The organism is Methylotenera sp. L2L1 (genome assembly GCF_000744605.1).
In the GTDB taxonomy this organism is placed as follows: Bacteria; Pseudomonadota; Gammaproteobacteria; order Burkholderiales; family Methylophilaceae; genus Methylotenera.
In genome coordinates this window covers 576,214-633,884 of the sequence record NZ_JQMG01000001.1, presented here as the reverse complement: position 1 = coordinate 633,884, position 57,671 = coordinate 576,214, and the positions used below count along the sequence as shown (strand labels likewise).

At 44.0% G+C, this 57,671-nt stretch carries 60 protein-coding genes and 1 pseudogene (2 of these 61 only partly in view); 46 read left to right on the top strand and 15 right to left on the bottom strand.

Annotated elements, in window-relative coordinates; translation table 11 throughout:
• The 7 genes from FG24_RS03040 to FG24_RS03015 all read left to right on the top strand — a co-directional run.
• Positions 1-152: the final stretch of a shikimate kinase gene (locus tag FG24_RS03040; protein ID WP_051901406.1), read on the top strand. It extends 328 nt beyond the left edge of the window; 152 of the gene's 480 nt are visible here — the last part of the coding sequence; its start codon lies beyond the left edge, outside the window; the stop codon is at positions 150-152.
• Between the two features lie 21 nt (positions 153-173).
• Positions 174-1,256 carry a 3-dehydroquinate synthase gene (gene aroB / locus FG24_RS03035; RefSeq protein ID WP_036300855.1) on the top strand — a complete coding sequence of 361 codons (1,083 nt, stop codon included), beginning with the start codon at positions 174-176 and terminating at the stop codon, positions 1,254-1,256.
• 145 nt (positions 1,257-1,401) lie between these two features.
• Positions 1,402-2,526 carry a deoxyguanosinetriphosphate triphosphohydrolase gene (locus FG24_RS03030; protein WP_036300852.1) on the top strand — a complete coding sequence of 375 codons (1,125 nt, stop codon included), beginning with the start codon at positions 1,402-1,404 and terminating at the stop codon, positions 2,524-2,526.
• Positions 2,527-2,960: 434 nt separating this feature from the next.
• The gene (locus FG24_RS03025) at positions 2,961-4,163 is read left to right on the top strand and encodes a porin (RefSeq protein WP_036300849.1); all 1,203 of its coding nucleotides are present in this window, start codon (positions 2,961-2,963) and stop codon (positions 4,161-4,163) included.
• A gap of 131 nt (positions 4,164-4,294) precedes the next feature.
• The gene (locus tag FG24_RS12775) at positions 4,295-4,402 is read left to right on the top strand and encodes a ribbon-helix-helix domain-containing protein (protein WP_235189713.1); all 108 of its coding nucleotides are present in this window, start codon (positions 4,295-4,297) and stop codon (positions 4,400-4,402) included.
• Between the two features lie 153 nt (positions 4,403-4,555).
• Complete coding sequence (locus tag FG24_RS12665) at positions 4,556-4,834, top strand: type II toxin-antitoxin system RelE/ParE family toxin (protein ID WP_152553389.1); 279 nt, start codon at positions 4,556-4,558, stop codon at positions 4,832-4,834.
• Between the two features lie 29 nt (positions 4,835-4,863).
• Positions 4,864-5,538, top strand: a complete 675-nt coding sequence (locus FG24_RS03015; RefSeq protein WP_036300847.1) for a DUF6445 family protein — start codon at positions 4,864-4,866, stop codon at positions 5,536-5,538.
• Positions 5,539-5,775: 237 nt separating this feature from the next.
• Here FG24_RS03015 and ntrC read toward each other — a convergent pair whose 3' ends face one another.
• The 4 genes from ntrC to glnA form a co-directional block, all read right to left on the bottom strand.
• On the bottom strand, positions 5,776-7,173 hold the full coding sequence (ntrC, locus tag FG24_RS03010) for a nitrogen regulation protein NR(I) (RefSeq protein ID WP_036300844.1): 1,398 nt from the start codon (positions 7,171-7,173) through the stop codon (positions 5,776-5,778).
• A 105-nt stretch (positions 7,174-7,278) separates the two neighbouring features.
• Entirely contained in the window at positions 7,279-8,391 is a 1,113-nt protein-coding gene (glnL, locus tag FG24_RS03005) for a nitrogen regulation protein NR(II) (RefSeq protein WP_036300842.1), read from the bottom strand.
• Between the two features lie 303 nt (positions 8,392-8,694).
• Complete coding sequence (locus FG24_RS03000) at positions 8,695-9,195, bottom strand: DUF4124 domain-containing protein (RefSeq protein ID WP_036300839.1); 501 nt, start codon at positions 9,193-9,195, stop codon at positions 8,695-8,697.
• 210 nt (positions 9,196-9,405) lie between these two features.
• Positions 9,406-10,815 (bottom strand): type I glutamate--ammonia ligase, encoded by a 1,410-nt coding sequence (gene glnA / locus FG24_RS02995; RefSeq protein WP_036300837.1) that lies wholly within the window; start codon positions 10,813-10,815, stop codon positions 9,406-9,408.
• A 328-nt stretch (positions 10,816-11,143) separates the two neighbouring features.
• On the opposite strand from glnA, the gene FG24_RS02990 reads away from it, so the two are divergent.
• From FG24_RS02990 to FG24_RS02975, 4 genes are all read left to right on the top strand, one after another.
• A complete protein-coding gene (locus FG24_RS02990; RefSeq protein WP_036300834.1) occupies positions 11,144-11,608 on the top strand; it encodes a rhodanese-like domain-containing protein in 465 nt (154 codons plus the stop codon).
• Between the two features lie 3 nt (positions 11,609-11,611).
• The gene (gene aroE, locus FG24_RS02985; protein WP_036300833.1) at positions 11,612-12,445 is read left to right on the top strand and encodes a shikimate dehydrogenase; all 834 of its coding nucleotides are present in this window, start codon (positions 11,612-11,614) and stop codon (positions 12,443-12,445) included.
• Positions 12,442-13,176 carry a monofunctional biosynthetic peptidoglycan transglycosylase gene (gene mtgA, locus FG24_RS02980; protein WP_051901405.1) on the top strand — a complete coding sequence of 245 codons (735 nt, stop codon included), beginning with the start codon at positions 12,442-12,444 and terminating at the stop codon, positions 13,174-13,176. The genes aroE and mtgA overlap by 4 nt, the downstream gene beginning before the upstream one ends.
• 61 nt (positions 13,177-13,237) lie before the next feature.
• Positions 13,238-14,065 (top strand): HDOD domain-containing protein, encoded by an 828-nt coding sequence (locus FG24_RS02975; protein ID WP_036300831.1) that lies wholly within the window; start codon positions 13,238-13,240, stop codon positions 14,063-14,065.
• Positions 14,066-14,204: 139 nt separating this feature from the next.
• On the opposite strand, the gene uvrA is transcribed toward FG24_RS02975, so the two are convergent.
• Positions 14,205-17,018: an excinuclease ABC subunit UvrA gene (uvrA, locus tag FG24_RS02970; protein ID WP_036300829.1), complete on the bottom strand. Its 2,814-nt coding sequence runs from the start codon at positions 17,016-17,018 to the stop codon at positions 14,205-14,207.
• A 246-nt stretch (positions 17,019-17,264) separates the two neighbouring features.
• Between uvrA and FG24_RS02965 the strand changes: the two genes are divergently transcribed.
• The 16 genes from FG24_RS02965 (at position 17,265) to yegQ (ending at position 31,720) form a co-directional block, all read left to right on the top strand.
• Positions 17,265-18,668 carry an MFS transporter gene (locus tag FG24_RS02965; protein ID WP_036300826.1) on the top strand — a complete coding sequence of 468 codons (1,404 nt, stop codon included), beginning with the start codon at positions 17,265-17,267 and terminating at the stop codon, positions 18,666-18,668.
• A 2-nt stretch (positions 18,669-18,670) separates the two neighbouring features.
• Positions 18,671-19,168: a single-stranded DNA-binding protein gene (locus FG24_RS02960; protein ID WP_036300824.1), complete on the top strand. Its 498-nt coding sequence runs from the start codon at positions 18,671-18,673 to the stop codon at positions 19,166-19,168.
• Between the two features lie 247 nt (positions 19,169-19,415).
• Complete coding sequence (locus tag FG24_RS02955) at positions 19,416-19,883, top strand: DUF2269 family protein (RefSeq protein ID WP_036300821.1); 468 nt, start codon at positions 19,416-19,418, stop codon at positions 19,881-19,883.
• On the top strand, positions 19,880-20,887 hold the full coding sequence (locus FG24_RS12375; protein WP_051901404.1) for a DUF4166 domain-containing protein: 1,008 nt from the start codon (positions 19,880-19,882) through the stop codon (positions 20,885-20,887). Before FG24_RS02955 ends, FG24_RS12375 begins: the two co-directional genes overlap by 4 nt.
• Entirely contained in the window at positions 20,884-21,990 is a 1,107-nt protein-coding gene (locus tag FG24_RS02940; protein WP_036300819.1) for a saccharopine dehydrogenase family protein, read from the top strand. The genes FG24_RS12375 and FG24_RS02940 overlap by 4 nt, the downstream gene beginning before the upstream one ends.
• A 545-nt stretch (positions 21,991-22,535) precedes the next feature.
• Positions 22,536-23,630, top strand: coding sequence for a 3-deoxy-7-phosphoheptulonate synthase (locus tag FG24_RS02935; RefSeq protein WP_036300817.1), 1,095 nt, complete (start codon positions 22,536-22,538; stop codon positions 23,628-23,630).
• A 111-nt stretch (positions 23,631-23,741) separates the two neighbouring features.
• Positions 23,742-24,026, top strand: a complete 285-nt coding sequence (locus FG24_RS02930) for an FmdB family zinc ribbon protein (RefSeq protein WP_036300814.1) — start codon at positions 23,742-23,744, stop codon at positions 24,024-24,026.
• 24 nt (positions 24,027-24,050) lie between these two features.
• Positions 24,051-24,677 carry a DUF502 domain-containing protein gene (locus FG24_RS02925; protein WP_036300812.1) on the top strand — a complete coding sequence of 209 codons (627 nt, stop codon included), beginning with the start codon at positions 24,051-24,053 and terminating at the stop codon, positions 24,675-24,677.
• A gap of 3 nt (positions 24,678-24,680) precedes the next feature.
• Positions 24,681-26,468 (top strand): aspartate--tRNA ligase, encoded by a 1,788-nt coding sequence (gene aspS / locus FG24_RS02920; RefSeq protein ID WP_036300811.1) that lies wholly within the window; start codon positions 24,681-24,683, stop codon positions 26,466-26,468.
• A gap of 104 nt (positions 26,469-26,572) precedes the next feature.
• Positions 26,573-27,139 (top strand): GIY-YIG nuclease family protein, encoded by a 567-nt coding sequence (locus FG24_RS02915; RefSeq protein WP_036300808.1) that lies wholly within the window; start codon positions 26,573-26,575, stop codon positions 27,137-27,139.
• A gap of 3 nt (positions 27,140-27,142) precedes the next feature.
• Positions 27,143-27,670 carry an adenine phosphoribosyltransferase gene (locus tag FG24_RS02910; protein WP_036300806.1) on the top strand — a complete coding sequence of 176 codons (528 nt, stop codon included), beginning with the start codon at positions 27,143-27,145 and terminating at the stop codon, positions 27,668-27,670.
• Between the two features lie 116 nt (positions 27,671-27,786).
• Positions 27,787-28,182, top strand: a complete 396-nt coding sequence (locus FG24_RS02905; RefSeq protein ID WP_036300803.1) for a VOC family protein — start codon at positions 27,787-27,789, stop codon at positions 28,180-28,182.
• A 113-nt stretch (positions 28,183-28,295) separates the two neighbouring features.
• A complete protein-coding gene (locus tag FG24_RS02900; RefSeq protein ID WP_051901403.1) occupies positions 28,296-29,105 on the top strand; it encodes a quinoprotein dehydrogenase-associated SoxYZ-like carrier in 810 nt (269 codons plus the stop codon).
• A 140-nt stretch (positions 29,106-29,245) separates the two neighbouring features.
• The gene (locus FG24_RS02895) at positions 29,246-29,665 is read left to right on the top strand and encodes a secondary thiamine-phosphate synthase enzyme YjbQ (protein WP_015833053.1); all 420 of its coding nucleotides are present in this window, start codon (positions 29,246-29,248) and stop codon (positions 29,663-29,665) included.
• 209 nt (positions 29,666-29,874) lie between these two features.
• Complete coding sequence (locus tag FG24_RS02890) at positions 29,875-30,156, top strand: GIY-YIG nuclease family protein (protein WP_036300801.1); 282 nt, start codon at positions 29,875-29,877, stop codon at positions 30,154-30,156.
• A 214-nt stretch (positions 30,157-30,370) separates the two neighbouring features.
• Positions 30,371-31,720: a tRNA 5-hydroxyuridine modification protein YegQ gene (gene yegQ, locus FG24_RS02885; RefSeq protein WP_036300799.1), complete on the top strand. Its 1,350-nt coding sequence runs from the start codon at positions 30,371-30,373 to the stop codon at positions 31,718-31,720.
• Between the two features lie 89 nt (positions 31,721-31,809).
• Here the strand turns inward: yegQ and pqqA are convergent, their stop codons facing one another.
• Entirely contained in the window at positions 31,810-31,881 is a 72-nt protein-coding gene (gene pqqA, locus FG24_RS12480; RefSeq protein WP_135278826.1) for a pyrroloquinoline quinone precursor peptide PqqA, read from the bottom strand.
• A gap of 338 nt (positions 31,882-32,219) precedes the next feature.
• On the opposite strand from pqqA, the gene FG24_RS02880 reads away from it, so the two are divergent.
• The 9 genes from FG24_RS02880 (at position 32,220) to FG24_RS02840 (ending at position 36,558) form a co-directional block, all read left to right on the top strand.
• Positions 32,220-32,429 carry a hypothetical protein gene (locus FG24_RS02880; protein WP_019897017.1) on the top strand — a complete coding sequence of 70 codons (210 nt, stop codon included), beginning with the start codon at positions 32,220-32,222 and terminating at the stop codon, positions 32,427-32,429.
• A 29-nt stretch (positions 32,430-32,458) separates the two neighbouring features.
• Entirely contained in the window at positions 32,459-32,758 is a 300-nt protein-coding gene (locus tag FG24_RS02875; RefSeq protein WP_036300795.1) for a hypothetical protein, read from the top strand.
• Positions 32,759-32,791: 33 nt separating this feature from the next.
• Complete coding sequence (rpsD, locus tag FG24_RS02870) at positions 32,792-33,409, top strand: 30S ribosomal protein S4 (protein WP_036300791.1); 618 nt, start codon at positions 32,792-32,794, stop codon at positions 33,407-33,409.
• Positions 33,410-33,576: 167 nt separating this feature from the next.
• Complete coding sequence (locus tag FG24_RS02865) at positions 33,577-33,798, top strand: hemin uptake protein HemP (RefSeq protein WP_019897020.1); 222 nt, start codon at positions 33,577-33,579, stop codon at positions 33,796-33,798.
• 7 nt (positions 33,799-33,805) lie between these two features.
• Positions 33,806-34,078 carry a DUF6686 family protein gene (locus FG24_RS02860; RefSeq protein WP_200876862.1) on the top strand — a complete coding sequence of 91 codons (273 nt, stop codon included), beginning with the start codon at positions 33,806-33,808 and terminating at the stop codon, positions 34,076-34,078.
• A gap of 146 nt (positions 34,079-34,224) precedes the next feature.
• Entirely contained in the window at positions 34,225-34,395 is a 171-nt protein-coding gene (gene hemP, locus FG24_RS02855) for a hemin uptake protein HemP (RefSeq protein WP_036300789.1), read from the top strand.
• 49 nt (positions 34,396-34,444) lie between these two features.
• Positions 34,445-35,278, top strand: coding sequence for an energy transducer TonB (locus FG24_RS02850; RefSeq protein WP_036300787.1), 834 nt, complete (start codon positions 34,445-34,447; stop codon positions 35,276-35,278).
• A gap of 114 nt (positions 35,279-35,392) precedes the next feature.
• Positions 35,393-36,142, top strand: a complete 750-nt coding sequence (locus FG24_RS02845; RefSeq protein WP_235189712.1) for a MotA/TolQ/ExbB proton channel family protein — start codon at positions 35,393-35,395, stop codon at positions 36,140-36,142.
• Positions 36,139-36,558: an ExbD/TolR family protein gene (locus FG24_RS02840; protein ID WP_036300784.1), complete on the top strand. Its 420-nt coding sequence runs from the start codon at positions 36,139-36,141 to the stop codon at positions 36,556-36,558. The genes FG24_RS02845 and FG24_RS02840 overlap by 4 nt, the downstream gene beginning before the upstream one ends.
• A gap of 208 nt (positions 36,559-36,766) precedes the next feature.
• Here FG24_RS02840 and FG24_RS12990 read toward each other — a convergent pair.
• The 5 genes and pseudogenes from FG24_RS12990 to FG24_RS02815 all read right to left on the bottom strand — a co-directional run bounded on the left by FG24_RS12990 (position 36,767) and on the right by FG24_RS02815 (position 42,317).
• A pseudogene (locus FG24_RS12990) lies at positions 36,767-37,387 on the bottom strand (cation transporter).
• 249 nt (positions 37,388-37,636) lie between these two features.
• Positions 37,637-38,860: an ABC transporter permease gene (locus FG24_RS02830; protein WP_036300782.1), complete on the bottom strand. Its 1,224-nt coding sequence runs from the start codon at positions 38,858-38,860 to the stop codon at positions 37,637-37,639.
• A complete protein-coding gene (locus FG24_RS02825) occupies positions 38,860-39,609 on the bottom strand; it encodes an ABC transporter ATP-binding protein (protein ID WP_036303879.1) in 750 nt (249 codons plus the stop codon). The genes FG24_RS02830 and FG24_RS02825 overlap by 1 nt, the downstream gene beginning before the upstream one ends.
• 15 nt (positions 39,610-39,624) lie before the next feature.
• Complete coding sequence (locus FG24_RS02820; RefSeq protein ID WP_036300778.1) at positions 39,625-40,842, bottom strand: efflux RND transporter periplasmic adaptor subunit; 1,218 nt, start codon at positions 40,840-40,842, stop codon at positions 39,625-39,627.
• An 11-nt stretch (positions 40,843-40,853) separates the two neighbouring features.
• On the bottom strand, positions 40,854-42,317 hold the full coding sequence (locus FG24_RS02815; protein WP_036300775.1) for a TolC family protein: 1,464 nt from the start codon (positions 42,315-42,317) through the stop codon (positions 40,854-40,856).
• A 298-nt stretch (positions 42,318-42,615) separates the two neighbouring features.
• On the opposite strand from FG24_RS02815, the gene FG24_RS02810 reads away from it, so the two are divergent.
• The 5 genes from FG24_RS02810 to FG24_RS02790 all read left to right on the top strand — a co-directional run bounded on the left by FG24_RS02810 (position 42,616) and on the right by FG24_RS02790 (position 48,485).
• Positions 42,616-43,302 carry a hypothetical protein gene (locus tag FG24_RS02810; protein WP_152553388.1) on the top strand — a complete coding sequence of 229 codons (687 nt, stop codon included), beginning with the start codon at positions 42,616-42,618 and terminating at the stop codon, positions 43,300-43,302.
• Positions 43,303-43,403: 101 nt separating this feature from the next.
• Complete coding sequence (locus FG24_RS02805; RefSeq protein ID WP_036300769.1) at positions 43,404-45,746, top strand: catecholate siderophore receptor Fiu; 2,343 nt, start codon at positions 43,404-43,406, stop codon at positions 45,744-45,746.
• A gap of 68 nt (positions 45,747-45,814) precedes the next feature.
• On the top strand, positions 45,815-46,492 hold the full coding sequence (locus tag FG24_RS02800; RefSeq protein ID WP_036300768.1) for a Fe2+-dependent dioxygenase: 678 nt from the start codon (positions 45,815-45,817) through the stop codon (positions 46,490-46,492).
• A complete protein-coding gene (locus FG24_RS02795) occupies positions 46,492-47,601 on the top strand; it encodes an alpha-hydroxy acid oxidase (RefSeq protein ID WP_051901402.1) in 1,110 nt (369 codons plus the stop codon). The genes FG24_RS02800 and FG24_RS02795 overlap by 1 nt, the downstream gene beginning before the upstream one ends.
• Positions 47,602-47,702: 101 nt before the next feature.
• Complete coding sequence (locus tag FG24_RS02790; protein ID WP_036300761.1) at positions 47,703-48,485, top strand: PepSY-associated TM helix domain-containing protein; 783 nt, start codon at positions 47,703-47,705, stop codon at positions 48,483-48,485.
• A 35-nt stretch (positions 48,486-48,520) separates the two neighbouring features.
• Here the strand turns inward: FG24_RS02790 and FG24_RS02785 are convergent, their stop codons facing one another.
• Both FG24_RS02785 and FG24_RS02780 read right to left on the bottom strand, forming a co-directional pair.
• Positions 48,521-48,952 carry a CBS domain-containing protein gene (locus FG24_RS02785; protein WP_036300759.1) on the bottom strand — a complete coding sequence of 144 codons (432 nt, stop codon included), beginning with the start codon at positions 48,950-48,952 and terminating at the stop codon, positions 48,521-48,523.
• Positions 48,953-49,427: 475 nt separating this feature from the next.
• Positions 49,428-50,426 (bottom strand): sulfate ABC transporter substrate-binding protein, encoded by a 999-nt coding sequence (locus FG24_RS02780; RefSeq protein WP_036300758.1) that lies wholly within the window; start codon positions 50,424-50,426, stop codon positions 49,428-49,430.
• Positions 50,427-50,718: 292 nt separating this feature from the next.
• On the opposite strand from FG24_RS02780, the gene epsC reads away from it, so the two are divergent.
• Genes epsC through FG24_RS02765 form a run of 3 tightly spaced genes read left to right on the top strand, consistent with a single transcriptional unit; the run spans position 50,719 to position 54,469 of the window.
• Positions 50,719-51,654 carry a serine O-acetyltransferase EpsC gene (epsC, locus tag FG24_RS02775; RefSeq protein ID WP_036300755.1) on the top strand — a complete coding sequence of 312 codons (936 nt, stop codon included), beginning with the start codon at positions 50,719-50,721 and terminating at the stop codon, positions 51,652-51,654.
• 33 nt (positions 51,655-51,687) lie between these two features.
• Positions 51,688-52,605, top strand: coding sequence for a family 2A encapsulin nanocompartment shell protein (locus FG24_RS02770; RefSeq protein WP_036300754.1), 918 nt, complete (start codon positions 51,688-51,690; stop codon positions 52,603-52,605).
• A complete protein-coding gene (locus tag FG24_RS02765; RefSeq protein ID WP_036300753.1) occupies positions 52,592-54,469 on the top strand; it encodes a family 2A encapsulin nanocompartment cargo protein cysteine desulfurase in 1,878 nt (625 codons plus the stop codon). Before FG24_RS02770 ends, FG24_RS02765 begins: the two co-directional genes overlap by 14 nt.
• Positions 54,470-54,623: 154 nt before the next feature.
• Here the strand turns inward: FG24_RS02765 and FG24_RS02760 are convergent, their stop codons facing one another.
• Positions 54,624-54,965: a DUF2325 domain-containing protein gene (locus FG24_RS02760; RefSeq protein WP_036300750.1), complete on the bottom strand. Its 342-nt coding sequence runs from the start codon at positions 54,963-54,965 to the stop codon at positions 54,624-54,626.
• A 91-nt stretch (positions 54,966-55,056) separates the two neighbouring features.
• The gene (locus tag FG24_RS02755) at positions 55,057-55,251 is read right to left on the bottom strand and encodes a YezD family protein (RefSeq protein WP_036300746.1); all 195 of its coding nucleotides are present in this window, start codon (positions 55,249-55,251) and stop codon (positions 55,057-55,059) included.
• A gap of 444 nt (positions 55,252-55,695) precedes the next feature.
• On the opposite strand from FG24_RS02755, the gene chrA reads away from it, so the two are divergent.
• Positions 55,696-57,054: a chromate efflux transporter gene (gene chrA, locus FG24_RS02750; protein WP_036300744.1), complete on the top strand. Its 1,359-nt coding sequence runs from the start codon at positions 55,696-55,698 to the stop codon at positions 57,052-57,054.
• Positions 57,055-57,072: 18 nt separating this feature from the next.
• Positions 57,073-57,671: the 5' portion of a superoxide dismutase gene (locus FG24_RS02745; RefSeq protein WP_036300741.1), read on the top strand. 127 nt of this gene lie beyond the right edge of the window; the window shows 599 of its 726 coding nt (coding positions 1-599); its start codon is at positions 57,073-57,075; the stop codon falls past the right edge of the window.

Here is a 57,671-nt window from a genome sequence, read left to right as displayed (position 1 = left end):
TACTACAAGGTGGCAACATGAAGCAGAAGTTAGAACGTCTATATATAGAGCGAGATCCTATCTATACCAGCTTGGCCGATTATATTGTAGATACTGGTGCACAATCTGCGCTGGAGATTACTAGTTACATTGAAGAGCTATTAAATAAGTAAATTGTGAAAAAGTAAATTGAGATGCAAACATTAAAAGTAGAATTAGCAAATAGAAGTTATCCCATTCACATTGGCCGTGGTCTCATCTCAAATGTAGAGTTGATATTGCTGTATTTAAAACGCAAGCATGTGGCGATTGTCACCAACACAACAGTCGCGCCACTGTATCTTGAGCAATTAAGTGGCGCATTAAAGGCGGCAGGCGTTACGGTGATTTCTATTGTATTGCCCGATGGTGAAGCCTATAAAAATAGTGAAACGCTTAACCTTATCTATGATGCTTTACTTCAAAATCGCTGTGAGCGCAGTACCACATTAATAGCGCTAGGCGGAGGTGTCATCGGTGATTTAACAGGCTATGCTGCCGCTACTTATTTGCGTGGTGTGCCATTTATACAAATTCCTACTACGTTACTGTCTCAGGTGGACTCTTCCGTAGGCGGTAAAACTGGTATAAATCATCCGCTTGGTAAAAATATGATTGGTGCTTTCTATCAGCCACAATTGGTGTTGGCTGATATTGATACATTACAAACTTTGCCACCACGCGAGTTCTCTGCTGGGATGGCAGAAGTCATTAAATACGGATTGATAAGAGATCCTGATTTTTTTGATTGGATAGAAGCAAATATTGAACAGTTGATGGCGCTTGATGAGTCTTCAATTAGTGAGGCTATTTACCGTTCATGCCAGAATAAGGCCGATGTAGTCGCGCGTGATGAGCATGAGACAGGTGAGCGAGCATTGTTGAACTTGGGCCACACTTTCGGGCATGCCATTGAAAATGCAATGGGGTATGGCGTTTGGCTACATGGTGAGGCTGTTGCTGCTGGCACGATGATGGCGGCAGACTTGTCTCAACGCATGGGCTGGCTAAGTCATGAAGATGTTAAGCGCGTTTATCAGTTATTAACTGCGGCCAAGCTACCTTTAGATGCGCCAAAGCTAGGTGTAGAAAAGTATTTGGATTTGATGCAGCTGGATAAAAAAGTAGCCGATGGGAAAATTAGGTTGGTGCTACAGCAGGCAATCGGTAAGTCTGTGATTACCAGTGACTATGATGAAGCAAAGTTAAAAGAAACCTTATCTCTTTCTGCTATTTAGGCATTGATTAGGCGTTTGTGCTGCAGGTTTGGCTGTGGATGCCACCAAGCTGTACTAATAGTTAAAAACTTATGGTTTAGACGATAATCTGCTGGAGTAATTAAGTTGCTTGCTAGAAACTGTTTACCTAAATTAAAGTGAAAATATGAATACACTTGCTCCCTACGCAGCTAATCCAGAACAATCAATAGGGCGACACTTTGATGAGCCTGGCTCCTCTACACGTAATGCATTCCAGCGCGACCGTGACCGAATTATTCATTCCACAGCTTTTCGTCGGCTGGAATATAAAACACAGGTGTTTGTTAATCATGAGGGTGATTTATTCCGCACCAGACTTACGCATAGCATAGAAGTTGCACAAATGGCGCGAGGCATTGCGCGTACATTACACCTGCATGAAGACCTGACAGAGGCGATTGCTTTAGCTCATGACCTAGGTCACACGCCATTTGGGCATGCTGGGCAAGATGCGCTTAATGAATGTATGCGTGAATTTGGTGGATTTGAACATAATCTGCAATCGTTACGAGTTGTCGACCAACTGGAGCAGCGCTACGCGGATTTTGATGGATTAAACCTTACATTTGAAGTACGTGAGGGCATACTCAAGCACTGTTCGATTAAGAATGCCAGACAGCTTGGGGATGTGGGAAAGCGTTTTATTGATAAAACCAGTCCAAGCCTAGAAGCGCAATTAACTAATTATGCGGATGAGATTGCTTACAACAATCACGATATTGACGACGGATTGCGGTCAGGTTTAATCAGCGTAGAGCAGCTATCGAAAGTCGAACTGTTCGCACAAAACTTAGCAGAGGTAAAAGCACGATATCCAAAGTTAGAGCAAAAACGGTTGATACATGAAACGATACGCCGAATGATTAATACGCTGGTTGTCGATTTATGCACACAGAGCGCGCAAAATATAGCGCAACATCAACCTACCAGCATTGACGATATTCGGAACTTACCTCAGTTGGTAGGATTCAGTCGCGATGTTGCTGAGCAGAACTTAAAGCTAAAACAGTTTTTACGTAAAAATCTATATCAGCATTATAAAGTTAATCGCATGAGCGCAAAGGCGGTAAGAATTGTACGCGAGCTGTTCGTATGCTTTTTCGAGAATATTGGATTGCTACCAAATGAGTTTCAGGCGTATGCGGAAATAGATAAAGCACGTGCGGTAGCCGATTATATTGCAGGAATGACCGATCGATTTGCCATAAGAGAGCATAGGAAGTTATTTACAGTAGAAGAGTATTTGTAATGGTGATCAATCATACATTTAAGTCTGAGAGCGTGGTGTAGGAGCGACACGCAGTCGCGATAAAAGCCTCACGGCTCGGTGTAATATTAATTTAATCAACCGCCCACAAAAATTTAATCGGGGATTTTCGCAATCAAGAATCGCTCCTACAAAATGTGGATGTTGCAAATTTACAACAAATGTAAGTAATTGTGACAAAAAAGCCAACTTTTAGTTGTAAGGCCAAATTTCTTTGTGCATACTACGCTCTACCTTCTTGGTGAATGCTACTTAAAGTAGTAAACGTTGAGAGAGTTTGCAAACTTTTACATTCGCCTTAGTGCTTTAGCACTTAGTAAGAATGGGAAAGCCAAATGCTGGCTTCCTTTCTATCTAGTTAAGGTGAGTTTAGTTAATCGAGTAATAAAAATAGTAATATTTTTTAGGAGATTTATATGAAAACAACAATTAAATTAGCAGTTGCTTCAGCTTTAGTAGCTGCAGCTTCAAGCGCACAAGCTGGTATCACAATCCCAGCTGGTGATTGGACATTGGACATCGGTGGTGTTGTAAACGCTTACTACACAACTTCAAAATTCAGTGGTGATACTGGTGCTGGTGCAAGTGCATTGGGTTTAGGTACAGACCAAAGCTCACGTAACAACATCACTACAGGTTTGTTACCAAACTACCTATCAGTATCTGGTAAAACACGTCAAAACGATTTAGATGTTGGTTTCACAATCAGCATCAACCCAGGTGCTTCAACATCAAACTCTGGTGTTCAATCAGCACAACAAGAAAACCGTCAAGCATTCTTGACATTCGGTGACAAATCATGGGGTTCTATCAAATTAGGTAAAGATTTAGGTATCTATGCTTCTGATGCTATCTTAAACGACATGACATTGTTAGGTGTTGGTGGTGGTGCTGGTTCATTATCTGGTAACACAACAACACTAGGCCGTATCGGTTCAGGTTTTATGTATGCTGACTGGAAATCACAAGTTGCTTACTCATCACCAAACTGGAATGGTTTTAGCTTCACAGTTGGTTTGACACAAGGTTGGAATGCAGTTGCAGCTGAGAGCTTAAACAGTGCTTCTGGTACTGAGCGTAGCGGTGCTCAATCAGCATACGAAGGTAAAGCTTCATATGAATGGGCTGGCGATGTAGCTGGTAAAGTTTGGGCTTCTGGTATTTCACAACGAGTGTCATTAACTGGCGCAGCTGGTGCTGACCGTGCTACTGCATTTGATATCGGTACTACTGTGAATGTAGCTGGTTTTGGTTTAACTGGCTACTACGGTCAAGGTGATGGTATTGGTCAAACATTCCAATTACGTAACGGTTTTGATGCAACTGGTAAATCACGTGATTCAGACCAATGGTACTTGCAAGGTACATACACACTTCCAGGTGTAGGTACTAAATTGGGTGTTTCATACGGTGAATCTACACTTGATGGTAACTCAACTGACACATTCAGCGAAGTTCAAGACTCAATGATCACTGTTGGTGCTTACCACCCATTGACAAAGCACTTGAACTTAGTTGCTGAGTACTCAGAGTCAGAGCGCGAATTAGACCGTCGTGCAAATACGACTTTAGATGCAAAAGAAAAAACTATCTCTTTAGGCGCTATCTTATTCTTCTAGGATAAGGCAGACGTAAGTCTGTGCAATTAGAGTAATAGCTAAAAACGGCAACTTCGGTTGCCGTTTTTTTTGTTTGATTTAGACTTATGGATATGGCAAATTTTGCCAAAAATAAAAGTGTGGAGTCAGACATGAGTACAATGAACATTTCACTGCCAGAACCGCTTAAAAAATTTATTGATGAACGTGTGGCAAATGCAGGTTATGGCACACATCTAGCGAGTATTTGCGAGCGCTAATACGAAAAGACCAAGATAAGAGTGTATATGCGTAGCTTGCTTTTAGATGGTGCAAGTGCGCCAGTCACTGGTGAAGCAGATGCACAATATTTCACTGGCTTGCGAAATAAAGTAAATAACTATTTAAAACAACAGTCAGCCGAATGAAAAGAATTGTTAGGCGCGACAATAGCCGATGCTAATATTTTAGTGCCGCTTGATGATTATATTGCCAATGCGCCAGAATATATGCACGCTTTTATTGACGATATTGAACAGACAATACTGCATATTCAACAATATCCTGCATCAGGCCTAACACGTTATGCGCTTGACTTGCGCGTTTGGTGTTGCAACAAGTATCCGTATCTCATCTTCTATATTGAAAATGTAACTCAAATGGAAATATGCCGGATATTGCTCTGTAAGCGCAATATTCCTACTATACTATAAGAAGAAAATTGATTGCTAAAGCGATAACTATGAATCTATATCCAGTAACCGTTATTTCTGACTTTTATGAAAACCCCGACGAAATACGTAAATATGCGTTAGCACAGAAATATACTTATCGTCATGAAATGAAAGAGGATGTTGGGTATGTATTTCCTGGTGGACGTACTAAAGAATTGCGTGAGTTAAGTCAGTCTCTGTATGAGAAAGTATGCAAGAAGCTGATTAGTGTTTTTCATATTGCAGATCATGATGTAATGCAGTGGAAAATCAATACTAGCTTTCAAATTGTAGGGGCTGAATATGGCTCTGGTTTAATTCACCAAGATCAAAACACAGTATTTGCAGGAGTTCTATATTTAACCCCTGATGCACCCTTAGATGCAGGAACATCTTTGTTTAAGAAAAATTCTTCATATAATGAGGAGCGATACTGGAAGACAATTAAAGAAAATGACGAGCACTTTCAGAATAAGGCGCCCATAGATTTTAGCTATCATAGTATGTTTGATGAGGTGGTGAGGGTTAATAATGTATATAACACTTTAATTCTGTTTGAAGGTGATATCCACCATTGTGCTAATCAGTTCTTTGGTGATACCAATAAAAATGCACGATTAGCGCAGGTATTTTTTATCACAAAGATTGACGCAAATAAGCAAAGCTCATTTCCAATGTTGCGGGTTAAAAATCAGGCGCTTTAATAGTTTAAAAGTACAACAGGCACTCCGTTTGCTAAGTGCTGAAGTGCTTGCAAAGTCGTATGTAGGAGCGATCTGTGATTGATAAATAACTGTTGGATATTAACGGAAGCTTCAAAAAAAACAAATGTCGCATCGGTTTGATGAGCTTTATCGCGACAGCGTCTCGTTCCTACATTTTAATTGATTGTTATGTTTGGTTTCGCGCAAAATTACATATCAATACGAGAATAGCGCTGCTTATTCTTCTATCCCTAGCTCCTGGATCTTTCTAGTTAGCGTGTTACGTCCCATTCCTAATTGGTTGGCAGCTTCAATTCTTCGTCCATGTGTATGTTCTAGTGCTTTTTCAATTAATATCCGTTCAAAAATCTGAGTGCGGGTTTCTAATACGTTTTGCTCGCCACGGTTGAGTGCATCCATTACTTCTACAGCGAGAGCTTCTTGCCAAGAGTCGTTAGTGCTTGATTTGTTGCCGTCTTGTTTTAGTTCTGGAGGTAAGTCTGCAATGTCAATATTCTGTCCAGGCGCCATTACAGTTAGCCAGTGGCATACGTTTTCTAGCTGACGAACGTTTCCGCTCCAATTCACCGCGCTTAGGTATTTAAGTGCGGCAACTGAGGGTTGTTTTGCTTCAACACCAAGCTCAGTAGCGCTGTGTTGTAGGAAGTGCTTGATGAGTAGTGGGATGTCTTCGCGACGTTCACGTAGTGCTGGTAAGCGTAGACGAATCACATTGAGGCGGTGAAATAAGTCCTCACGGAATAAACCATTTTTAACGCGTTCTTCTAAGTCTTGGTGGGTGGCGGCAATAATCCTCACATTGACTTTAATCGGTTGGTGGCCACCTACACGATAAAATTGCCCATCACTGAGCACACGCAATAAGCGAGTTTGTAAGTCAGCTGGCATATCACCAATTTCGTCTAGAAACAATGTGCCGGTGTCTGCTTGCTCAAAACGACCGCGTCGTCCAGCAGCTGCGCCAGTAAACGCACCGCGCTCATGTCCAAATAATTCTGATTCTAATAAGTCTTTTGGAATGGCGGCTGTGTTAATGGCAATGAACGGTTTATCTGCACGTGGGCTATGACGGTGCAATGCGCGTGCTACAAGCTCTTTACCACTACCAGATTCGCCGTTGATCAATACAGTGGCGTGTGAGCGGCTTAGGCGGCCAATCGCTCTGAATACCTCCTGCATGGATGGGGCTTGGCCAATGATTTCAGGTGTATCTTCAGCGACTGAGTTAAAACCGTTTTCTGAGGCTTGTCTTGTACTCTCTTCTACCGCACGTTTAATAATGTCGATGGCTTGGTCAACATCAAAAGGTTTGGCAAGGTATTCAAAAGCGCCGCCTTGGAAGGCAGCAACTGCGCTTTCAAGGTCAGAGTAAGCTGTCATGATAATGACCGGAATGTCGGGGTGTCTGCGTTTCATTTCGCTGAGTAGGTCTAAGCCAGACCCGTTCGGCATGCGAATGTCGCTCACAACAACTTGAGGTTGTTCATGATCTAAGGCATTGAGTGCATCAACAACCGAAGAGAATGTCTTGAACTCTAAGTCCGTACGGGCTAATGCCTTTTCAAAGACCCAGCGAATTGATTTGTCGTCGTCAATAATCCAAATTGGTTTCATATGCTTCTCTTTTATCTATCATGCTTACGTTATGCAAGTTGTTGTTTTTATATTCAATGGTTTGTATTGCTACACATATGGAGCTAGGATTGGCTCAATGATAATTTACTGCATTTTTATCGCTTGAGTAATAGGTGTAGCCGGTTTGATCGCTGTCGTTTCAATCGGTAGCAATATCGTAAAGCGTGTATTTCCTGGTGCGCTCTCACATTCAATCATGCCATGATGTTGTGTCACAAAGGTCTGAGCAAGTGTTAAGCCTAAGCCTGTGCCGCCCTCGCTACCTGATACTAAGGGGTAAAAAATGCGGTCGCGGATATCAGCAGGAATGCCTGGGCCATTGTCGATAATCTCTAGTTTAATCGCAACTCGATAGCGTTTTCTAGCGAGTGTCACTTGTCGTTCAGCACGAGTCTTAAACGTGATTTGGCTGTTGGGTGTTTTGTTAGCTTGCATTGCCTGTACTGCATTACGTGCGATGTTTAATACGGCCTGAATAAGCTTTTCACGGTCACCTATTAGCTCTGGCAGGCTTAAATCGTAATCACGCTTAATAAGTATGCTACGAGGTGATTCTGCTAATAGTAAGCTGCGGACGCGCTCTAAGACTTCGTGTATGTTGGTTGGCTGATATTTTGGCACGCGGTGTGGAATCAAAAGTCTGTCCATCAGTGCTTGTAATCTGTCAGCCTCTTTGATGATGACTTGGGTGTACTCGCGGAGGCTAGGGGATGGAAGCTCGTGTTCTAGCAGTTGTGCCGCGCCGCGGAGGCCGCCAAGGGGGTTGCGAATTTCATGTGCTAAGTTACGTAATAGTTCCGCATTAGCTTGTTGCTGAATCAGCATGCGCTCTTCGCGGGCTATTCTTAACTGGGCATCCATTGGTTGGAATTCTAGTATTAGATTTGCCACGGCTGACTCTATGGGGGTCACGGTGCAAGTGACGGCAAATGAGTTGTGTCTATGCGTGCTGATAGTGAACTCATGCTCGCGGAATGGACTCTGCTCTTTAATGGCATTGTTCACTGCTAGCATTAATATTTCACAGTCTGGAAATACTTCATTGATGTGTTGGCCAATAATCTGAGTTGCGCTAAAGGCAAATATAATTTCGGCGCCAGGGTTAACGTAAGCAACGCGGCAGTCATCATCTAGCAGGATGATTGCTGTTGCTAAATGCTCTAGTCCAGCAAAGTGGTCTGGCGTTGGTTGAACCATAATAGTGCTTCACTCGTCATTTTATCGATTGACTTACTTTAAGCAAAAGGTAGACCAGCTTTTGCTCGCTACATGAATAAATCTGTAAAACATGGTGTAAACATCAGTGGTCAAATTTAACCCGTTGAATATCAATGTTAAAATTTATTGGTGTGGTCGGGTGTGTTGAGTAAATTAATCATAGAAATAAATTAATGACGATTTACCAATGCATTAAGTATAGCAGTATTAGAAAATAAAAAAGCCAACATTGCACCATTTAGGTGCGGTGTTGACAATGTGAAATGCTTGAGTGGTGTAAGTTTAGTGTAATGAATCTAACTCTTTTTGCAAAAGTTCAATATTCTTTTTGTGGTTATCTACTGTTGCCTGTAGGGCGTTCATTTTTTCTTCAAACTTTGGAACGTTTCTAAATGTTTTTCCAGATGCCGTTTTGTAAACCTCAGGGTTAGACTCACCTTCTGCATAGGCTTTTTTAGCATCTTCCAGTGCGGCCTTTTCAGCCTCTAGTTCGTTTTGTAAAATCTCTCTGCGTTTGCCATCACGTTGATTCTGTGTGTTGGCGTCTACTCTTGGAAAGCTCTCTGGCGTTGGTGTGCGCTTCGCAGTGGTGGGACTTGCTGATTTAGATCGCTCACTTGAGACAGCGCTTGCATCTGGGTCGAGCTCAAGGCGGGTCGAACCTTTGCTTTTGATGTTGGAGTAAGTCACTCTTCCGTCAGCATCTACACGCTTATAAATTTCAGCAAATGCATGGCTTGAGAGCGTAATGGCAATCAGTGATAAAAATAAGTGTTTTTTCATGAGGTGAGTTTATTAGAGTTAATTAAATAAGGCAACATCGATTATGCTTGGCGGTGGTGTTGCTAAGTGATTAGTTAACGATTGCTTACTGAATTACGTTGACGTTGATGCCGGTATACGAGTAATGATTAGTGCAGGTGTTGCATATGCGCCGCCAATTAAAAAGGGCGAATAAATCGCCCTTTTTAACAGTATTAAACTAACAACACATTAGCAAGAGTAGTACAAGCCAAACTCAGCTGGGTGTGGTGTCATACGCACTTTGTTTACTTCTTCCATTTTCAATGCAATGTAAGCATCGATCCAGTCATCAGTAAATACGCCACCTTTAGTTAAGAACTCACGGTCAGCATCTAGTGCTTCAAGTGCTTGTTCTAATGAAGCGCAAACTGTTGGGATCTTAGCATCTTCTTCTGGTGGAAGATGGTACAAGTCTTTAGTTGCAGCTTCACCTGGGTGAATCTTGTTTTGCACGCCATCTAAACCAGCCATTAGCAATGCAGAGAATGCTAGGTATGGGTTAGCGATTGGATCTGGGAAGCGCGCTTCAACACGGCGACCTTTGTCAGAATGCACAAATGGGATACGGATAGAAGCAGAACGGTTTTTAGCTGAGTAAGCTAATTTAACTGGTGCTTCGAAGTGTGGTACTAAACGTTTGTATGAGTTAGTACCTGGGTTTGTAATCGCGTTTAATGCACGAGCGTGTTTGATGATACCGCCGATGTAGTAAAGTGCGAACTCGCTCAAACCAGCGTAGCCGTTACCTGCGAACAAGTTTTTGCCATCTTTCCAAACTGATTGGTGAACGTGCATGCCTGAACCGTTATCGCCAGCAAATGGTTTTGGCATGAATGTAGCAGTTTTGCCGTAAGCGTGTGCTGTGTTCAAGATTACGTATTTTTGGATTTGAGTCCAGTCAGCACGTTGTGTCAATGTGCTGAATTTTGTACCGATTTCACATTGGCCAGCTGTTGCAACTTCGTGGTGATGCACTTCAACTGGCACGCCTAGTTGTTCTAATGTAGTACACATTGCTGAACGGATGTCGTGTAGTGAATCGACTGGTGGCACTGGGAAGTAGCCGCCTTTAACACCTGGGCGGTGACCTGTGTTGCCGCCTTCAAATTTCTCGTTTGATGACCAAGCACCTTCTTCAGAGTTGATGCGTACTGAGCTGCCGTTCATTGAAACATCCCATTGGATGCTGTCAAAAATGAAGAACTCTGGCTCTGGACCAAAGTAAGCTGTGTCGCCTAAGCCACTTGATTTTAAGTATGCTTCAGCACGTTTTGCCAAGCTACGTGGGTCGCGGTCGTAACCTTTGCCATCTGTAGGGTCTACAACGTCACAAGTTAATACTAATGTTGGCTCGTCGAAGAATGGGTCGATAAATGCAGTGCTTGCGTCAGGCATCAATTGCATGTCAGATGCTTGAATGCCTTTCCAGCCAGCGATAGAAGAACCGTCAAAAGCGTGGCCTTCTGTAAATTTGTCTTCATTAAAGTGTGACACTGGCACTGTTACGTGTTGCTCTTTGCCGCGTGTATCAGTAAAGCGAAAATCAACAAATTTAATGTCGTTATCGATTACCAATTTCATTACATTTTCCACTGACATTAGAATCTCCTATGGTGGTGTGGGTTAAAATAAAACAAGTAAAAATTCAACTCATAAGATTAGCAGGAAACGTGCCAATCTGGATAGCAGTAAACGCTTGAATCTTAGAGGGTAAATTAAGATAGTCTTGCATTTATGCACCAGTTTGATGCATTTTGTGGTTTTACGCACAAAATAGGTGCAAATGAGTGTTGGTGACGTGGTTTGTCTCAACAGGTTTAAGCATAATCTTAAAGATGGTTTATTATAATTCGAACGGCAGTAATGGTGTTAAGAAAAAGGTGTTAACAGGTTGTTTTTGGACGTGTAATTTAAGGATAAATGCATCATGAGTGATATACAGGAAATTTTAGCGCTTGCAGAAAAGCGTGCGATTGAAAAGCGTTTGCCATACGCTGGGGCGCTGACGCCACAAGAGGCTTATGAGCTTTTGCAAGCTAATGCAGGGGCGCAGTTGGTCGATGTGCGCACCAAGGCAGAACTGGAGTTGGTTGGCCGCGTCCCGTTTGCGCTACACGTTGAGTGGGCATTTTACCCTGGGATGGTTGCTAATCCTGATTTTGCAGCGCAATTAGAGGCGCAGCTTAGTCTGAAAAATGTGGATAAAAATGCGCCTATTATGTTTTTATGTCGAACAGGAGGGCGCTCTCACAATGCCGCTTTGGTTGCTGAGTCTTTAGGTTATCTACACGCTTATAACGTGCTTGAGGGATTTGAAGGCGATGCTAACGAGCAAAAGCAGCGTACGCTTATCAATGGTTGGAAACATAGTGGCTTGCCTTGGACTAACTAATCAATGACCTATCATGACGTTGAACCATTAAACGGTGTTGACCGCTATGCAGTAGTGGGTAACCCGATTGCACATAGTAAATCCCCATTCATTCACGAGGCCTTTGCTCAGCAGACTGGGCAGGCCATGACTTATGAGCGTGTTCTTGCGCCAGTTGATGGTTTTGATGCCACAGTCAAAGCGCTAATCAAGCAAGGTTATAAGGGCTTGAATGTCACAGTGCCATTTAAGTTTGAGGCATATAAGATTTGCGATAGCTTAAGCGCTCGCGCGCAGAGCTCTGGTGCCGGTGCCGTGAATACGCTCATCAATACCAATGGGAAAGTCCATGGTGATAATACGGATGGTGCTGGACTGCGACGGGATATTGAGCAAAACTTAGGATTCTCGATTGAGAATAAAGACATTCTTATTTTAGGTGCAGGTGGCGCTGCGCATGGTGTTTTAAACTCGCTAGTAGGTGCCAAGCAGATTACGATTGCTAATCGTAATTTAGATAAGGCATTACAATTGGCAACGTCTATTTCGAATGGAAGTGCTTGCCCGTTTGAGTCTCTAGAAAGGCCGTATGACTTAATCATCAATGCTACATCTGCTGGTTTGACTGATAGCGCGTTGCCAATTTCAGATGCAATATTCTCAAAAAATACATTGGCATATGACATGATGTATGGTCGAGAAACGCCTTTTATGGCACAAGCGCGACGTAATGGTGCGCAGGTGGCGGATGGTTTAGGTATGTTGGTTGAGCAAGCTGCTGAGGCGTTTTATTTGTGGCGCGGTGTGCATCCTGACACTCAACCTGTGATGGATAAGATTAGGGCGATTGCAATATGATTGATTGGTTGATGAATAGTAAACCTAATGCATCGGCTCTGAGTGTAGGTGGGTATTTAGAGCGCGCTGCGGTGCTTTTTGTTGCTTTTGTGCTGTTGTATCAGGTGTGGATATTTTTGCATATTTGCTGGTGGATTAAATTCAACCCTTCTTCTAGTGCTTTTATGGAAGACCGCTTGGAGATTATTCAAGAGAAGCGGCCTGAAGCTGAGCTCAAACATAAGTGGGTAGATTATGAAAGAATATCGAATAATCTTAAGCGTGCGGTGATTGCTTCAGAGGATGCAAAGTTTCTGGATCATGAGGGCTTTGATTGGGATGGTATCCAAAAAGCATATGAGAAAAACCTGAAAAAAGGCAAGATTGTGGCGGGTGGTTCGACCATTAGCCAGCAGTTAGCAAAGAACTTGTTTTTATCGACGAAGAGAACACCTTGGCGTAAAGGGCAAGAGGCGATTATTACAATCATGCTAGAAAAGACCATGTCTAAGCGCCGTATTCTAGAAATTTACCTGAATGTGATTGAGTGGGGGAATGGTGTGTTTGGGGCAGAGGCCGCGGCAAGGCATTATTACAAAACCAGTGCAGCGCGCTTAAGTAAGGGGCAAGCGGCAAGGCTGGCAGCGATGATTCCTAATCCACGCTTTTATGATAAGCACCAGTACACGCGTTACCTTAGTAGGCGCACAGGCACGATACAGGCAAGAATGCATATGGTGCCAGTTCCATAGATAATTGTTTGATCACGGTCTTGATTCAGTTGAGTCAGTCGTTAATGGTGAGAGAGGATGTATGAAGCCAATAGAGGATTTTTTTAATTCGATTGTTAGCTTACCTAGCTTGCCTAAGGTGGTGCAAGATGTGATGCGTATGCTCAACAGCGATGATGTTGATATTCATATGCTGGCCAGCACGATTGAGCAAGACGCGGTAATTGCTGCCAAAGTGCTGAAAATGGCGAATTCGTCTTTTTATGGCGTCACGCGCGCGGTTAAAAATATAGACGATGCAGTTGCGATTCTTGGGTTGGCTAAAATCCGCTCTTTGGTCGTTGCGTGCGGTGTTACGGGCGTTATTGCTAATGTGCTTGGCTTGGATTTAAAAAGATTCTGGTGTCATAGTTTGGTTGCTGCGAGTATTAGTCGTGAAATCGCGAAGCAATTAGGTAAAGATGCTGAGGTTTCATATCTAGCAGGGTTGTTGCATAACATTGGTGATTTATTGATTCACTTGGTGTTTCCAGTGACCTCGGCTGAAGTGGATGCTTTGTGTGCTGATGTAAGTGCAGAGGCGCGGCAGGCCGTAGAGCGTGAGGTGATAGGCTTGGATCATTGTCAGATCGGTGAGGAGCTTGCGATTCGGTGGAGCTTTCCGCAGGAAATTGCTCGTGCGCTACGCTATTATGCAACACCTATGGACAAAAGTGCATGTGAGATATCGCCGGTAGTTTATGCGGCAGTACATATTGCACAAGGGTTAGAGCGGGGAAATGCTGCGGGCAGCATTGCTGATAGCCTTGATGCCGACATTATGTCGCGCTTGAATGTCAGTGGAGAAGAGTGGCTTGTCTCAATTGAGCGTTATCGTAGTTTTCTAGCAGAGGCAAACGCGATGATTTAGTGGTTTTAGGCTAAGCAGGTATTGCTAGATCTTGGGTGCTTTTAACCATTAGAGGTCATTCAGTTCTTAAGTATAAATACTGATTAGCCTGCACTATTTAGCATGCACTAGCAGGCATGCTAATCAGTATTTTCGTGTACTAAAGCATTAACTTTAGGTATTTAGCCGTATAGCTGACGTTATTTTTTGCGACTTCTTCGGGTGTACCTTCGGCAATCACCATGCCACCGCCATCACCGCCTTCTGGTCCCATGTCTACAATCCAGTCTGCAGTTTTAATCACGTCCAGATTATGTTCAATAATCACAATGGTGTTCCCTGCGTCGCGCAAGCGGTGGATAACATCTAGTAATAGTTGAATGTCAGCAAAGTGTAACCCTGTCGTTGGTTCATCCAGTATATAAAGCGTACGGCCCGTATCGCGTTTGCTTAGCTCGAGCGCAAGCTTAACGCGTTGTGCCTCGCCGCCAGATAGCGTTGTCGCACTTTGGCCCAGCGTAATGTAGCCTAAGCCTACGTCTAGCAAGGTTTGCAGTTTTCTTGAGATCACAGGCTGCGCACTGAAGAAAGCGTGTGCCTGCTCTACGGTCATCCCTAAAATTTCATGGATGTTTTTACCTTTGAACTGAATTTCCAGTGTTTCACGGTTATAACGTTGGCCTTTACATACGTCACATGGCACGTAAACGTCAGGTAAGAAGTGCATTTCAACACGAAGCACGCCATCGCCTTGGCACGCTTCGCAGCGGCCGCCTTTCACGTTAAATGAGTAACGACCAGGGCCGTAGCCGCGCGCACGGCTTTCTGGTACGCCTGCAAATAAGTCGCGTATAGGTGTAAATAACCCAGTGTAGGTGGCAGGGTTAGAGCGTGGCGTGCGACCAATCGGGCTTTGGTCTACATCGACCACTTTATCAAAAAATGCTAAGCCGTCAATTTCGCCGTAAGGTGCTGGCTCTGTGCTGCTGCCGTATAAGTGCTGTGCAACGATGCGATATAGCGTGTCGTTAATTAGCGTGGATTTTCCGCTACCAGAAACACCTGTAATGCAGCTTAGTAAGCCAACAGGTAGTTTTAGGGTTACGTCCTTCAAGTTGTTGCCAGTTGCGTTGCTCATTTTGAGCCAGCGTTCTGGGTCTGGTGCTGTACGTTTTTTGTTATAGGTGATTTGGCGTTTGCCGCTTAAATACTCACCAGTAAGCGAATTTACATTCTCTTTAATTTCTGTAGGTGTACCTTCGGCCACAATGCGCCCGCCATGCTCACCAGCGCCAGGGCCGATATCAACGACATAGTCTGCCGCCATAATCGCGTCTTGGTCGTGCTCTACTACGATGACGCTGTTGCCAATGTCACGTAGACGTTTGAGCGTGTCGAGTAAGCGGTCGTTATCACGTTGGTGCAAGCCAATTGACGGTTCATCTAGCACATACATGACGCCGGTTAATCCACTGCCAATTTGTGATGCGAGTCTAATACGTTGTGCTTCACCGCCAGAGAGGGTTTCCGCTGAGCGTGACAGTGATAGATACTCAAGCCCAACGTTAGTGAGAAATTTTAGGCGGTTGCTGATTTCTTTAACAATTTTGTCTGCAATTGCTAGTTTTGCACCTGTTAACTCAAGCGTATCGAAGAAGGAGAGTGCTAACTTTAGTGGCACTTGGCATACTTCGTGGATATTTTTGTTACCAACTTTTACGTGGCGCGCTTCTTTGCGCAAGCGTGTACCAGTGCAGTCTGGGCAGCTTTGTGAGTTGAGGTATTTGGCTAGCTCTTCACGCACGGTTTGTGAGTCAGTTTCGTGATAGCGACGTTGTAAGTTATTTAAAATGCCCTCAAACGTATGGTTTTTTTGATAAAACACACCGCGTTCGTTTAAGTATTTAAACGCAATTTCTTCTTTACCACTACCGTTAAGCAATATCTTTTGAATGGGCTCAGGCAGTTGCTCAAAAGTCGTGTCTAAATCAAATTGATAATGAGCCGCCAAACTTGCCAGCATCTGGAAATAGAATTGGTTGCGTTTGTCCCAGCCTTTGATTGCGCCTGCCGCTAACGATAAATGCGGGAAAGCAACCACACGCTTAGGGTCAAAGAAATTGATATTGCCTAAGCCATCACAAGTTGGACATGCGCCCATTGGATTGTTGAAAGAGAATAGGCGCGGCTCTAATTCTGCAAGTGAGTAATCACATAGCGGGCATGAAAACTTGGCAGAGAACAGGTGTTCTTTATCGGTGTCCATTTCCACAGCAATCGCTTTGCCTTCGGCTAAACGCAATGCCGTTTCAAAAGACTCTGCAATTCGTTGCTTCATATCCGCTTTGACTTTGATACGGTCAACCACGACATCGACATTATGTTTAGTGGTTTTGGCTAATTGCGGCAGCGCGTCCACTTCGTAGATTTTTCCATCTACACGTAATCTTACAAAGCCTTGTGCTTTCAGTTCTTCAAATAAGTCAATTTGCTCACCTTTGCGGTTAGAAACCACTGGCGCCAATATCATTAGCTTGGTGTCTTCAGGCAGTGCAAGCACGCTATCTACCATTTGGCTGACGGTTTGTGCTTCTAGCTTGTTGCCATGTTCTGGGCATTCTGGGTCACCAGCACGTGCGTATAAAAGGCGCAGGTAATCATGGATTTCAGTCACAGTGCCAACCGTGGAGCGCGGGTTGTGTGAGGTTGATTTTTGTTCAATAGAAATGGCGGGTGATAAGCCTTCAATCAAGTCGACATCGGGTTTATCCATGCGCGCCAGAAATTGGCGCGCGTAAGCAGAAAGTGATTCAACATAACGGCGCTGGCCTTCTGCATACAAAGTATCAAAAGCCAGCGAAGATTTGCCCGAGCCAGATAAGCCGGTAATCACAACCAGTTGATTACGTGGAATATCTAGTGAAATATTCTTTAAATTGTGCGTGCGCGCACCGCGAATACGAATTAAATCCATATAGCTAAATCCATTGTACTTTGTACTTACCTGAGCTTTTGATAAAACCACGTCATGATGATGCAGTTTTTATGTGGCAGGTAATGTTTGTGAAAGAGGTCTGCTGTGGTTCATGGCTCCATGACAGCAATGCTGTATGTCACAAAAAAGACGATTGATCATATGCAATTTTATGAAACATTCGGGTTAACATGAAGGCAACCTGCTAATATACCTACTTTTACGCATTTAGCTTAATTATTTTTCATGTCTTCATCGCAATACCCCTCATCAGACAACATGACCCCAGCAGAAAGGCGCGCAACGCTAAGTTTGGCGTCTATTTATGGCCTGCGCATGTTTGGTATGTTTTTGATTTTACCGATTTTTGCTATTTACGCGTCTACCTTGCCAGATAAGCCTAGTAGCTTTATGGTGGGTTTGGCGTTAGGTGCTTATGGGTTAACTCAAGCCTTGTTGCAGTTACCATTCGGCATGGCCTCTGATAAATATGGTCGCAAACCAATGATTTATTTGGGTTTGGCTATTTTCGCGGTTGGTAGCCTAGTTGCCGCACTGGCCACAAGTATTGAAGGCATTATTATTGGCCGTGCGTTACAGGGCGCTGGTGCTGTTTCTGCTGTCGTGACGGCGTTAGTGGCTGATTTAACGCGCGATGAACACCGCACTAAAGCGATGGCTACGATTGGGGTAACCATCGGCATTGCTTTTTCGTTATCTTTGGTTGGCGGCCCAATTCTTAATCAATGGATAGGCGTGCCTGGCATTTTTGCACTGACAGGCGTGCTGACCTTGGCCGCAATTGCAGTGGTGCGTTTCGTTGTGCCGAACCCTGCGCATAGTCATTATCATTCTGATGCCAGCGCCACACCAGCTAGATTAAAAGATGTGCTGAAGAATAAGCAGTTGTTACGATTAAATTATGGCATTTTTGCCCTGCATGCGGCACAAATGGCCATGTTTGTTGTGGTGCCATTTGCGATTGTGAGTTCAAGCGGGTTGCATGAAAACCAACATTGGCAAATCTACTTACCTATCGTGTTAGCGTCTTTTGTATTGATGGTGCCAGCCATTATCTATGCTGAAAAGCAATCGCAAATGAAACGGGTGTTTGTTGCTGCTGTGCTGATGATGTTGGTGGCGCAATTGATGTTCTCAGTGTCCATTAATTACTTCTGGGGTATTGTTGCTTCACTCACCGTTTATTTTGTGGCTTTCAATGTGCTGGAGGCATCGCTGCCATCATTGATCAGTAAAATTGCACCAGCTGCCGCAAAAGGAACGGCTATGGGTGTTTATAATACGGCGCAGTCTTTAGGGATTTTTGTTGGTGGTGCATTGGGTGGATATCTCTCCCATGTTTACGGCTTTGCAAGCGTGTTCGTATTTTGTGGCGTGATGATGTTTTTATGGCTATTATTAGCATTTTCAATGCAAGCGCCACTCGCAGTGAGAACCAAAATGTACACCATGGAAGACTCAGCGGAGCAGATGACTGCAGAGATGGTGGCGAATGTGAAAAGCAAGCTCACCAAGCTGGCTGGCGTAATCGAAGCTGCAGTGCTGCCACAAGAGCGTACTGTAATATTGAAAATAGATAAATCGTATGATTGGGATGACTCCCAAGTGTATCAATTGTTGAGGGGGTAAGCATGGCATCAGTAAATAAAGTGATATTGGTTGGAAATCTTGGTCGCGACCCAGAAGTGCGCTATATGCCAAACGGCGAGGCCGTATGTAACTTCAGTATCGCAACAACAGATAATTGGAAAGATAAATCAGGCGCTAAACAAGAGCGTACTGAATGGCACAATATTGTCATGTATCGCAAATTGGCTGAAATTGCAGGTGAATACCTTAAAAAAGGTCGTCCTGTATATGTTGAAGGCCGTTTGCAAACGCGTAAATGGCAAACTAAAGAAGGTCAAGACCGATACACCACTGAAATTATTGCAGATCAAATGCAAATGCTAGGCGGCCGTGATGGTGGCGGTTCAAATGCTAGTTATGACGGTGGTATGGATCAGGGCGGGGATAGTGATTACAACCAAGCGCCTCCTAGCCAAGGTCAGGCAAGACAAGCGCCAGCCGCAAAACCAGCGTCAACTGGCTCAGGTTTTGATGATTTTGAGGACGATATTCCGTTTTGAGGTCTACCTGAGGTGAAAGTGTAAACAAACCCCATTAACTTAATGAGTTAATGGGGTTTTTGTTTATTTACATAGATATTTTATCTTGGAATTGAGGTGGATGATACTTTGGCGTTGGCGGAACCAGCTGAAGTGTAGCAATAATGAGCATGCCTATCAAAACTGGTTTTGTTGACTTATCACCAAATTCATATAGTAGACGATGGATATACACCCTACGTCACTTTTACATGATAATAGCGTTTCAATGAATATATATCTTATCGTTAAAACCGTTCATATTATTAGTTCTACAATGCTATTTGGAACTGGTGTTGGCATCGCTTTTTTTATGTTTCGTAGCCATTTCACTGATAATCTTCAAGAAAAGCTATATGCCGCAAAAGGCACAGTCATTGCGGACTATATATTTACTTTACCAGCGGTCATCACGCAATTTACCACTGGCGTATGGTTGGTTTGGAAAAGTGGGTATCATTGGGCAGAGTTTTGGCTAACGGCCACTTATGCAATTTTCATTTTAGCCGGATTTTGCTGGCTACCCGTAATTTGGATACAAGTTAGACTAAGAAATATTTTGCTTGAATGTGTAGAAAATCAAACAATTATTCCTGAGCAATACGTAAAGCTTTTTAGGCTATGGTTTTTACTTGGTTGGCCTGCATTTATAGGTTTAATCGTAGTATTTTTTATGATGGTTATGAAGCCAATATGAATAAAGAAGCTGTTAATCATACTATCTGGTTTGTATATGACGGAGAGTGTCCATTATGTACAAACGCAGCGCTAGCCCTAAGGATTCAGAAAAAGTATGGGAGTCTGCATCTTGTAAATGCACGTGAGGAAAAGACTCACTTTGTTCTAGAAGAAATTAACAAACGTAAATTGGGCCTAGACGAAGGCATGATTATTTATGATGGTAGGCAGTTTTACCATGGAAAAACTGCTTTGTCTTTCATGGCCAAGTGCGGTGAGAATCAAGGTTTTTTTAATCTGTTTAATAAAGCTTTATTTTGGTCTGAAGGCCTTGCAAGTATCACCTATCCTTGGATGCGTGGCTTAAGAAATCTATTACTTTGTCGACTTCACATACCGCAGATTGACAATCTAAATCTCAAGTCAGAACCGATATTTAAGGATGTTTTTGGTGATAGCTGGGATGAGCTACCGCCTGTCATGAAAAAGCACTATTTAAATCGACCTTATAGCGATGACATTAATGTTGTTAATGGGCATTTAGACTTAATGTGTGCGGGTCCAGTTAAGCTTCTAGCCCCCTTATTTTGGATGACGGGTGGAATACCGCCGTTGAATGCACAGAATGTTCCTATCACGGTACATTTTGAAAGTCATAGAAACTCTAAAGCTTTTACGTTCAACCGCATTTTTCACTTTGCAAATAGAAAACCTTACCGCTTTCAATCTCGTATGTTACAACTAGGCGGAAATGAAGTTGTGGAGTTAATGAAATTTGGAATCGGCTGGAAAACCAGTTTCCATTGGGAGGACGGTTGCGTTAAATTAAAGCATCGAGGTTATATTTTAAAACTTTTTGGTCATTACATCCCTATTCCACTTACTCTGCTGATTGGTGAGGGCAATGCCTTGGAAAAACCTGTGGATGATTATACTTTTGACATGCAGGTTGATATAACCCATCCATGGTGGGGGAAAGTATACGGATATAAAGGACGCTTTTACCTAAAGGGTGAAGATTGATTCAACGTGTTTTGATTATTGGTGGCTATGGAAACTTTGGTAGTGTGATCTCAAGAACATTAGCCAAAGAGTCTGATATTCAAATTATTGTCGCAGGGCGGTCTTTGCAAAAAGCCGAAACCTTTACACAAGCATTAGATGCTAAAAACATAGCAGAAGCGATCTTCATCGATATCAATCAAAACATTGCGACAGTTCTAAGCAACATCAAACCTAATATCTTGATTCATACTTCAGGACCATTTCAAGGCCAAAGTTATGATGTTGCAAAAGCCTGTATCCAAGCCGGTATTAACTACATAGATTTAGCGGATGGACGCAACTTTGTTGAGGGTATTGGTAGTCTTAACTCGCTTGCAAAGGAGGCGAACGTTTTGTTGATCAGTGGTGCAAGTTCAGTCCCCTGTTTAACTTCTGCATTAATAGATCACTATTATGATGAGTTTGAGGCGCTAGATAGTCTTGATTATGGAATTACGACAGCTCAAAAAACCACGCGCGGTTTAGCCACCACTGCTGCCATCTTAGGGTACACAGGCAAGAGCTTTCAAACAATTATCAACGGCGTCCAAACAAAAGTTTATGGGTGGCAGGGCCTTACAGTAAGAAGATACAAGAATCTTGGATGGAGGCTATTAGGTTATTGTGATGTGCCTGATTTAGCCTTATTTCCAAAGCGCTATCCTTCGTTAAAAAATATTCGCTTTTATGCAGGTCTTGAGCTTCCTTTCATTCATGTGGTTCTTTGGGGTTTATCATGGTTGGTGCGTTTAGGCGTTATTAAGCATTTAGAAAAATTCGCGCCTTTAATGCTACGTCTGTCATTCATGTTTGATTGGGTGGGCTCTTCTAATAGTGCCTTTCACATGTCCTTATCAGGTAGGGATGTCAACGGGGGTGCTAATAAAACCATCACTTTTGAGCTGCTTGCTAGATCAGGAGATGGCCCTAACATACCTTGCATACCCGCCATCATCATTGCTAAAAAATTGGCGAAGAATGAAATTGATCAGTGTGGCGCTTTCCCATGTATCGGATTTATTAGCCGTGACGAATATTTGGGTGAATTAAAGAGCTTTGATATAAGTTGGCAGGAAAGTTAGATGCTCACTAGATGACTTCGGTGCAGGCTATTCATCACTTAATACCTCAGGCTCCTGCCGCTTGCTCAGTTGAAGATAGGCCGTTCGTTTGCTCGGGGTATTGCGGGCAAGGGTGGTGATCAGTCGATTGTGCGTACCATTTTTCCATGGCACATACTTTAAACCTGAATGTCGTAGGCTTTTATTTGGAAAAATACCGCAAATACGACTAAGTTGTATCAACTGCGCTTTAAAGTGTTAAAATTGTATGAGACGATTGGTTTTAAAGGCAAAAAGATGAAAAATACCAATTTTTTCGTTTAGTCTTAAGTTGACGCAGTGGTTTGTCGTGAGATATGTAAGAAATGTCGCTTTTTATTCCAGATGGATTGTGTTTGATAAGGTGATCCGCCTCGCTAAATGCTTGTGCTAAATGGTTGTATTATTCTGCGAGTGCTGTTGTTTTAATCGTTTTACTGTTGATAAGCCCCCGCTATACGGGCTTTGTTGTTTTTGATTTTTGTTTTTGTTGCGCCTAGCATGGTTGTAGCAAATGAGTTATCTAAATGAGCCCTGTCCAAAAAAATATTACTGATGATGTGCGCATCATTGAAATCAAAGAGCTGACGCTACCATCTGAGCTGTTGGGTAAACTTGAGCCTAGTGCAGCCACTACCGAGAGAATTGTTAAGACGCGTGCGGATATCCATCGTATCCTGCACAGTGCGAACGATCGACTGTTAGTGGTCATCGGGCCGTGTTCTATCCATGATTATGATGCAGGTATCGAGTATGCAAAGCGCCTGCTAGTGCAATACCACAAGCACATTAACGAACTGTTGATTGTGATGCGCGTGTATTTTGAAAAGCCACGCACCACCGTTGGGTGGAAGGGCTTGATTAACGACCCGCATTTGGATGGCAGCTTCAATATCAATGCCGGTTTAGAACTGGCTAGACGCTTTTTGCTGGAAGTAAACGAGCTTGGTCTGCCAGCAGCAACCGAATTTTTAGACACGATTACGCCGCAATATACGGCTGACCTGGTCAGTTGGGGCGCCATTGGTGCGCGCACGACCGAGTCGCAGATTCATCGTGAGTTGTCGTCAGGCTTATCTTGTCCAGTTGGGTTTAAAAATGGCACTGATGGCAATATTCGTATCGCTGTTGATGCGATTAAAGCTGCGGCAAGCCCGCACCACTTTTTGTCTGTCACCAAAGAAGGTCGTTCGGCCATTATTTCGACGACAGGTAATGAAGATTGCCATGTGATTTTGCGCGGCGGTAAAACACCTAACTACGATGCGGCAAGCGTGGATGCTGCTGCAGTTGAGTTGGCGCAGTCAGGTTTAAATGCCAAGGTGATGATTGATTGTTCACATGCCAATAGTCAGCGTCAGTACCAGTTACAAGCGCAAGTGGCAGAAAATGTAGCTGAGCAATTGCATGCTGGCGATGATCGCATTATGGGCTTGATGATAGAGTCGCACTTACATGCAGGACGTCAGGACCATGTCCCTGGGTGTGAGTTGACCTATGGTCAGTCAATTACCGATGCTTGTTTGGGCTGGGAAGAGACCTTGCCGTTGTTAGATATGCTGGCTGAAAGTGTTAAGGCGCGCCGCCTTAAAAATCAGCAAGATGACGATGCTGATGAGTGAAGTCTTTTAGCCTTTAGAGGCTAAATTGTGGGCGGTCGTGGTCTCAATAAAATTCTATTGGATTCAGGTATAATCGCGGGTTATTTAACGTATTGAGAAAGGTGATTTTATATGCCTATTTACGATTATCAATGTAGTAGCTGCGGACATAAAGCAGAGGTGATGCGCAAAGTGAGTGCTGCAAGCGTAGAGGCTTGCCCACAGTGCGCTAAAGAGACTTTTGCTAAGCAAGTGTCTGCACCAAGTTTTCAGTTAACTGGCAGTGGTTGGTATGCGACTGACTTTAAAGGTGGTGCGACTAGCTCAGCTAAGCCGAATAGTTCAGTAGCGCCAGAGGCTGCCGCTGAGTCAAGTGCTGCACTGGCGGCTTGTGCTACGGGTTGTGCGTGCCACTAGGCACGACGGAATGACTCAACGTTAATGAAAAAATACTTTATTACAGGCTTGTTAGTACTAGTGCCATTGGTGATTACCATCTGGGTGCTAAAGTCATTCATCGGTGTGATGGATCAAAGCCTGTTGCTTTTACCAGAAGCTTGGCATCCACATACCTTTTTGGGTCGAGATATTCCGGGCATTGGTGCGATTTTAACGGTGCTGATTGTGTTTACTACAGGGTTGATTGCTACCAACTTCTTTGGCATGCAGCTCATCATCCTATGGGAAAAACTACTTAATCATCTACCAGTGGTGAAGTCGATTTACTCTAGCGTCAAGCAAGTGTCTGATACATTATTTTCAGATTCTGGTAATGCGTTTCGCAAGGCTGTGCTGGTGCAGTTTCCGCGAGAGGGTACTTGGACAATAGCATTTTTAACTGGCACACCAGGTGGCGATGTTGCGAATCATCTGCAAGGTGATTACGTCAGCGTTTTTGTGCCAACTACGCCAAACCCAACTGGTGGTTACTTTCTCATGATGCCAAAAGCTGATGTGATAGAACTTGAAATGACGGTAGACGAAGCACTCAAATATATTATTTCTATGGGCGTGGTTGCACCCGTACCTAAGATTCCAAAACTTTTAACTCAATATTCAAATAATTAAATTATGATGCGTACACATTACTGCGGCCATTTAAACCGCGAACATATTGGTCAAACTGTCACATTATGTGGTTGGGCGCATCGTCGCCGTGACCACGGCGGTGTTATTTTTATCGACTTGCGTGACCGTGAAGGCTTGGCGCAGATTGTGATTGACCCAGATACTAAAAATGCATTTGCGATTGCGGAAACTGTACGCAGTGAGTTTGTGCTAAAAGTGGTGTGTAAAGTGCGCGCGCGTCCAGAAGGTACAGTTAACCCTAACTTACCTACGGGTGAAGTGGAAATGTTGGCGACTGAGATTGAAGTATTAAACCCATCACTCACACCACCGTTTATGTTGGATGATGAAAATCTGACTGAAACCGTGCGTTTAGAGCACCGTTACATTGATTTGCGCCGCCCTGCGATGCAAAAAAACATGATGTTGCGTTACCGCGTTGCTAAAACCTTGCGTGATTATTTGGATGTGAATGGCTTTATTGAAGTTGAAACACCAATGCTTACACGTAGCACACCAGAAGGCGCGCGTGACTACCTAGTGCCTAGCCGTGTGCATCATGGTCAGTTCTTTGCATTGCCACAATCGCCACAATTGTTTAAACAATTGTTAATGGTGTCAGGCTTTGACCGTTACTTCCAAATTACTAAATGTTTCCGTGATGAAGACTTGCGCGCTGACCGTCAGCCGGAATTTACGCAAGTGGATATTGAAACATCGTTTATGGAAGAAAACGACATTATGGATTTGGTGGAAGAAATGATTCGCCAAATGCTTAAAGCGGTTCAAAACGTAGACTTGCCAGCTAAATTCCCACGCATGCCATTTGCTGAAGCCATGAGCCGCTACGGTTCAGATAAACCAGATATGCGCGTGACTTTAGAAATCACCGAGCTTTCTGATGTAATGAAAGACGTGGACTTTAAAGTGTTTGCCGGTGCTGCCAATATGGCAGGTGGCCGCGTAGCTGCTTTACGCGTGCCAAATGGTGCGGCAATCAGCCGTTCTGAAATTGACGCCTACACAGAGTTTGTAAAAATCTACGGTGCTAAAGGTTTGGCTTACATCAAGATTAACGACATTACTAAATTGAACGAAGAAGGCCTGCAAAGCCCGATTGTTAAAAACATTCACGTGACAGCACTACAGGCGATTATTGAGCGCACTGGCGCACAAAATGGCGACATCGTGTTCTTCGGTGCAGATAAAACTAAAGTAGTGAACGAAGCTTTAGGTGCGTTGCGCCTTAAAGTTGGCCACGATAAAGGCCATGTGGATGGCCGTGCATGGGCGCCATTGTGGGTGGTGGACTTCCCAATGTTTGAGCATGATGAAGATGCAGACCGCTGGGTAGCATTACACCATCCGTTCACTGCACCAAAAGATGGTCACGAAGATTTGTTGACTACTAATCCGGGTGCTGCACTATCAAAAGCTTACGACATGGTGTTAAACGGCTGGGAAGTAGGCGGCGGTTCTGTGCGTATCCATCAGCAAGAAGTACAGTCTAAAGTGTTTGATGCACTGAAAATCAGCCGTGAAGAAGCCCAAGAGAAGTTTGGCTTCTTGCTAGATGCGCTGCAATACGGTGCACCTCCACACGGAGGTTTGGCATTCGGTTTAGATCGTCTGGTGACATTAATGGCGGGTGCTGAATCTATCCGTGATGTGATTGCATTCCCTAAAACACAACGTGCTCAGTGCTTGATGACCAATGCGCCAAACGAGGTGGACGAGAAGCAACTTAGAGAGCTACATATACGCGTTCGCTCACAAACGCCAGCGGCTTAAAATGCACTCGCTTCACGATAACGTCGTTACATCCGCTTGCCGTACTATTCGTACTGTCTACGCGGATGTGCCTAGTTCTCGTATCGCGAATTCCATTTTATAGAATGAATCCTTTCTATATCTATGCGTTGAAAGATCCGAGGAGATCTCCCGCCAAGCCTTTCTATGTAGGTAAGGGTACAGGTGAGAGAGCTTGGGATCAGACACTTAATGTAGATAACACACGAAAAGGTAAGTTGATTTCCGAAATAATGTCAGCAGGTCAAGATGTTGTGACGACGATTCTTGCTGATGATTTGACGGAATCACAAGCCTTAAAATTAGAAGCGGAATTAATTTCTGCCTTTGGTACGGTCGATACTGGCGGTTTGCTGGTAAATAGTGTTATTCCTACTGGTGTTAGCTCTAGAGGACGATCAGTAATTGTTCCAGATGGGGCCATAGAAAGGGCTCAGATAGGTTTGGCTCTATTAAAAGACGCTATATATGAATTAGCGATTGCAAATCAGAACGGAATAATCAACGCTGAAGCAGCTAAGGCGTTAGGTTTGCAAAGTAGCTATTCTGGTGGCTCGAAAGATTATTTAACTTGGAGTATTCTCGGGTTACTTTTGCGCGAAGGGAAGCTTGTTCGAGATGAAAAGAGACGTCATAAATCTACTAAGCTCTAATTTATGCCTTTAAAATCCCTAATCCGCACTATCCCACACTACCCAAAACAGGGTATCCAGTTCCGTGATATCACCACTTTGCTGAAAGACCCGATAGGTTTTCGCATGGTGATTGATGCGTTTGCACAGCATTATGCTACCCAATCTATAGATAAAATCGCAGGCATAGAAGCGCGCGGCTTTATTGTTGGCGCAGCACTAGCGTATAAGCTTGGTATAGGCTTTGTGCCTATTCGAAAATCTGGCAAATTGCCTGCGGAAACGATTGGGCATGATTACGCTTTAGAATACGGTGCTGATCGTGTGGAGATTCATACTGACGCAATTTCCCAAGGCGAACGGGTGCTGTTAGTGGATGACCTGATTGCGACAGGTGGCACGGCGGAAGCTGCTGCGGCTTTGATACAGAAGTTGGGTGGCGTAGTGGCGGGCTGTGCTTTTGTGATTAACTTGCCAGACTTAGGTGGCTCAAAGCGCCTAGCTGACAGTGGCCTTACGCCTTTTTCACTTTGCGAGTTTGAAGGCGATTGATCCTACATTCCATCTGTTTGCACTAGTTACGCGATGCACCAAAGATGTTAAAGTGTATTAATTAATGTTGCCGAATGCTTATCGGACTTACTATACCAATTTACTGAAATCATACTATGCCAGTTACCCAGCTTAATCATTACAATCTACGCACGCCTTACGAGACGATGCTAAAACTTAAAGACTTTTACTGTGATGTGCTGGGTTTGACGGTCGGCCCACGTGAGGGCTTTACCAGCAGAGGGTTTTGGCTTTATATTGGCGATACGCATGTGTTGCATCTTGCTGAGTATCGCGGTGAGGGTGAGCCATTAACCAATGTGCTGACGACGATTGATCATGTCTCGTTTACCTGTACCGATATGCCGGCAATGGAAGCACATTTGAAGCATCACAATATTCACTATACAACGCGCGATTTGCCTGTGTTGGGTGTGAAGCAGATTAATTTTAAAGACCCTGTGGGTAATGGCATAGAGCTATTTTTCTATATGGAAAACGAAGGTGTTTAAACCTTGAGTTTTCATAGTAGCTAAGCACTAAACTGTGAGAACTATCTAGTAAAATAGTTTGTCATAGGCGTATTAAAACAAGAAATTATAAAAACTATTTTGGAGCGTATCGTATGACTATGCAATTTCAAAGATGGGTCGGTAAGCTGGCAGTCGCTGCTGGATTGTTTGTTGCGTTTATGGCGAATACGTATGCTGAGGCTGATCCGAAGTTATGGGCGGTAATGAAAGAGGCTTTCTTTGCAAAGCGAGAAATGAAAGAAGTTGATTTCATTAAGATTGATGCACCAAAACGCGCGGAAAGTGGTGCGCAAGTGCCAGTGTCTTATAGTGTTGATAACGCAGCGGCAAATGGCGTGGTGATTAAAAAGCTGTATGCCTTTGTTGATGCTAACCCGATTCCACTCACGGCAACTTATCATTTAACAGATGCATTGGGTAACTTTCAGCTATCAACGCGTATTCGGTTTGAGACAGATGCTTATGTGCGTTTAGTAGGTGAAACTGCGGATGGACAATTGTATTTAGCTTCACGCGTGATTCGTGCGGCGGGTGGCTGTGGTGGTATGGTAGAGAATAATGAAGCTGAGATTCGTGCGGCAGCAGGACGGATTAAGATGAATGTGGATGCTTCAGCCAAGGTTGGTGCGCCAACGATGGCAACTTTTAATATTAAGCACATTATGCGTACAGGTTTACAACGCGACTTGGTTTCTCAAGGTTATGTGCCAGCTTTTTACATCAATAAAGTTGATTTTGTTTATGGCGGTAAGCCATTAATGACTGTGGATGTGGGTGTAGGTACTGCAGAAGATCCATATTTCAAATTTAGTTTTATTCCAGCTTCAGCCGGCAAGTTAGAGGCGGTTGCGACGGATAATGAAGGTAAGACATTTAGCCAGCAATATGATGTGAAAATATAACGCTAAAACTGATATTGAGTAATGAAATGGCCTCCAATGTGAGGCCATTTTTTTTGACCATGATTAAAATGTGGAAATTATTTATCTGAAATAGATAATGCAATGTTAAAATTAGGCTATTGAAAATTAAGGACTATTTGATGAAAAGTTATCGTAAAGAACTTTGGTTCAATCCACCTACCCGTGTTGCGTTTATTCGTATTACTGAACAAATCCGCGAATGTTTACGTGAGAGTGGTGTGCGTGAAGGTCTGGTGTTAGTCAATGCCATGCATATTACTGCCAGTGTGTTTATTAATGATGATGAGCGCGGCTTGCATCATGACTATACGCAGTGGTTGGAGAAGCTTGCGCCACACGAGCCCGTGAGCAGCTATCGCCATAATGATACCGGCGAGGATAATGCAGACGCGCATATGAAGCGTCAAATCATGGGGCGTGAGGTAGTGGTGGCTGTTACGAATGGCGATTTAGATTTTGGCCCTTGGGAACAGATTTTCTACGGTGAGTTTGATGGTAGACGTAAGAAGCGTGTGTTGGTGAAAATTATCGGTGAGTAAATTGTTGTGTTCATCCTTTGATAAACGGTCCTTGGATAATCGGTCTTTCGACGGTCATCCTTCGACAAGCTCAGGACGAACGGAAGCTTACAGTTAGTAAAAATGACCAATAAGATACATTTTTTATGAATACCTATCAGTTCAAGTTCAATCAATTTACCCCCGTTCGTCCTGAGCTTGTCGAAGGATGAGCGGCACAATTAAATAAAATGTTTTGGATTTATATCCTACGATGTTCAGATGGTTCTTATTACACAGGGCATACTGATAACCTTGGAAAACGTTTGGCAAGCCATCAATTTGGTGAATTATTAGGTTATACGTCTACGCGTTTGCCAGTAAAGCTAGTATTTAGTCAATCTAAGCCGACTAGAGAAGAGGCGCTAAATGCTGAACAGAAAATCAAGGGGTGGAGTCGCGCTAAAAAGGAAGCAATGATGCAAGGTGATTGGAAAAAAGTATCAGACCTAGCTAAAAGTAAAAGAATGTAGTTTTGAAGTTGTTCCCCCTTTGGCAGGCTCTGACTGTAAGCAAGTAAACTGGCAAGCAAAGTGTGAAGTCTTCCCCAATTTTCTACCAGTTCTTGGTATTACCACCAATCGTAAGTAGCTAAAGCGACAAGATTGGTGCGATAAGCCAGTAAAGTGACTAGAAAAGTCTGAAGGGCGAACGGTTTTATATGAAATGTAAATTATTAAAGTAATGATGATGAAAATACCTGAACTTTTAGCCCCAGCGGGCGATTTAGACCGCATGCGTACGGCATTTGATTATGGGGCAGATGCGATCTATGCAGGACAGCCACGTTATAGCTTACGTGCGCGTAATAATGATTTTACGATGGCGAACCTTGAGATTGGCATTAAAGAGGCGCATGCGCGTGGTAAAAAGTTTTTTGTTGCCAGCAATATTGCGCCACATAACGCCAAGGTTAAAACCTATATGGCGGATATGGAGCCTGTGATTGCAATGCGTCCAGATGCTTTGATTATGTCTGATCCTGGTTTGATTATGATGGTGCGTGAGAAGTGGCCTGAAGTGCCAGTGCATCTTTCTGTACAGGCGAACACGGTGAACTTTGCGACGGTGAAGTTCTGGCAAAGTTTAGGATTGTCGCGTGTGATTTTATCGCGTGAGTTGTCTTTAGACGAAATTGAGGATATTCGCCAGCGTTGCCCAGAGATGGAATTAGAAGTTTTTGTGCATGGCGCTTTATGTATTGCTTACTCTGGGCGTTGCTTGCTTTCTGGGTATTTTAACCAGCGTGACCCGAATCAAGGCACTTGTACCAATAGCTGTCGTTGGGATTATAAAGTGCATGACGCGGCAGAAGATGCGGCGGGTGTGATACGTCTGGATGAGTTTGACTTTAAAGCTGAAATGGAAAAATCAAGTTTGTCTGGTTGTGGCAGCCTGCCGCGCCATCCATTAGCGGACAAGGTTTATCTGATTGAAGAAAAAGGCCGTCCAGGAGAGTTGCTGCCAATCGAGGAAGATGAGCACGGCACTTACATTATGAACAGTAAGGACTTACGAGCCATTGAACACATAGAGCGCTTGATTAAGATGGGGGTGGATTCGCTTAAGATTGAAGGGCGGACTAAATCACGTTACTACGTAGCACGTACTTGCCAAAATTATCGTCAAGCGATTGATGATGCATTAGCTGGCCGTCCATTTGATTGGAACTTGCTGGGTGATTTAGAGAACTTGGCTAATCGTGGTTACACCGATGGTTTTTATCAACGTCATCACACCGCCGAGCATCAAAATTATAAGCAAGGTTATTCAAGTTCTAACCGCAGTTTATATGTAGGAGATGTTGTGGCCTATGATGCTGAAAAAGGCTTGGCTGATATTGAAGCACGCAACAAGTTTGCCGTGGGTGATCGTTTGCAGGTGATACATCCTACAGGCAATCAAGATATTGTCGTTGAAGCCATGTTTAATAAAAAAGGTGAGCCGATACAGGAGGCTTCAGGTAGTGGTTACTACGTTAAGCTGCCGATTACTGCGGGCGATTTGAATAATGCGATGGTCGTTAAGTATCTATAAAGTTGTTGAGTAAAATTTAGCTGTGATGGCTTTACGTATTTAATAAAAAAGGGAGCAATTGCTCCCTTTTTTATTGCTGAAAAAACGTATTACTTATTCATTACGTACATGGTTACTTCAAAACCAAAACGCATTTCAGTTGCTGATGGTGATGTCCACATGATCATTCTCCGTATAAATTAATTTTAGAACTAGCATTTCATTGGGTTTTCGATGTTGCTAGTTCGTTGAAAACATTGTGCGCTTGTATGCATATTTACATGCTATTTGTATTCATGAATGCTACTTAAGTGAAATCATGAGATGGACGCCTGTCATTTAGCGTAGATAGGATAGTGATACTCATCTGTTTGAATTTTCTATTTTTAAGCTATCTAGCATGTCGTATGCCTTAATTAGCGGGGTTGATAATACTTTACTAATTTAGTCGCCAATTATGTGTTGACATATCAAATGAGAATGATTATCATTTATTTAAATTCCTAGATTGGAGTACGTCATGAGTAAGCAGTTAATTATTAGCCAAGCGAAACTGACAGGTAATGAAGATTGCAAAGTGCTTTATAACAAAGCGAAAGACATTGTTGAGCTTGAAATTGGAGACACTTCATTACGGCTAGAAGTGCGTAACTTTTTCATGATGAATGAAATGATGCGTAAAGCAGTGGCAAGGTTGGTGATGCAAACTGAATTGCATCAAGTGCAGTAATCAAGCGAATAAACCAAGTGAGTATAAACATGCAAAAACAAGTATCGGCATTAAAAGCACCAAGCGAACTATTTGACCCAGAGTTGCCAACGTCTAGAGAGTTGATGGCTGCCATTTGTTGTGTAGCGACACAGTATGCACTGAAGCCATCACACGAGTTGGCAGTGCTGGCGAGTGAGCTGGCTCATAAGTTAACTGCGCCTGAGTACGCCGATACAAAGCTCATTGAAGATATTGCTGAGCGCTTGGTGAAGCAATGGCAAGTAATCGTCAGTGAATATGGCACTGACGACAATTGGTTGATGGCAACACATAACACATTGCAATAAGTTAATTACATAGTAAATAGATAAGGAAACAAGATGTCTCGATTTATTGGTCCTAGATTAAAAGTGATGCGTGCATTAGGGGTGGATTTACCTGGATTGTCACGTAAAACCATTGAAGCACGCCCAACGCCGCCAGGCCAGCACGGTAATAAGGCATCGCGCAAGCGCCGCTCTGATTTTGGTGTGAAGTTACAGGAAAAACAAAAGATTCGCTTCAATTACGGGTTAACCGAGACGCAGATGCGTAGATTGATACTGGACGCACGTAAAGGTAAGGAACCTACAGGCGAGCGGTTACTACAGTTACTAGAGCGCAGAATGGATAACGTGGTTTTCCGTGCGGGATTTGCACCTACGGTGATTGCTGCAAGGCAGTTAGTCAGTCATGGACATCTCATGTTAAACGGCAAGCCAGCTAACATTCCGTCGATCAGATTGAATGTGGGTGATGAAATCACGGTTAAGGCCAAAAGTAAAAATATTCCAATGGTGGTAGAAACTGTTAAGCAGCCATCTTTAGAGCGACCAGAATGGTTGGCTTGGGATACGGCCACGCAAGTGGTGAAAGTGGCGCACTTGCCAGCGGTCAGCGATGTGCCGTTCCCTGTGGATGTGCAATTGGTGGTTGAATATTACGCTAACCGCGTGTAGCGGTTGGCAACAGAATTTGAGTTGCTCCTAACAGCGGCTCAAATGTAGTACTGCATGGCAACATGCGTCTCCTTGATCTTAACCGATCATTTTATGGTTGCATTAAGTTAATCGCTTATGTAAGTCGGCCATCTTTTTAATTTTAGTGACTCAATTGGGCTGCCATCATGAAAATTATTACTAATTTAACCTCTAAAGAACATATGAGTTTTGATATAGCAATTGTGACAGACAGTACGCGCACGCAGGATGACATTAAGATTTCTAGAATAAAAAGATTGAATAGCGACAAGCTGTTTACGAATGTGAAGGAAGTGATGATTGATCACGAGGATGAAACTTATTTTTTACGCATTACTAAACAAAATAAACTGATACTCACTAAATAGGTGTGACATGAAAATTAACAAAGTGCTAGATAACGCTCCAAGCAATCAAGCATCGTGCTTACGTATTTTGTTGTCTAAAAATGAAAGTGGCCAGATCGTGTTTTGCGAAAATTGTAATGTGGCCGAGCTGGAGCTAGGTGCCATTAGTTTAAGAATCGATGCTGGCACATTGCATACCTTAAAAGCTTTATTAGCAGATGCGGATACTAGGTTGGCGTTGTATCAACAAGAAAAAGCTAGTTATGCGCAGCAGTCCGCCATTAATTGCAGCATCCATTAGTCAGCGCAATTAAATAAAATCAAACACATAGATATCAACTAAAGCATAAAATCATTGACAAATCTAAATGATAACAATTATCATTAGCCTTTCTGCATTGAAATGATTTAATGCTAGAAATCAAAACTTAAGAATGAGCCAGACGAATGATGCTTGATGAAAAAAAACATGAAACCAAGGTTGCAGAGTCCTCTGTGGCTAGGGTGACAACCAGTGAGTTGTTATTTTCAGGTGCGCGCGAGCTGGTGATTAAACACGTTGGTGAGGATTACCGCTTAAGACTTACCAATCAGGGTAAGTTGATTCTTACAAAGTAGTATTTCCTAAGTTGGGCTACAGTTTTTACGCGATAGAATAGGAGGAGGTATGATGACAAATTCAGAGCTTGCAGTGAATACTCACTTCTTTTTGGAGCCTGTTGCCATGAGGGCAGAGACTGTTAGTCAATCTAATGTGAAACATCTGCCGATTAATACGCACATTGGTGCGGCGCGCGTAGACAAGAAAAAAATCTCTTACCGAATGTTAGCGTTTGTGACTCTGGTGCATATGGGGGCTGTAGCCGGTGTGTTGAATGCCCAACCAGAAACCGTTGTGCTGAATAAGCTGGAAACGCCAATGATGGTTAGCTTGGTGAGCCAAGTTGCAGATGCCCCAGAGGAAGCGCCTAAGCCGCCCGTAGAGCAAGTACAGCCTGTTAAGAAGCCTGTCGTACAAAAGCAAAAAGTCGTAGAGAAAAAAGTAGTCGTGAATGAAGATGCGGCCAGGAAAATTGAGCCAGTCGAACCTGTGGTTGCAGAGAAAAACGAAGCAGCGGTTGTAGCAGAGAGTAAGCCTGTCGAGCCGCAACAATCAGCAAAAGCAACAGAAACAACCGACAAGCCTGCTAATGAGAAAGTGGCAGCAGAGCCTGTGGTTGAACCACCTAGTTTTGGCGCAGCGTATTTAAATAACCCTGCACCGGCTTACCCAATGCAAGCAAGAAGAATGGGTGAACAAGGCAAGGTGTTACTTAAAGTGTTAGTGTCACAAGATGGTAAAGCTGAGGCTGTCAAAGTAGACACCAGTAGTGGTCATCAAAAGTTAGATCAGGCAGCGATTGATGCTGTTAAAAAGTGGAGTTTTGTACCAGCAAAACGTAGTAATCAGCCAATTAGTGCTTACGTGCTGGTGCCAGTGAATTTCACGCTAAATGGCTAAGTAGCCAAGGTCGATGACATTATTTATGCACGCATAGATTAATGAACCATAAGTTAATGAACCCATATAGTTATGAATATAGGTCATCAATAGATTAAGAATGAAGCGAGGGTAATGATGCAAAACGGTTATGAGTTTAATAGTTGGGAATTTATCACGGCAGGTGGACCAGTTTCTATGTTGGTTGCTTTGATATTGTTAACAATGTCTGTGGCGAGCTGGTATTTGATCGTTAGCAGAAGTGTGACTGCATGGCGTATGCGTAGTGCTTATCAGTCATTTTTACAGGCCTTCTCACAAGCACCAAGTTTGGCTGTGGCGATTAAACAAAGCCAAGCGTATGCAAATACAGGATTAGCTAGGTTGGCAGAAAAAGCGATTTTAGCGGCTGAGCATCATAAGTTGTCTGTTGCAAAAGGGACAGAGATGGTTGCGCAAGATGAATTTGTAGCACGTGCCATGAACCGCAGCATTGCAGAGGAAAATGCAAATATGGAAGGCGGTTTAACCGTATTAGCTTCTGTGGGTAGCGTATCACCGTTTGTTGGTCTGTTTGGTACTGTGTGGGGTATTTACCATGCACTTGCTAGCATCAGCTTAAGTGGTCAGGCCACTTTAGATAAAGTAGCTGGGCCAGTCGGTGAGGCGTTGATTATGACTGCCTTAGGTTTGGCTGTGGCTATTCCGGCAGTGCTAGCTTATAACGCGATTGTACGTAGTAATCGAACTTTATCTGCCGAGCTTGAGAAATTCGGTTACGAATTGCATACCTTGATTACGACAGGTGCCGTGATGGGTGCTAGACGTGCATATAAACAAGATGTTGCTGGGCAGGCGATGCATGTTGCAGGTGCTGCAGCATGATAGGGTCAGGAAGTAATGTAGGCGGTGCATCACACTCTGCACCGATGTCCGAGATTAACACCACACCGCTAGTGGATGTGATGTTAGTGTTATTGGTGATATTTATCATTACGGCACCATTACTGACGCATGCTGTAAAAATTGATTTACCACAAACAAGCAGTCAGCCTATCCCTGAAAAGCCGGAAGTGATTTCAGTATCGATTGATGCGTCTGGCAAAATGTACTGGAATGATATGCCGCTGGTGCAAGGTGAGCTGAAATTGAAATTAAAAGAAATTGCCCAGAAAAAACCACAGCCAGAGTTAAATATACGTGCCGATAAAGAAACGCGCTATCAAGTTTTAGCTGAGGTAATGGCTGATGCGCAAAATTCAGGCGTGAGTAAAATGGGTTTTGTAAGCGAAAGTAAGTAATTACTTATTGGTTGGATAGTGAGCAATGGCGCAGTGTGAACTGTGCCATTTTTTTTGCGTCATGATTGTATGTTAGTTAGTTGGCTGCTCTTGTAATCAGCTACTTTTCTTAGCTTGAAAATTTTCTGACGGCACCTATGATTGGGGCTCTGGTGATTGAGGCTTTGGCGATTGTGGCTTTACCTAGATTGAAACCGATGTTGATATTTTATTGGTGATGATTTAATTCTGATCTCGCTCTTTTTATTACTTGCATCGCCGCAGAAACACCTAGGCTTGCCATAATAACCGCCACAATCAGATCAGGCCATGCACTTTTGCTTCCCCATACGCCTAATGCTGCCATCATGACGGCAATATTTCCGATCGCATCATTTCTGCTGCATAGCCATACCGACTGCATGTTGGCGTCTCCATCACGGTAGGCATAGAGCATCATAGCAACGCTTACATTCGCCAGTAGCGCAATAAAACCTACCAACCCCATCGTGTAGGCTTCTGGTACTTCACCATGCATGGTAGATCATACGGTGGTGGCAAGTATCAATAAGCCAAAACTGCCCATACATAGTCCTTTAAACAGCGCGGCACGAGCGCGCCACGCAAAGCTCATGGATAGCACGGCTAGAGATATCCCATAGTTCATGGCATCACCAAAGAAGTCGATTGCGTCCGCCATCAGTGATACGGATTGCGCATGAAGCCCACTTGAAATTTCAACGAAGAACATTGTGGCATTGATGACTAACGCAACCCAAAGTATTTTCTTATATTTAGGCGTTAGTAGCGTGGGGTTACTGCACCCGTCATGACAACAATCTTTAGCCATACTTTTTCCTTAGCATTTGTTTGCTTTGTGCGGAGATAGCATTTGAGCGTTACATGTACTTATCGTAACTGTAATAAAGTCGGTTGTCAGTATGTTCTAAAATGACGGCTTGAGTCATCGAGCGTATTGAAGAGTAGGCAGGGGAGGGTCAGCAAGATTTAATCTACTGACTGCAAGTATTAAACAGCCAATAGATTAAGTTGCTAATTAATTAGAACAGATAGCTAAATAGCACTATCTTGTAGTGTGTTATTGATAGCGTAATGCTTCAATCGGGTTGAGCATTGCCGCTTTGCGCGCAGGGTAAAAGCCAAAGAACACACCAATGCTTGCAGCTACACCAAAGGCAATCGCGACTGAGTTTGCCGAAATAATGATTTCTGCTTTGGTGATGATGTTCACCATGACGGCGGCGCCAACACCAATCGCAATGCCGATTAGGCAGCCTACAATAGAGATAACGATCGCTTCCAATAAGAATTGCAATAGAATGTCGCGCTGACGTGCGCCAATCGCCATGCGAATGCCAATTTCACGTGTGCGCTCGGTGACTGACACCAGCATGATGTTCATGATGCCGATGCCGCCTACCAGCAAAGACACAGAGGCAATTGCACCTAACAGCAGAGACATGGTGCGTGTGGTTTCAGCCGCTGAGTTGGCAATTGCCGTAAGGTTACGCACAGAAAAATCACTGTCTGAACCTTCTCTAATATTATGACGCTGGTTGAGCAGGCTGTTTAAGCCTTGTTCTACCATCGGCATGGTGTTGTCAGACTCTGCCTGCACCATAATTTGTCGCACACTGCCTGGCAACTGGTTACCAAACAGTTTACGCTGAGCGGTGGTGAGCGGCACAATAATGGTGTCATCCTGATCGCGACCGTCAAGTGTTTGGCCTTTACTCTCAAGCACGCCTAACACTACAAAAGGGCTTTGCTTGATGCGAATGGTTTTTCCGACAGGGTCTATATTGTCACCAAAGATATTTTGCACGATGGTTTTTCCCACCAAGGCGACGCGGGTGGCTGAGCGGATGTCTGATTCAGAAAACGCATAGCCGTCACTGAGGTTCCATCCACGTATATCCAGATAGCTTGGCGTGGTACCGATGATATCGGTATTCCAGTTGTTGCTACCAAAAACGATTTGCGCTTTACCCATCGTCACAGGCGCAACACCGGTTACGCCATCCAGGTCAGAAATTGCATTCGCATCTTTAACATTAAGAGATGGTGCATTGCCAGTGGCTGATCTTGCACCGCCTGCTGTGGGTGGACCAGATAGTACGACAAATAAATTGCTACCCATGGCGCTGATCGAGCGTTTGACCGCTGCTTCAGCACCTTGCCCAATCGCCATCATCAACACAACAGCACTAACGCCTATCACCATGCCGAGCATGGTCAGAAATGTACGTAAACGGTTGGCACCCATGGCGTGCCATGCTTCCCCTAGCATTGCGGTAAACATTAAATGGCCTCGCTTGTTGGTGTTGTAATGGTTGCTGTTGATGCGCTGGTCATGCCAATCTGTTTTGTGCGGGTGTCCTGCACAATCTTTCCATCCAAAAAGCGCACTTGGCGGCTGGCGTGTTCGGCAATGTCGTTTTCGTGGGTGACTAACACAATGGTAATACCTTCTTGATTGAGCTCAGAAAATAGCGTCATGATTTCTTCACTAGTGACGCTATCAAGATTGCCTGTTGGTTCATCCGCTAAGATCAGGCTTGGTTTGTTCACCAAGGCGCGTGCAATGGCAACCCGCTGTTGTTGACCGCCAGAAATTTGATTAGGGCGTGAATGCAGGTACTTTGCTAGGCCTACTTTTTCTAGCATCAGTTTTGCACGGGCATGGCGTTGCGGCTTATCAATACCTGCATATACCAGTGGTAACGCAACATTATCTAATAGGCTAGAGCGTGCCAACAAATTAAAGCCCTGAAACACAAAGCCTATGGTTTTGTTGCGCACCTGCGCCACTGCGTTTTGCTCCATATTGGCAACAGGATGGCCATCTAACACGTACTGACCTTTGCTTGGTTTGTCTAGGCAGCCTAGAATGTTCATAAAGGTAGACTTGCCAGAGCCAGATGGGCCCATGATGGCGACATAGTCACCATTTTCGATGCGTAGGTTTACATCTTTTAGCACAGGAAATGGCCCAGCGGCGGTTTGGTAATCTTTATATAAGCTACTGACTTCTATGACACTATTTTGCATGGCTTCAACTCCCATCTAGAACATTCTTGGGCCGCGCATGTTGTTACCACCTGCTTGAGCTGATCCATTGTTTTGTAATTCAGCCACAATCAGTTGAGTGCCGACATCTACTCCTTTAGCCTGTAAATCTCTGCCAGTAATCTCTGTAAAGCGGCCATCTGTAATACCTAAACGCACTTTGATTGCTGATGGCTTATCATCTTTCAAGATATAAATGGTACCGGTGTTTAGGTCGTCACCTTTGTTTTTCTTCTTACGTGCTTCCCCATTTTTACGCATCTCGCCTTTGGGACTATCTGCGTTGTTTTCATCTAACTTAGGTTTATAACGTAGTGCTGCGTTTGGCACTAGCAAGGCTTGCTCACGCTTGCTCACACCAATATTGACATAGGCTGTCATCCCGGGAAGCAATAGTTGGTCTTTATTGTCGACAGAAACCACTACGTCGTAAGTGACCACGTTTGAAGTGTTGACTGGGTTTAAGCGTACTTGTTTAACGATACCTTCAAAGTTTCTATTCGGAAAAGCATCCACATTGAATTTGGTCATTTGCCCAACTTTAATGTTGCCGATATCAGCCTCAGCAAAGCTGGAGTTAATCTGCATTTTTGATAGATCTTGCGCGATTTTAATCAAAGTAGGTGTTTGAAAGCTTGCCGCAACCGTCTGGCCTACATCCACTACACGGTCTACTACTACGCCAGAAACCGGTGAGCGGATGATGGTGAAGTTTAAGTTGGTTTGGTCGCGAGCTAACACGCCACGTGCGCTATCTAATTGCGCTTTTGCAGAGCGCAAAACTTGCACGGCAGTATCAAGCTCTTGCTTAGAGACGAACTCTTGGGCATACAGCTCGCGGATACGCTTTTCATTCGCTTGTGCTAACTCAACCGATGCCTGATTGTTGCGCACGCTTGCTTGTGACTGGCTGATTTGTGCCATCGATAATGAGTTATCTAGCTCTAGCAATACCTGGTCTTTTTTAACTTCGTCGTTAAAGTCTACGTATAGCTTTTTAACGATGCCGGAAATTTGTGTACCTACACTCACAAGAGTCACAGGGTTCAATGTGCCGTTAGCCGATACCGTTTGTTCGATGTCACCTTGAGTGATTTCAGCTAATCTGTATACATCTGCTGGGTTTGTTTTGTTGGTGCGTTGGTAGTAATAGTATGCCCCCGCCGTCAAGGCGAGTAACACAATGATGAAGATTATTTTATTGAGTGATTTCATGGCTAATATCGTTAGTTAGTATTGGTGGTAGACGCTGAGTTAAGTGTAGCACTCGGTAATGACTGAATCATGGCATGGTCTAGTGAGCCCATCGCTTGTGCCAGTGTTGCACGGGTAATGTTGGCGTTTAGCACCGCCTGGATTTTCTGTTGCCTAGCGCTGGCGAGCGCGCTTTGTGCATTAAGCGTATCGATAATATTGCCGACCCCTGCTTTGTAACGTCCTAGTGCCACGCGGTATGATTCCTCTGCACTGGCAACTAATATCTCGGTTGCTGTGACAGACTCCGTGGCTGTACGTAAATTCTGATAAGCGCTCCACACATCAAGTGAAATTTGCAAACGCAAACGGTCACGCTGCGCTGCGCGTAAATCTGCAGTAGCTTCAGCGGCACGTATTCTGTAGGTAGGCGCATAACCATTAAAGAGTGGAATTGCGACAGTAAAACCTAAGGTTGAGTTGTTGCTGGTGTCTAACTGAGAGCCATCCTGCAGGCTGTTAGACATGGAAATTGAAATGGTTGGCTTCGCCGCCGCTTTGCTGGCATCAATGCTGGCTTGTGCTGCCTTAAGCTGTGCTTCGCTAGCAATCAGGTCTGGGCGACGGGTACTGGCTTGCTCAATGAGTGAGTTAACGTCATTTAGTATATTAGTTGATGGTTTTGCAGTATTGCTGACCAATAATACTTTCTGATTAGCGGGTAAGCCCATCACATTGGCTAAATTACCATAGGCGGTTTGTAAGTTGCCCTCACTGGTGATGCGCGTCAATGTGAGTTGTGCATAGGCAGTTTGTGCCTGTAGCTTATCAGCCGGTGTGGATACACCTGATTTATAGCGTGCCTCGGCTGCTTTGAAACTCTCACTGCTTGCACGTTCCGCTTCTAATGCAGCATCCACTGCTGCCATGCTCGCTTGTACTTGATAAAACGCTACCGTGGCAGACAGCAACACACTCTGCACTGTGCTGCTTTGGCTGGCACTTGCCGATAATAGCAATTGGCGCGCATTTTCGAGGTTTGCATTACGGTTGCCAAAATCATATAGCAGGTAACTCGCCACCAAGCTGTTGCTCAAGTTTAAGTTGGGATTACTGCGGGTGCTTGATTCTGGGCGGAGCACACTATTGTTCACTGAAATGTTATCGGTGAGCGATGGCAAATATGCAGACTTTGCAATCCCAAGTTGAGCCGCCTGTACACGAGTGCTTGCCCACACCTCGCGTGTTTGTGGATTGTTGCATAAGCTTGCATCAGCAACCTCTGCCAAGGTCAGTGGTTTTTCAAGGTTTTCCCCACTCATCAAGCCATCACAAGGCGAGCCTTGGTATTCATCAGCCAATTGCGGCAGCGAGAATAGATTGGTGTGCAAAGGGTCGTTGCGTGAAGAGTTTTTATCGGTATACCAAACGCCACCTTCGGCGAATGCATGGTGCGTGACTAGCATTAAGCTAGCCACAAAAAAGCGTTTTTTCATTTGATGTTTAGGCACAATTTTTATTTATATAGACTGAATTTTAAAGACGTTAATATCCGCAATCGAAGCTTTAAATTACACACTTTAAGAGACTAGCACTATTTAGGGTAGCCCAGTCATTGAAAAGTTCGTATTGCATAAGGGTTGCAATTGTAAATGAGAACGGTTATCATTAGCAAATGAATTGGGGCCGAATGCAAGGACTTTTACATAGTTTTACATTCGAATCGCATATTTCATATTTTTAGCCAGCCAACGGTAAATCCTCTAGCCAGCCACACAATATTTAAGGGGATTTATGATGGGCATAAAGGCATTAAGTTTACGGCAATTAGTCGCGGCTGTTGTATTAACACTAGCATCTGCCAATGCAGGTGCGCACGCTATTTGGATTGAACCGGTCGCGGGTGCATCGCACGTTTGTTTTGGTGAATACGGCGATAATCTGCGTGAAAAAACAGGTGGTACTTTAGATAAAGTCACTGCATTAGAGGTCTCAGCTTTGACAGAAAAAAGTGGCGATAAGCTTGGCTTTACTCGCCAAGCGGATTATTTGCAGTTGACGCAAGAAAACCAACCGATGACTGATCGTCAGGCAGTTGTTGTGCAAGCGCTGGCATTTAAAGTACGGGATTCAAAAGATCCTAAAATTGGCATGTTAAAGCCTATGCAATATGCGCGATTTGCACTGGCGGATGCAGAGCCTGCATCTAAGCTTGCACTGGACATTCAGCCGGTGGGTAAAAATACCTACCGCTTAAATTTTCACGGTAAGCCGCTAGCAAAAGTAGCCTTAGTGGTCACTGCGCCAAATCAGTGGCAGCGTGAATTTAAAACGAATGATGCTGGCGAAATTAGTTTCGAACAGCCATGGAATGGTTTGTACGTGATTGAAACTGCCCATTTAGAAGCTGTCAAAGGTCAATTTGAAGGGGATCAATATGATGCCATTCGACATACCATTAGTTTGAGTATTAAAAAATAAATAAGTGAAACATGTAAAAAAATAATTTAACTAGCACATCAAGCCAGCCAACGGTATTTCCCTCTAGCCAGCCAGATATTTTGAATAAAGAGGAAAGTACCATGAGTTATATCCGTAGTCGTAAACACAACCCGGCGCGCATCGCAGCGCTAGTGGCAGCCACATTATCCTTTGGCGCGAATGCCGCAACTGAGTCTAATGAGGCTGCTCAGCTTCCAGAAGTGAATGTCACGGCTGCTCCTGAGGTGCCATTTAAGGCAGATGAGTCAGCCAATAATAAGTTTACTAAGCCATTGCTAGACACCACACAAACAGTGCAGGTCATTAAAAAAGAACTACTGCGTGAGCAAGGTGTGTTTTCATTAACAGATGCACTACGTAATACACCCGGCATTACGATTCAGTTGGGTGAAAACGGCAATACCTCAGCAGGCGATACATTCTCTATGCGTGGTTTTAACGCTTCTAACCAATTGTTTGTAGATGGTATTCGTGATTTGGGTGCAGTTTCTCGCGATGTATTTAACCTAGAGCAAGTTGAAGTGGTAAAAGGTCCAGCCGGTGCCGACATTGGCCGTGGTGCGGCATCTGGTTATATTAACTTGATCAGTAAATTGCCTAGCTTAAACGGCAAAAATTATGCAACAGTGGGTTATGGCACTGCGGATAAAAAACGCGCTACAGTTGATTTGAACCAAGTGATTGGTGAAACTACGGCCGTACGTTTAAACGCCTTAGCTTTTGATGGTAATGTAGATAAGCGTGATAAAGTTGATAATCAAAACTTCTCAGTTGCACCGTCGATTGCTTTTGGCTTAGGCGGTCCTACACGCTTATACCTGTACTCACAACATGTGCGTCAGGACAATACGCCTGATGGTGGTATTCCTACAGTAGGTAGAAAAGGTTTTTATCGAACACCAAGCGTAACCTCGCCAGCAACCACTCCAACAGCAGCGCAAACATTAGAGGCAGAGCGCATTAATGCTGGTGGAAAAGTTGACCGTGAGAATTACTACGGTAGCGATAACGATTATGAAAAAGTCGAAGCAGATATGATTACTGCTAAGTTTGAACATGATTTAACGCCAACTACAACGATACGCAATATTTCGCGCTATGGTAAAACTAATGTGGATCGTGTTGTAACAGGTGTGAATGCAATTTCCGCATCAAGTGCGGATGCAAACACTTGGACACTGAGCCGTTCACGTCAACGTATTGATCGTGATGATGAAATTCTGGTTAACCAAACCAGTTTAAATACTATTTTTGATGTCGCCGGGTTCAAAAACTCATTTGCCGGCGGTCTTGAGTTTATGTACGAAAGCCAAAAAAGTAAGGGCTTCGGTACGACTGGACAAACTGTTAATGGTGTAACTTACACTGCAATTAGCAACCCAAATGCAAATCTATACAACCCAAATTCGAATGACGTATTAGGCATCCCTTATGCAATTCCGGGTACTGAGACAGACGGCAGAACCACCACTGCGGCAATTTACGCATTTGATACAGTAGATTTAACTGACAAATGGCAGGTGAATGCTGGTTTACGTTACGAGCATTACAACACCAGAACGACAGCTGGCACTATTGTGACTAGCACTAACCAAGCTTCATTCCCAGGTTATGCAACAGGTTCAATCGCGCCATCAGGTGGTAGTGCTTCTGATAACTTGTTAAGCTGGAAAACAGGTGTGTTATTTAAGCCTGCAACGAACGGTAGTATCTACGCATCGTATGCTACGTCATATACTCCACCGGGCAGTGCAAACTTTGCTTTAACTTCTACAGCAAATAACCAAAACAACGGCGCACTTGATCCACAAAAAACAGATAACATCGAGCTTGGTACTAAGTGGGACTTATTAAATAATCAATTAAACGTTTCTGCAGCAATTTTCCGTACAGAGAATGATAAGCAGACTTCATTTAATGACCTGCTTCAACCTGAGCAAATCGGCCGTACCCGCGTCACTGGTCTAGAATTGTTGGCAATTGGTCAGTTAACTGAACACTGGCAATTATCAGCAGGTGTGACTAAATTAAATGCTAAAGCTTTAGATCAACAAAGCTACAGCGCAACGACTGGTATTACTACTGTAACCAATGGTGTGCGTTGGACGCCTGATTACAGTGCAACACTGTGGTCGCAATATCAGTTCAATGGCTTTACGTTTGGTGGTGGTGCACGTTATATGGGTGAACAAAAACGTCTAGTGACTGTTACAGACCCCGCAATAACCAACACGCCTAGCATTGAATCTTATGTTGTAGCAGATGCGATGGTTGCTTATGCTGTTAATAAGAATCTTAATTTGCGCCTGAATGTGTACAACATTTTTGACAAAGAATATGTTGAAACATTAAACAACGGTGGTTCGCGTGTACGCTTAGGTCTGCCACGTTCTGGAATGCTGACAGCTGAGTTCATGTTCTAATCGGATTAGCAGCACAAGCCCGCCAGCTAAACGCTGGTGGGCATTTTTTATTTTGGTGAGTTTAAATCATGATGTTACACATTCCCGAAGTGTTATCTAAAGCGGATGTCCTTGCCCTGCGCAGCGCGCTTGATGCAGGTGCATGGGTTGATGGCTCGGCTACGGCAGGCCCTTTAGCGGCAGAGGTAAAGTGTAACGCGCAGTTCTCGACAGAGTCTGCTCAATATCTTGATTTATCCCAGTCAATTGCATCGGCACTGGAGCGACACCCTTTATTTGTATCAGCCGCATTACCTAGTCGTATATTGCCGCCGATGTTTAATCGTTATGCTGGCGGTGGTACTTATGGTAACCATATTGATAATGCGATTCAGCGTGATCGGCTAACTGGTGAGCGCTTGCGTACGGATGTGTCGGTTACGGTGTTTTTATCGGAGCCGGACGATTATGAAGGTGGTGAGTTAATCGTAGAAGATACGTACGGTAGCCACGAGGTTAAGTTGCCAGCGGGCGATGCGATTGTCTATCCATCATCAAGTTTGCATCGTGTTGAGCCTGTTACATCCGGCGCGCGCGTTGCTTCATTTCTATGGGTGCAGAGTTTAGTCAGCGATGCATGGCAGCGCAATATGCTATTTGATTTAGATATGGCTTTGCTTAAGCTACGTGCTCAGGTTGGAAATACCGCAGAAATTGTGACGTTAACTGGTCATTACCATAATCTGTTAAGGCAATGGAGCAAATAATGGCACAGTCACCACTCACCGTGATTCCGCCAGATATCGTTTGTGCGGCCGATTATGAGCGGTACGCGCAGCGTTATATCGAAGCATCTGCATGGGCATATTTGCAAGGTGGTGCCGCTGACGAGATGACACTGGCGACTAACTGTGACGCGTGGGCGAGCCTCAAGCTTTGGCCACGAATGTTAGCGGATGTTGCGCATGGGCATACACGTTGTAATTTATTTGGGGATGAGCTTGCACATCCGATTATTCTTGCCCCCGTAGCCACCCAGAGATTGTTTCATCCAGAGGGTGAGCTTGCCAGTGTGCTTGCTGCTGGTGTGATGGGAGGCGCTGCGGTTGTTTCTACACAGGCATCAGTCACATTAGAAGAAGTGACAAAACAAGCCCACGGTCCATTATGGTTTCAATTGTATTGGCAGGGCGGACGCGACGCTACACTTGCACTAGTAAAAAGGGCTGAGGCGGCAGGATACAGAGCGCTGGTATTGACTGTGGATGCGCCGGTTTCTGGGGTGCGTAATCGTGAGCAACGTGCTGGCTTTAGCGTGCCAAGCAGTGCTGCACAGGTGAATGTTAAAATGCTCACCTTGCCGGTATTGCAGCAGGGCATGAGTACAGTGTTTGATGGGCTGATGCCATTAGCACCGCAATGGCATGATGTCGAGTGGCTTGCTAAACAAACTCATCTGCCGATTATCCTCAAAGGCGTGCTGCATCCTAAGGATGCTAGATTGGCGATAGAGGCTGGTGCTGCCGGTATTGTAGTGTCTAATCATGGCGGTCGCGTATTAGATAGTGCACTGCCAACGCTAGATGCTTTGGCGGGTGTTGTATTAGCCGTGGATGGTGCAATTCCTGTCTTGGTAGATGGCGGTATCAGGCGTGGTACAGACATTGTGAAAGCGATTGCGTTAGGAGCTTCTGCCGTCATGATAGGTCGCCCTTATGTACACGCACTAGCAACAGCTGGCGCGCTGGGAGTGGCACATCTTATCCGGCTGCTAAGAGAAGAGCTGGAGGTCGCCATGGCACTCACTGGCTGTAAAACGTTGGAGTGTATTAGTAGCGAGTACTTACACACAGCTGCTAATTTTAATGGTGCATGACGTCTGACTACGTTTTGTATCTCAATATTATTTAGCAACTTTGTAAATTAGCAGTTTTGTAAAATTTTTAACAATATTTTGTATTAGAGAATGATTCGAACATGGAAAAAACATTAGCACACAAAAATAGTCAGCGCGGTAAAACACTTAGACTTTTACGGAAGATTCATGGTTGGTTAGGCCTATGGGGGGCTTTGCTTGGTCTTTTATTTGGTATCAGTGGGTTTCTGCTTAACCACCGATCTGTGATGAAAATTCCTGCAGCAAAAATGGAAGAAACTGAAATTCAGTTAGCGATGGCCATGCCGTTGCCAGATAACCAAAAAGCGTTTGTAAAAGCAATTCAGACGGCATTAGACATTAAACAAGACCCTGTTAAGCCTAGGCCTAATAGAGGTGGTAATGCTGAGGGTGCGGGTAAACAAGAGCGTGGCGGAAAGCAAATGCGTGAAGGCAATTCGGGACGTGAGGGTGGTCCTGAGCGCGAAGGTGGCCAAGACCGGGAAGCTAAAGCAGACCGCGGCGGTAATCCAGAACGTGAAGCTAGGTTTATGGATAAATCCATTAAACAGCCCGAAACGTTTAAGGTTGGTTTTCAGCTGCCTAATGCTTCCATTCAGGCGGAGTATGTTGCTGGTAACCGGTTTGCCACAGTGAAACGTGAGGACGCCAATGTTTGGGCTTTTATCTCACGTATGCATAAGGGCGTGGGCGCTAACACGGCTTGGGTATTGCTTGCAGACTCAATTGCCGGCGCTATGTTAATACTCTCTATCACTGGCGTTTTATTATGGACCAAAATGCGTGGGTCACGATTAGCTATGCTTGGTCTCATTGGTGGTTCTACATTGCTTACAGTATGGATTACCATGTCCATGATGTAAGTGGCATGACGCAATCATGCCTTATGTCTGAATGATTAGTGATTGATGTAACTTTGTAGCTGTTTAATCAATTCTTTTTGGTAAGCAATCGTTTCTTTTACCAAGTCGCCAATTGAAAGTACGCCAATCACTTTATCGTTCTCAATAACAGGTAAGTGCCGAATGCGATGTTCTGTCATCAGCGACATCGCATGTTCTACTGTATCGTCGGGTTTAGCAGACAAAACCTTACTGGTCATTACCTCGTTAATCGCCGTGGTTTTTGATGATTTACCTTTAAGAATCACTTCTCGGGCGTAGTCCCGCTCAGAGAAAATACCCACCAAGTTTTGTCCATCAAGTACGATTAAAGCGCCAATCTTGTATTCAGCTAATATCACTAACGCATCAAATACAGGGCGATGAGGTGCGATTGAAATTACTTCTTTATATTTTTTACCATCTAGTAATTGTTGTAGCGTTTTCATGCTGATCTCCTCTTGTGATGCGCAAAAGTGTCGTCTAAAAAGTGTTGCAAAAAACTACAGTAAAAGAGTAAATATACACCAATAATTTTTTTTACCAATAAGGGTAATTAACTATATGGCGACTGCCGCCATTGATTGGTCAGCCCATTAGTTTAAATAGTATGATGTATTTAGATTGATCTAACAGGATGCGTGCTGATAAACCGTGCGTTAAGCTCAGTCATGGTTGCGCCTGAGTATTCATAAAAAAATCCTGATAATTATTAGTGTCATGTGCAATGGCACTAATAATTATCAGGATTAAATGGTTATCAAGCTTAAATATGCTTTTAATTATTTGCCAGACTATGCACGTATTTTGCTACAGGTCCAACCTAGCGTCATGTTAGAAAGCATGTTAATGCTCTTCTGTTACTCAGTTGGGCCTATCGTTACACCGTCGATTATCATTCAACTATGCTTAATACTTAGTGGGTTAATGTTGGTAAATTTGGTCAAATATTGCGCCATCAGCAAAATGTACTTTTTGTGCTTTCGACCATCCGCCAAATACCTCATTGACACTGAATAAGTCTATCGCTTTAAAGCGCGCTTTATACTTACTTGCCACAGATGCTAGGCTTGGCCTTAGGTAGTGGTGTGCGGCAATTTCTTGGCCAGCTTCAGAGAAGTGATATTCGACATAAGCCTGAGCAAGTGCCTGGTTTTTATGCTTTATTGCAAATTTATCAACGACAGTAATTGGGTTCTCAGCCAAAATGCTGGATGACGGATAGACAACATCAAATTTGTCACCAAGTTCCTTTTTAATTAAGTTAACTTCATTTTCAAATGTAAGTAATGCATCGCCAATCTCACGCTGAGCAAATGTAGTCGTTGCCCCACGCCCGCCAGTATCTAAAACTGGTACGTTTTTAAATAGTTTAGTCACAAAGCTTTTTGCCTGAGTATCATCGCCACCTTTTTTAATCACGTATCCCCACGCAGCTAAATAGCTGTATTTACCGTTACCTGAAGTTTTTGGGTTAGGAATCACAACACTAATGCCTGGTTTTACTAAGTCATCCCAATCCTTAATATTTTTTGGATTTCCTTTGCGTACTAAAAACACGGTAGTGGATGTTGTAGGTGAGCTGGCATTAGGTAAGCGTTTTTGCCAATCTTTTGGAATTAGTTTTGATCTGTCATACAGGATATCAATATCTGGGGCTTGGTTCATGGTAATGATGTCCGCCTCTAGGCCATCCGCTACCGATCTTGCCTGTTTGCTTGACCCACCATGAGATTGGTTGATGCTGACGGTTTCGCCAGTTTTTTGTTTCCAATAATTGATAAAAGAGGGGTTGAAGTCTTTATAGAACTCTCTTGTTACATCGTATGAGACGTTAAGTAGCGATGCGTCAGCAGCCGCATGCGCGGTGAACAGGAGACTGCTTAACGTAAATAAGCCTGCAATAATGGATTTTTTGTACATAAGGTTACTCTAGATAGATATTGAAGATTGCTTACGGTAATCATTAATGTAAATAATGTAAAAGAATAAAAATATATATGCATATAACCATGAATGCATATGTAAAAATAATTAGCAGAATCCTTTGTGGCTACTTTTTTTAATAGTAAGAGTGGTGTATATTTCTCACATCAGCAAGATGACAACATGCATCTTGCACCTTATTTTTAGTTAGCGAGTGCTGACCGGACAACCGGAAGCCAGTGTGTCGAGAGACCACTGGCTTTTTTTATTTTCTATCGCAGGTGTTGATATGTCTGACTTAACTACCGCATTGCTCAATGAAAGTTTTGATATTCCAAGTATCGTGCAGGCCTTGCGTGACGCAAGGCTTACATCGCTTGAGCATAGACATAGACGCAATAAGCCACCAAAACTGCCTTCAAGAAAGTCATTGCAAAACGTGGTGGATGGATTAAGTGCTGCATTATTCCCAAATCGTTTAGGCGCCCCAGGATTAAAAGAAGAAGGTGTCGACTATTTTGTTGGCTTTACCTTAGACACTGCCTTGCGCGAATTGAATACGCAGGTTCAGCTCGAGCTGCGCTATTCCGCAGATACTGAGCATGATAAGACGCCGAGTGTAGAGGCTGCCCTAAATAAAACACGTTCGTTTGCGCAATTTCTACCCAATATACGTCGCTTATTAGACACGGATCTTCACGCCGCTTTTGAAGGTGATCCTGCCGCCCGTAGCTTAGATGAGGTGTTAGTTTGCTACCCCGGTATTTCAGCGATTATTCACTACCGTCTAGCCCATGTGCTACACAAGCTGGGCTTGCCGCTTATCGCTAGAATTATTTCTGAACTGGCACACTCTGCCACTGGCATCGATATCCATCCTGGTGCGGCTATCGGCGAAGGATTTTTTATTGATCATGGCACGGGTGTCGTGATTGGCGAAACAGCCGTGATTGGTCGCCATGTGCGGCTTTATCAGGCAGTCACCTTGGGTGCCAAACGCTTTCCTACCGATGAACATGGGCAACTGATTAAAGGTAGTGAACGGCACCCAGTGCTTGAAGATAATGTGGTGATTTACGCAGGCGCCACTATTTTAGGGCGTATCACCATCGGTGCTGGGTCCGTCATTGGCGGCAATGTCTGGCTCACACGCAGCGTGCCGCCCAATAGCCAGATCACGCAAGCCAAAACACAAGAAGGTGCGACCGTAGACGTTGCACAGTAATGATCAATTTTGAATTTTAACCAGGAGAAATAAATGACTGATATTCATCAAGCACATACCGCATTAGGTGATGTTGCCGCACGTACACTATCGAACGCAACCAAAACTGTTCCAATGATGGGCACCATCACGCCACGCTGGTTAGTGCACTTAATGCAATGGGTGCCAGTAGAAGCCGGTATTTATCGTGTGAATAAGGTAAAAGATCCAAGCGCGATTGAAGTGGATTGTTCAGCAAAAGATGAGCGTGATATTCCAGCGACTTTTGTAGACTATGAAGAGTGGGGCCGTGAGTATGTGTTGAATGCTGTGAACACAGCAGTTGACGTGCATACCCGTGTTTCCGATTTATACAGCAGCCCGCACAATCAAATTAAAGAGCAATTACGCTTAACCATTGAAACGGTGAAAGAGCGTCAAGAAAGCGAGCTCATTAACAACAAAGAGTATGGTTTGTTAAATAACGTTGCCGACACACAAAAAGTAAAGTCGCGTACTGGTTTCCCTACACCAGATGACTTTGATGAATTGCTCTCAAAAGTTTGGAAAGAACCAGCATTCTTCTTAGCGCACCCACAGGCGATTGCTGGATTTGGCCGTGAGTGCACACGTCGTGGCGTGCCTCCACCAACCGTAGCATTGTTTGGCTCACAATTTATCACATGGCGCGGCGTACCGATTATCCCTTGCGATAAATTGAAAGTGACGAATGGTAAAACCAACATTTTATTATTACGCACAGGTGAAAGCCGTCAAGGTGTGGTTGGTTTGTATCAACCAAACCTACCAGGCCAACAAAGCATGGGCTTATCTGTACGCTTTATGGGCATTAACCACAAAGCGATTGCTTCATACTTGGTTTCACTTTATTGCTCACTAGCAGTGCTGACAGATGATGCAATTGCCGTATTGGAAAATGTTGACGTAGGCAACTACTATGACTACAAGTAATGGATATTCATCAGGAATAGGTGACTTATCATCGTTTGAGCCAGAAGCTATTCTGGCCTCTGTGCCCGGTGAGCATCCACGTATGGCTGCCAGCCTAGCTTTGGGTAGACAGGCAAGTGAGACTGGGCACTTTGATGTGGCTGAGTTGAGCCGGATTGTGAATGAGCTGTATGCAGAGGGCTTTCCTGCGGGCTCGCCTTTGGATGGTAAAGAAAGCTTTCCCTCTAATGCTTCACTCAACCCACTAGCCGTGAATGCTGTGGTGCCTAGTGCTAATGTTGCGACTGACCCTGCACAGGCATCGCCATCAGGTTTGTCTGCCATCCCCAGTGTTGCCTCTGGTGTGCAAAATGCTAACCCCACAGATGTGGTGAATACTGGCTATGCTAATCAGCTGCCTGTTAGTGGGGTTGTGGATATCAGCCATTTAATAGGTGGGATTGATGACCCTTATCAGGCAGAACTCAATCAGCTGTTAGGTGATCTGGGAGGTAAGGCCGATATCAATAGCGCAGGCGCTAGTCAAACAAATACTAGCCAAGCCACTGCATTGCCTTATTACTTCTTGCAGGGAGCGTCTCACCCACAGGGTGCTGTGGTGGCAACTCCGGCGCGTAGTGCGCATCCTCCATTTGATGCGCATTTGGTACGTAAAGACTTTCCTATTTTGCGTGAGTTGGTGAATGGGCGTCCTTTGATTTGGTTTGATAACGCGGCTACTACGCAAAAACCACAGGCGGTGATTGATAGAATTTCATATTTCTATACACATGAAAATTCAAATATTCACCGTGCGGCACATGAGTTGGCAGCGCGTGCAACGGATGCGTATGAAGGTGCGCGTGAGACCGTGAGACGATTCATCAATGCGCCGTCAGTGGATAACATCGTTTTCGTGCGCGGGACGACTGAAGCAATTAACTTAGTAGCCAAAACTTGGGGCAAAAAACATATTGGCGAAGGTGACGAAATCCTCATTTCACAACTTGAGCATCACGCTAATATCGTACCTTGGCAGCAATTGTGCCAAGAAACCGGCGCGAAGCTGAAGGTCGCACCCGTCGATGACAGTGGACAAGTATTGTTGAATGAATACCAAAACCTGCTAACTTCACGGGTTAAGTTAGTGTCATTCACCCAAGTGTCGAACGCATTGGGTACGGTGACACCAGCCGCTGAGATGATAAAGATGGCGCATCGTGTCGGTGCCAAAGTGTTGCTGGATGGCGCGCAGTCTGTGTCACACATGCGCACGGATGTACAAGCGCTAGACCCTGACTTTTTTGTATTCTCAGGACATAAAGTATTTGGGCCTACTGGGATTGGTGCATTGTATGGCAAGCCAGAAGTGTTGAATGATATGCCGGCATGGCAAGGCGGCGGTAATATGATTCAAGATGTGACCATTGATAAAACTGTCTATCATGAAGCTCCTGCCAAGTTTGAGGCCGGCACTGGCAATATTGCGGATGCGGTAGGCTTAGGTGCTGCATTAGAGTATGTTGAGCGTATTGGTATTGATAATATCGCACGCTATGAGCATGACTTATTAGTGTATGCCACCGCTGCGATGCAAAAAGTGCCAGGCTTGCATTTTATTGGCACAGCCAAAGAGAAAGCCAGTGTCTTGTCTTTTAAATTGGATGGGTTCAAGAGTGAAGAAGTGGGTGCTGCATTAAATCAGGAAGGCATTGCGGTGCGTTCAGGACACCATTGCGCGCAACCGATTTTACGTCGCTTTGGCGTGGAAACCACGGTGCGACCATCACTTGCTTTTGCTTTTTATAATACGCCAGCTGAAGTAGACGTGATGGTCAATGCTTTATTTCAGTTGACGTCACATCGCACGCCAAGTGGATTGTAATTAAGCCAGTAATTTGTAATTTAGTTGGCTTAATCGTTAAGTCGTTTTAATAACAATTAACCCTGCATATGGTTGATCACATGCAGGGTTAATTTCTTTTAGGGCTATTGAGTCATGTTTGTGTGATGCTTGGCTTTACGTTGTCTAGTGTCTACTAAGCATTAAACGGCCACCAGCCTTTTTGATTAAAAGCAGACTCAATAATAGGCTTTAGTTCATCCTTCTTAATGATATCGAACATTCTTTCTCTAGAAGCATTCGGGGTATATAGCACTTTAATTCCATGTTTAGTGGCATGTTTTTTGACTTTATATGTAATCGAATGATTCACCCACTTTGTCACCAATACAATCACTTTGGTACTTTGTGGAATCACTTTATTGCCGTCACCGCCATTTCTACCTGACCAATGGTGAATATTGCTAACCCCATAATTACCAAGTACCTCTTTAATGCCATCGACTTGGTCGCCGCCTACAATTAATACTGAACTCATGATAAGAGCCTCCTGTTTGATAGCCACACTAAATTTTGTTTAGTGATGCTATTGGGTAGTTAAAGTGTTTATTAGTGACTATTGGCCTGATTTAGTCTTGTGGAAGTCTGATTTTTTCTCTTTTTTCAATCTGTGTCACACGTCCCTCATGTAAGATAATTTCTACTGAACCATAGCCAGAGCCTTGCTTCAGTTCCTCAACAACACGCAGGATATTTTCTGATAAATCGTTACTTTTGCGTGTATAGATGCTGCTAGTTTTATATGAAGCTTGATTGAGTGACATGATTTCTCTTTACGATAAGTAATTGCAATGTCACAAACTCTATCGTGCTTTTGAAATAATTAAAAATAATTAATATTTATATTTTAATAACTAATAGTTATATTTAGAATTGCATGATATTTCTGTTTGATTGATTGTGTACAGTTTTAATCTTTAAGCTAAATGGTATGCATTGATTAAAGCTTACTTAATGTACGAGTCTGTACTAAGAGCGTGGCGTAGAGAGTGAGTCGGCCAAGGTGCTGAAACAAGGTGCCGAAAAGAAAATGGGTTGCAAAGACTCGTTGTAACGACTCTTTTCTTGTTGATGCCTGCCTTGCAAGAAGCGTGAGGTTAAGTTAATATTCAGGTAATGGGGATTTAGCAGCCTCCCCGCTTCAAGACGCAAAGCGTCCAAGGTCTGCTCTATAATCTTGGCTTTGTGCCAACGATAAAAGAGAGCTTATGGACGTTACCAATAAAAATTCACCATCAATTTCCACAACCCCGGCACCAGTTTCTTTCGCTCAAGCATTTGCATACTGGCTAAAGTTAGGTTTTATTAGCTTTGGCGGCCCTGCTGGTCAAATCTCTATCATGCATCACGACTTGGTCGAAAAGAAGCGCTGGATATCCGAGACGCGATTCTTACACGCACTAAACTATTGTATGGTGTTGCCAGGCCCAGAGGCGCAACAGTTGGCAACCTATATTGGCTGGTTAATGCACCGCACTTGGGGTGGTATTGTTGCTGGCGTATTGTTTGTGTTGCCCTCATTCTTTATCCTGACTGCGCTCGCATGGATATATATGGCTTATGGGTCGTTACCGGCGGTCGCGGGTGCACTGTATGGAATTAAACCTGCCGTTGTTGCCATCGTTCTACTTGCCGCCTATCGTATCGGGTCAAGAGCATTAAAAAATCAGGTGATGTGGGCGATTGCTGCATTAGCCTTTATTGCTATTTTTGTATTAAACCTGCCATTCCCACTTATTGTGGCGGTCGCTGCTTTGATAGGCCATGTTGGTGGACGCATGATTCCGCAATACTTCAAAGTCGGTGGTGGGCATGGCGCATCTAAAAAAGATTATGGCGCAGCCCTCATTGACGACGATACGCCAACACCAGAGCATGCAAAATTCAGCTTAGCAAAAATGGCACGTATTGCAGGTGTTGGCATTGGCATTTGGCTGATGGTCATGTCGGTATTGATTGGGCTTTATGGGTGGGATGCTGCGTTTACCCAAATGGCTTGGTTTTTTACTAAAGCAGCATTGCTGACATTTGGCGGGGCTTATGCGGTGTTGCCATATGTGTATCAGGGCGCTGTGGAGCACTATCACTGGCTTACCCCAACTCAAATGATTGATGGGCTTGCATTGGGTGAAACAACACCTGGACCGCTGATTATGGTGGTGACTTTTGTGGGCTTTGTTGGGGGCTGGGTTTCTCAGGTGTTTGGGCCTGATGCCATTTCTGCATCCGCTGTTGTGGCAGCATCTATCGTCACGTTTTTTACATTCCTGCCAAGTTTTATCTTTATTTTCATGGGCGCACCATTTATTGAAACTACGCATGGCAATTTAAAGTTCACTGCACCATTGAGCGCGATTACGGCAGCAGTGGTAGGGGTGATTCTAAATTTAGCATTGTTCTTTGCATATCATGTATTTTGGTCCACTGGGTTAGCCGGCACAATCGATTGGTTTTCTATTGTGCTGACTGGGTTGGCGATGCTTGCTGTATTCCGCTTAAAAATGAATGTTATTTCCGTGATATTGGCATGCGGCGCTTTGGGGATGTTATTTAAATTATTTGTCTAAATATATGAAGGAAAAACAGTGTCCACACGTAGAGAATTTTTACAAAATAGTGCCGCTATTGTTGGTGGTCTAGCATTGGCGAGCAATGTTGCACAAGCCCGAGATAACATCCGAGTTGCGCCTTATCAAGACAAGCTTACAGATAGCTCAGGTAAATATGTGTTATCACCTTTACCCTATGCTTATGATGCGTTAGAGCCTGTGATTGATGCCCGTACGGTGGAGTTGCATTATCACTTTCATCACAAGCCAGCAGTTGCAACTGCGAACAAGGCAGAAGATGGATTAGCATTAGCCCGTGAGAGTGGTGATTTTTCTTTGGTAAAACATTATGAGAAAGAGTTGGCATTTGCTCTGTCTAGCCACATTTTACATACGATTTACTGGACCAATCTATCCGCTAAGGGCGGTAGCCCAACAGGTGAACTACTGAAGGCTATCGAAGATAACTTCAAGTCTTTTGATAAGTTCAAGGCGCAGATGTCAGCCGCAACGATCAGTGTTGAAGGCGCTGGTTGGGGTATATTGGGCTACCTGCCAGCAAGCGGAAAGTTGATGATATTGCAATGCGAAAACCACCAAAAACTGACTGCTTGGGGCGTAGTCCCCATTTTAGT

Coding starts and splice junctions, on each gene's coding strand:
- aroB (WP_036300855.1), top strand. CDS start 174: ATGCAAACATTAAAAGTAGAATTAGCAAATAGAAGTTATCCCATTCAC.
- FG24_RS03030 (WP_036300852.1), top strand. CDS start 1,402: ATGAATACACTTGCTCCCTACGCAGCTAATCCAGAACAATCAATAGGG.
- FG24_RS03025 (WP_036300849.1), top strand. CDS start 2,961: ATGAAAACAACAATTAAATTAGCAGTTGCTTCAGCTTTAGTAGCTGCA.
- FG24_RS12775 (WP_235189713.1), top strand. CDS start 4,295: ATGAGTACAATGAACATTTCACTGCCAGAACCGCTTAAAAAATTTATT.
- FG24_RS03015 (WP_036300847.1), top strand. CDS start 4,864: ATGAATCTATATCCAGTAACCGTTATTTCTGACTTTTATGAAAACCCC.
- ntrC (WP_036300844.1), bottom strand. CDS start 7,173: ATGAAACCAATTTGGATTATTGACGACGACAAATCAATTCGCTGGGTC.
- glnL (WP_036300842.1), bottom strand. CDS start 8,391: ATGGTTCAACCAACGCCAGACCACTTTGCTGGACTAGAGCATTTAGCA.
- FG24_RS03000 (WP_036300839.1), bottom strand. CDS start 9,195: ATGAAAAAACACTTATTTTTATCACTGATTGCCATTACGCTCTCAAGC.
- glnA (WP_036300837.1), bottom strand. CDS start 10,815: ATGTCAGTGGAAAATGTAATGAAATTGGTAATCGATAACGACATTAAA.
- FG24_RS02990 (WP_036300834.1), top strand. CDS start 11,144: ATGAGTGATATACAGGAAATTTTAGCGCTTGCAGAAAAGCGTGCGATT.
- aroE (WP_036300833.1), top strand. CDS start 11,612: ATGACCTATCATGACGTTGAACCATTAAACGGTGTTGACCGCTATGCA.
- mtgA (WP_051901405.1), top strand. CDS start 12,442: ATGATTGATTGGTTGATGAATAGTAAACCTAATGCATCGGCTCTGAGT.
- FG24_RS02975 (WP_036300831.1), top strand. CDS start 13,238: ATGAAGCCAATAGAGGATTTTTTTAATTCGATTGTTAGCTTACCTAGC.
- uvrA (WP_036300829.1), bottom strand. CDS start 17,018: ATGGATTTAATTCGTATTCGCGGTGCGCGCACGCACAATTTAAAGAAT.
- FG24_RS02965 (WP_036300826.1), top strand. CDS start 17,265: ATGTCTTCATCGCAATACCCCTCATCAGACAACATGACCCCAGCAGAA.
- FG24_RS02960 (WP_036300824.1), top strand. CDS start 18,671: ATGGCATCAGTAAATAAAGTGATATTGGTTGGAAATCTTGGTCGCGAC.
- FG24_RS02955 (WP_036300821.1), top strand. CDS start 19,416: ATGAATATATATCTTATCGTTAAAACCGTTCATATTATTAGTTCTACA.
- FG24_RS12375 (WP_051901404.1), top strand. CDS start 19,880: ATGAATAAAGAAGCTGTTAATCATACTATCTGGTTTGTATATGACGGA.
- FG24_RS02935 (WP_036300817.1), top strand. CDS start 22,536: ATGAGCCCTGTCCAAAAAAATATTACTGATGATGTGCGCATCATTGAA.
- FG24_RS02930 (WP_036300814.1), top strand. CDS start 23,742: ATGCCTATTTACGATTATCAATGTAGTAGCTGCGGACATAAAGCAGAG.
- FG24_RS02925 (WP_036300812.1), top strand. CDS start 24,051: ATGAAAAAATACTTTATTACAGGCTTGTTAGTACTAGTGCCATTGGTG.
- aspS (WP_036300811.1), top strand. CDS start 24,681: ATGATGCGTACACATTACTGCGGCCATTTAAACCGCGAACATATTGGT.
- FG24_RS02915 (WP_036300808.1), top strand. CDS start 26,573: ATGAATCCTTTCTATATCTATGCGTTGAAAGATCCGAGGAGATCTCCC.
- FG24_RS02910 (WP_036300806.1), top strand. CDS start 27,143: ATGCCTTTAAAATCCCTAATCCGCACTATCCCACACTACCCAAAACAG.
- FG24_RS02905 (WP_036300803.1), top strand. CDS start 27,787: ATGCCAGTTACCCAGCTTAATCATTACAATCTACGCACGCCTTACGAG.
- FG24_RS02900 (WP_051901403.1), top strand. CDS start 28,296: ATGACTATGCAATTTCAAAGATGGGTCGGTAAGCTGGCAGTCGCTGCT.
- FG24_RS02895 (WP_015833053.1), top strand. CDS start 29,246: ATGAAAAGTTATCGTAAAGAACTTTGGTTCAATCCACCTACCCGTGTT.
- FG24_RS02890 (WP_036300801.1), top strand. CDS start 29,875: ATGTTTTGGATTTATATCCTACGATGTTCAGATGGTTCTTATTACACA.
- yegQ (WP_036300799.1), top strand. CDS start 30,371: ATGATGAAAATACCTGAACTTTTAGCCCCAGCGGGCGATTTAGACCGC.
- FG24_RS02880 (WP_019897017.1), top strand. CDS start 32,220: ATGAGTAAGCAGTTAATTATTAGCCAAGCGAAACTGACAGGTAATGAA.
- FG24_RS02875 (WP_036300795.1), top strand. CDS start 32,459: ATGCAAAAACAAGTATCGGCATTAAAAGCACCAAGCGAACTATTTGAC.
- rpsD (WP_036300791.1), top strand. CDS start 32,792: ATGTCTCGATTTATTGGTCCTAGATTAAAAGTGATGCGTGCATTAGGG.
- FG24_RS02865 (WP_019897020.1), top strand. CDS start 33,577: ATGAAAATTATTACTAATTTAACCTCTAAAGAACATATGAGTTTTGAT.
- FG24_RS02860 (WP_200876862.1), top strand. CDS start 33,806: ATGAAAATTAACAAAGTGCTAGATAACGCTCCAAGCAATCAAGCATCG.
- hemP (WP_036300789.1), top strand. CDS start 34,225: ATGATGCTTGATGAAAAAAAACATGAAACCAAGGTTGCAGAGTCCTCT.
- FG24_RS02850 (WP_036300787.1), top strand. CDS start 34,445: ATGATGACAAATTCAGAGCTTGCAGTGAATACTCACTTCTTTTTGGAG.
- FG24_RS02845 (WP_235189712.1), top strand. CDS start 35,393: ATGATGCAAAACGGTTATGAGTTTAATAGTTGGGAATTTATCACGGCA.
- FG24_RS02840 (WP_036300784.1), top strand. CDS start 36,139: ATGATAGGGTCAGGAAGTAATGTAGGCGGTGCATCACACTCTGCACCG.
- FG24_RS02830 (WP_036300782.1), bottom strand. CDS start 38,860: ATGTTTACCGCAATGCTAGGGGAAGCATGGCACGCCATGGGTGCCAAC.
- FG24_RS02825 (WP_036303879.1), bottom strand. CDS start 39,609: ATGCAAAATAGTGTCATAGAAGTCAGTAGCTTATATAAAGATTACCAA.
- FG24_RS02820 (WP_036300778.1), bottom strand. CDS start 40,842: ATGAAATCACTCAATAAAATAATCTTCATCATTGTGTTACTCGCCTTG.
- FG24_RS02815 (WP_036300775.1), bottom strand. CDS start 42,317: ATGAAAAAACGCTTTTTTGTGGCTAGCTTAATGCTAGTCACGCACCAT.
- FG24_RS02810 (WP_152553388.1), top strand. CDS start 42,616: ATGATGGGCATAAAGGCATTAAGTTTACGGCAATTAGTCGCGGCTGTT.
- FG24_RS02805 (WP_036300769.1), top strand. CDS start 43,404: ATGAGTTATATCCGTAGTCGTAAACACAACCCGGCGCGCATCGCAGCG.
- FG24_RS02800 (WP_036300768.1), top strand. CDS start 45,815: ATGATGTTACACATTCCCGAAGTGTTATCTAAAGCGGATGTCCTTGCC.
- FG24_RS02795 (WP_051901402.1), top strand. CDS start 46,492: ATGGCACAGTCACCACTCACCGTGATTCCGCCAGATATCGTTTGTGCG.
- FG24_RS02790 (WP_036300761.1), top strand. CDS start 47,703: ATGGAAAAAACATTAGCACACAAAAATAGTCAGCGCGGTAAAACACTT.
- FG24_RS02785 (WP_036300759.1), bottom strand. CDS start 48,952: ATGAAAACGCTACAACAATTACTAGATGGTAAAAAATATAAAGAAGTA.
- FG24_RS02780 (WP_036300758.1), bottom strand. CDS start 50,426: ATGTACAAAAAATCCATTATTGCAGGCTTATTTACGTTAAGCAGTCTC.
- epsC (WP_036300755.1), top strand. CDS start 50,719: ATGTCTGACTTAACTACCGCATTGCTCAATGAAAGTTTTGATATTCCA.
- FG24_RS02770 (WP_036300754.1), top strand. CDS start 51,688: ATGACTGATATTCATCAAGCACATACCGCATTAGGTGATGTTGCCGCA.
- FG24_RS02765 (WP_036300753.1), top strand. CDS start 52,592: ATGACTACAAGTAATGGATATTCATCAGGAATAGGTGACTTATCATCG.
- FG24_RS02760 (WP_036300750.1), bottom strand. CDS start 54,965: ATGAGTTCAGTATTAATTGTAGGCGGCGACCAAGTCGATGGCATTAAA.
- FG24_RS02755 (WP_036300746.1), bottom strand. CDS start 55,251: ATGTCACTCAATCAAGCTTCATATAAAACTAGCAGCATCTATACACGC.
- chrA (WP_036300744.1), top strand. CDS start 55,696: ATGGACGTTACCAATAAAAATTCACCATCAATTTCCACAACCCCGGCA.